Consider the following 57,671-nt stretch of genomic DNA (forward strand, 5'->3'; position numbering starts at 1 on the left):
GCATCGATCGCATGGCAAGCCGCTTCGATTCCGCACGTGTTGCGACGCTGGCGGGGTCGGTGGGGGAGGAGAAGCTTTCCGAAGATCTGGTTCAACTGGCGTTCGACAGTTTCGGTTCACTCGATGTCGCAGTCAACAATGCGGGCATCGCACATCCGCTTTTGAGGCTGCCTCAGATCGACAGCGACGTGGCGCGACGGGTTATCGATATCGATCTGATGGGCGTCTTCTACGCCCTCAAGCACCAGCTTCCGGCGATGGAAAAACAATATCGGGAGAGGGGCCGCAAGGCCGCCATCGTCAACGTGGCGTCGGTCGCCGGCGTCGCCGGTGCGCCGGCTGCCAGCATTTATTCCGCCGCCAAACATGGCGTCGTGGGACTGACCAAATCTGCGGCGCTGGAATATGTCCGGCGCGGCGTGCGGATCAATGCGCTCTGCCCGTCTTTCGCCCGGACGCCCATGGTCACCAAAATGCTGGACGCGCAGGTCGAAAGTGGGCAGGCGAGCCGCGAGGAAGCCGAGGCGCATCTGACGCGCGGCATTCCCGCGAGGCGCCTGGGCGAGGTTTCGGAGGTGATCGAAGCGCTGATTTTCGCCGCGTCGCCGGCCAATTCCTTCTACACCGGCCAGACGATCCATGTCGATGGTGGGATGACTGCCACCTGACAGGATTTTCTCAGTTCCTCGCTCTCAGCTTTGCCAGGTTGGCCCCGGCCTCATAGATCGCGCAGAGGATATGGTAGAAGGTGCTTGCCGGCGCGGGTTCGTCGATCAGGGTTCCGTTCGGTCGTCTCTTGTCGAACCAGAGGCCACTGACAGGCGTTTTCAGGAATTCGCGAAATGCATCCGCTGCCTTGATGGCGGAGCCGATGTAGTGTGCCTGCCGTTCCGCCGTACCGACGAGGGCAAGTCTTGTCGCCGCTTTCAGCCACTCCGTTTGCGGCCACATGCGTGCAATCGGGTCATGGACCGAAAAATCGTCATAAAGGCTCATCATCGCAACTTTTCCGTCCCTTGACATGCCGTAGTCGACACCGATCTCGAAAAGTCGCTCCGCCTTGGCCATCGCTTCATTATCGGAGCGCAAGGCCGCCCATTGCGCCAGCAACCAGGACCACTCGAATTGATGGCCCGGCTCCATGACGCGGCCCTTGTCGGAGGGATGCGGGTTCCATTCGCGATCGAAGAATTCGCGCAAACCGCCCGAGCCGGGATCGATGAATTTCGTCAGGGCAAGATGTGCGATTTCGTCGGCCAACGCCGTCCAGGCATCCGGCCGCTCGGAGAGCGTTTCCCAGGCAAGTGCCGCCTCGAAGAGATGCATATGCGGATTGGAGCAGAGCGGGACCCCCGGCGGATCCGCGTGCTCGAAGCCTGCAAGGGGGTGCTTGTGGTGGGTGGTCAGAAGCCGTAGCAGCTCGGTCGCCTTCTCTTCCATCCGCATTCGGGACTCCGGAAAGCTCGCTGCAATCTGCGAAAACGAGAAGAGCGCGAATGCCTGATTGTAGAGATCGTATTCCGGTCTGATCAGGACACCTTGCGCATCGGCAAGGGCACCATAGAGGCCGTCGTGCCGCAGGAAGGTCTTTTCGAAATAGGTCAGGCCGTTGCGGACGATCGTGTCCCAATCGCCGGCAAGGCCACGCTGGTGAGCGACGCTGAAACAATAGATCTGCCGTGGCTGCACCCGCGAACGGCGGTCGTCATCCGCCATGGGGCGACCATCCTGGCCGATCCGTTCATGAAAGCCGCCGGTTGTCGGCTCGACACCCGCAGTGCTCCAAAGGGGCAGTGCCGAGCGCTCGAGCCAATCGCGCAACTCTGTGAGCGTGAGGTCGAGCCGGTGGAGCTGTTCGATGTTCAACATATGACCTTTCGGGGAAGGTGAGTGTGCATGATTGGGAATAACCAAGCGAAGTGCATCTCTGTTCCCTCGAACCACTACTTACCATGGCTGCACCGTCAAGTGTTTCGCTTGTTCGGGTAAAGGCTTCAATCCGGTGCGTATTCTGCATCCGTTACATGTTCGAGCCAGTCCACGGTCTTGCCATCGAGGGCTTCCTGCATAGCGATATGCGTCATGGCAAGATCCGGAGATGCGCCATGCCAATGGCGCTCTCCAGGTTCGAACCAGACGACATCGCCCAAAGTGATCGTCTCAACCGGGCCGCCCTCGCGCTGGACCCGTCCAACACCTGACGTAACGATCAGGGTCTGGCCGAGCGGATGGGTATGCCAGGCGGTGCGCGCTGCCGGCTGGAAGGTGACCGAGACCGCTGCAACGCGTGCAGGCGCTGCCGTCTGGATCAAGGGTTCCATGCGAACCTGTCCGGTGAACCATTCCGAGGGGCCGGGGCTCGAGCTGCGCTGTTCAAGGCGATAGATTTTCATGGCTGGTCTCCTGCGTGAGCGAGTGAGCCTTATCGCATCGTTCACCGTGGAGAGGCAACCTTACCCCTATTTTGCGAGTTCGTTCATCGGGAGGAGTGCCCCCCGATGCATGATGACCTGGAGGGAAACGGCGTGTCCGGCGGCAATTGCCTCGTCCGGTGTCGCTCCGCCGATCAGCGCCGACAGGAAGCCGCCATTGAAACTGTCGCCCGCGCCTGTTGTGTCAACCGGCTGAATACGTTCGATGGAACTTGTTTCGTGGCGCCCGTTCCGATCAGCGAAAAGCATCGGCCCCCCGCCATTCTTCACCAGTACCATCTTCGCGCCGGCTGCCAGATAACGATCGGCGCAGGCGTTGAGATCAGCATCGCCGAACGTCGCGGCTTCATCGTCGAAGCTCGGCAGCAGGATGTCGGCAACGCTGGCGGCCTGCATGGTGACGGAACGCATTTCTTCGGTCGAACTCCACAGGCGAGGGCGCAGATTGGGATCGAAGACGATGGTCTTGCCCGCCTGTCGGGCTGCCTTCAGTTCTCCCAGAAGATTGCTCCGCCCGCTTTCGGAAAGAATAGCCGCCGTAATGCCGGAGAAATAGATCGTATCAGCCGAAAGAAACGCAGCTGACAGGGTCGCCCTGTCATCTGCCAGGGTCTTTGCAGCCGATTGGTCACGCCAGTAGGTGAAGCTGCGCTCACCGTTGTCTATCTCGATCATGTAGAGGCCGGGGCGGCGCGTCGCATGTCTCTGGATCAGCCGCGTATCGATGCCATTGCTCTCGAAAAAGGCCACCATCTTGTCCGAATAGACATCCCGGCCCAGAGAGGTGAAATAGGCGACGTTCCAATCGTGAGGCGACAGGCAGGCCCGCGCATACCACGCGGTATTCATCGTGTCGCCGGCAAAGCCGAGGCGGAAATCCGCGCCACCCAGTGACGCCATTTCGATCATGCATTCGCCCACAGACAGAAATGTCTTCCGGTTCATCCTCAAGTCCTCTCCCAGTGCTCCGACCTCGTCTGGCACAGGGCTGACCACTGCGCAAGATGCGCCGGAAAAGCGCCGGAAAATCATCCATTCTCCCGCAGGAAACTGGAGCGTCGCGATTGCGATTTTGCCCATGGCTGATAAAGTCTGTTCAGTATTGAACTGATTTCGCGGCTTTCGCATAAATTTGCCCTCGCGGAGCTGCGCTATGGGAGAGAGACGCATATGACTGACCTGTTCGACTTTGCGGGCCAAACGGCCTTGATCACTGGCGGCTCACGCGGGCTGGGCCTGCAGATTGCGGAGGTTCTGTCCGATTACGGCGCGCGTGTCATTCTCGCAGCGCGTAAGCAGGCGGAGATCGACGAGGCGGTTTCCCATCTCACGGCACGCGGCGGCGAGGCTATCGGCATTGCGGGCGACCTGTCGAGGATCGAGGAGATTCCGGATTTTGCCGCCAAGGTTCTGGATACGAGCGGATCGGGCGTGCAGATCCTCGTGAACAACGCGGGGGCGACCTGGGGCGCGCCGGCGGAAGATTATCCGCTGGATGCCTGGCACAAGGTCATGAACCTGAACGTGACGTCGATCTTCATGCTCAGCCGGGAGATCGGCCGTCTTTCGATGATCCCTGCAAAATATGGGCGTATCCTCAATATCGCCTCCGTCGCCGGCCTCGGCGGCAATCGCGCCGACCTCAACATGAAGACGATCGCCTACAACACGTCAAAGGGTGCGGTGATCAATTTCACCAAGACGCTCGCCGTCGAATGGGGGCATCATGGCATCACGGTCAACGCGCTCTGCCCCGGCTTCTTCCCCACCAAGATGGCGAAGGGATTGATGGACCAGATGGGCGCAGCACTGCTGCCCTCGGTTCCCAATGGGCGCTTCGGTGGACCGGAGGACCTGAAGGCCCCGGCGCTCATGTTCTGCTCGAAAGCCGCCGGTCACATGACAGGGCAATGGCTGGCAGTCGATGGCGGGATGACTGCTTCGGGGTGAGGCGTCTTTCCACTGACCTGTTGTTTTCGGCTACACAAGGGGCTATATTGTGCTACACAAGGAGTTCCCCATGGTGCTGAATATTCGCAATCAGGAGGCCGACCGGTTGGCGCGCGAGCTGGCCGAGATGGAGCAGACAGGCTTGACCGAGGCGGTCGTGGTCGCGCTCAAGGAGGCGATAGAGCGGCGGGCGAGAGCGCAATCACCTCGGGACGCCGCCGCGCGGCTCCTTGAGAAACATTGTCTTGCATTCCAGCCAGAGCGAAAGCCTGTTTCCCCGGACGCTTATCATTCGCTCGATCACGATCTTTGACGAGGCACCGGATGTTCGTTGACGCCTGCGCCATTGTTTCGCTGATTGCTCGAGATGATGACAGCGAAGCCTACGAGCTAGCACTGATGGCTTCGGAGGCGCCGTTAACGTCCGCCCTTGCCGCGTGGGAAGCGATCATTGTTTTGTCGCGCCCCGATCAGCTGAATTGCCGTTACAGTCAATCTGAGAGAATTGTTGTTGAATGGCTGACGACGGTCGGCATCGCCTTGCGTGAGGCCGATGATCCGCGCCAGATTCTGCGTTACGCCGTTCAGGTTGCGGAGGAGCAGGGGATCGGGAAGCGTTACCTGAGCAATTTCGATTGCTTTCACTATGCTTACACGAAGGCCGCGAACGCGGGGATGATCACGAAGGACCGTCTGCTTAAGGCTACGGATCTCGTGACTTCGCCCTGACGAGGACTCTACGTCTCACGCCAGCCCTGCCGCCTCTATCTCGCTTGCCAGCCAATCCGACAGCCTCGCCGCTGCGGGATGTGGCTGCCGATTGGCGGGGGTTACAAAATAGTAGCTGCTGCGGCTCTCGATCGCCCTGTCGATCGCCTTGACCAGCGTTCCCTCCTGCAGTTCCGCCTGGATCAGGAAGAGCGGCATGAGGGCGACGCCAAGCCCGGCGATGCAGGCTTGCGAGACGTGCATGAACTGTTCAAACCGCATCCCTTCGCGATGTGAACGCTTGACGCCCAGGGTTGAGAACCAGTGCTGCCAGGCCTCCGGCCGCGAGGCCATTTCGAGAAGGGGCATCGAAATCAGCGCCTCCGGCGTCCTGACCGGGTTTTCCTTCAGGAATTGCGGGCTGCAGACCGGCACCACATGCTCGCGCATGAGGAAGCGGAAATGGCTGTCCGGCCAATCCGGTTTGCCGACATGGATGGCAGCATCCAGCCTCTCCTGATCGAAGTCCACGCGCCCGATGCGGGTCGCGAAGTTTACCGTCAGACCCGGATTTTGCTTCAGAAAGGCCGGCATTCGGGGCATCAGCCAGCGGGTGCCGAAGGTCGGCAGGATCGCCAGCCCGAAAACGGCGGAGGCGTTGTCGGACATCGCCTCGAGCGACAGCAGGCGCAGGCTTCGCAAAAGCGCGTCAGCACCCTCGGCATAACGGCGGCCCTTGTCCGTCAGCTCGACGCCGCGGTTGGTGCGGTTGATGAGGGCGACTCCCAATTGCTCTTCCAGCAGCGCGACATGACGGCTGATGGCGCCTGGCGTCAAGTTGAGGGCTGCTGCGGCGGCGCTCATGCTGCCGAGCCGTGCGACGGCGTCGAAGGCTGAGAGGGCGGCAGTTGAAGGGAGCAATCGGCGTTGTGTCGGTTCCATTGGCTTTGACTAAAGCTCAAAGCGGCGAAAGTAAATATGATTTGCGAAAGGCGGTGATTGCGGCGAAACTCGCGCCAACTATCGAGGAGCCGCATTAAGATGTCATCGACTTTTTCCTGGAACGACCCCTTTCTCCTGGACGACCAATTGTCCGACGAAGAGCGCATGATCCGCGACAGCGCGGCCGCGTTTGCCGAGGCCGAGCTGCTGCCGCGTGTCAATGACGCCTATCTGCATGAGACGGCGGCGCCGGAACTCTTCCCTCTGATGGGCAAGGCTGGTCTTCTCGGCGTCACGCTGCCGGAGAAATATGGTGCTGCGGATGCCAATTACGTGTCCTACGGTCTCGTCGCCCGCGAAGTCGAGCGTATCGACAGCGGCTATCGCTCCATGATGAGCGTGCAGTCCTCGCTCGTCATTCATCCGATCAATGCCTATGGCTCGGAAGAGCAGAAGGACAAGTATCTGCCGGGTCTCGTCTCCGGCGAACTGATCGGCTGCTTTGGTCTGACCGAGCCGGATGCCGGTTCCGATCCGGCAGGCATGAAGACGCGTGCGGAAAAGATCTCTGGCGGTTATCGTCTCAAGGGCGCGAAGATGTGGATATCCAATTCGCCCTTCGCCGATGTCTTCGTCGTCTGGGCGAAATCTGAAGCGCATGACGGCCAGATCCGCGGCTTCATCCTTGAAAAGGGCATGAAGGGTCTTTCTGCACCGGCTATCAAGGGCAAGCTGTCGCTGCGCGCCTCGACCACCGGCGAAATCGTTCTGGATGGCGTCGAAGTCGGCGAAGACGCGCTTCTGCCGAATGTCTCCGGTCTGAAGGGGCCGTTCGGCTGTCTCAACCGCGCCCGTTACGGCATTTCCTGGGGCGCGATGGGCGCTGCGGAAGACTGCTGGTTCCGCGCCCGCCAATATGGCCTTGACCGTCACCAGTTCGGCAAGCCGCTCGCCGGCACGCAGCTTTTCCAGAAGAAGCTCGCCGATATGCAGACGGAAATTGCGCTCGGCCTGCAGGCCTCGTTGCGCGTCGGGCGCCTGATGGACGAGCACAAGTTCGCACCGGAGATGATCTCCATCATCAAGCGCAACAATTGCGGCAAGGCGCTCGACATCGCCCGTCAGGCCCGCGACATGCATGGCGGCAACGGCATCCAGATAGAATACCACATCATGCGCCACGCGCAGAACCTTGAAACGGTCAACACCTACGAGGGCACGCATGACGTCCATGCGCTGATCCTCGGCCGTGCGCAGACCGGCGTTCAGGCGTTCTTCTGATGGGCGCCGCCCCGTCCTCGCCGCTTGCCGGCCTCAAGGTCATCGAGCTTGCCCGGATTCTCGCCGGTCCCTGGATTGGCCAGACGCTGGCCGACCTCGGCGCCGATGTCATCAAGGTGGAAAGCCCGGAAGGCGACGACACGCGCGGCTGGGGGCCGCCCTTCATCGAGATCGACGGCGAAAAGTCGGCCGCCTATTTCCATGCCTGCAATCGCGGCAAGCGTTCCGTGATTGCCGATTTTGGCAAGCCTGAAGATCGCGACTTCGTGCTCGCGTTGCTCAAGGATGCCGATGTCGTGATCGAAAATTTCAAGGTGGGCGGCCTGAAGAAATTCGGCCTCGACTATAAAAGCCTGAGCCAACTCAATCCGCGCCTCATCTATTGCTCTGTGACGGGCTTCGGCCAGACCGGCCCCTATGCGAGCCGGGCCGGCTACGATTTCATGATCCAGGGCATGAGCGGTTTTATGGACCTGACGGGTGAGCCGGACGGCCCGCCGGAGAAGATCGGCGTCGCGCTCGCCGATATCATCACCGGACTTTACGGCACCATCGCCATTCAGGCGGCGCTCGCGCATCGGCAAGTCACCGGCAGGGGACAACATGTCGACATGGCGCTTTTCGATACGATGAGCGGCGTGCTTGCCAATCAGGCGATGAACTTCCTGGCATCCGGTGTAGCACCGCGCCGTCTTGGCAATGCGCATCCGAATATCGTGCCGTATCAGACCTTTGCGGTCAGCGATGGCCATATCATCATCGCCTGCGGTAACGACCGGCAGTTTGCCGCCATATGCGACATTCTCCAACTTGAAGGTGTCGCGGCAGACCAGCGTTATGCGACGAACAGGGCGCGGGTCGACAATCGCCGCGCGGTCGCGGAGTTGATCGAAGCCAAAACCAGAACCTTCAGTCGCGACGCGCTTCTGGCGCGACTTGAGGAGAGGGCGGTCCCAGCAGGTCCTATCAATACCGTTGCGGATGTCTTCGCCGATCCGCAATTCCAGCATCGCGGCATGCGCATCGATCCGGCGGGCATTCCGGGGCTACGTTCGCCGCTCGTCTTTTCAGAAGCCGTTCTGGATACATCGCGGCGCGCGCCGAAGCACGGTGAGCACGACGCCGCGGTGCGGGCTCAACTGTCTCGGGACGCGGACGGAACAGCCGCCTGATCGGGAGGGCATGCGCCGCGTTAAGCCCGGCGGGTACAGCTTGTCTTCCGGTTTGGTCGCTTCAATCGCCCCTGAAGGCCCGGCTGATCTGATCGGTGGCGGGTTTGAGGAGATAAGACAGGATCGTGCGGTCGCCGGTCTGGACAAAGGCCTCGACCGGCATTCCGGGCACGAGTTTTGCGGCGCCCAGCTTGGGTAGCTCCGTGATCTCCGGCGTGATGCGGACGACATAGTATCCGGCGCCCGTTCTTTGATCGATGGTGAGATCAGGCGATATCTGCACGACATGACCGTTGATTTCCGGGGTTGTGCGCTGGTTGAAAGCAGAAAAGCGCATGATCGCCTTCTGGCTTTCGTACACCTGGTCAATGTCCTGCGGTGCGATGTGGACTTCCGCCAGAAGATTGTCCTGAACGGGAACGATCGTCATGATCGGTGCGCCGGGTGTAATCACCGCGCCGGACGTATGAACCGTCAGGTCCTGTACGATGCCACCCTGCGGCGCGCGGATTTCTATATGCGTGAGATCGTCACGGGCCGCGATGGCTCGTTCCTCATATTCCGCGATCTGCCCCTGCACGTCGCGAAGATCCGAGGCCGATTGGCTCTTCATGTCGTCGTCGATCTGCAGGCGCTGCAGCTCAGTCTCGCTGATCTTGCCTCTGGCTTCGGCGACTGAAGAGATCAGGCCGCCCAACTCGCCTTCCAGGCGCGCGGACTGGCTTTGCAGCTCGTGCAGGCGGGTGATCGACAAAAGCTGCTGGCCGACGAGCTGTCCGACACCGGAGGATTCCTTGGCGACAAGAGCTGCCTCCTTGCGCTTGCCTTCAATCTGCGCGTTCAGACCTTCGATCTGCTGTCCCAGCTGCACGATGCGCTGATCGAGTTGCTCCTTTCGGCGGGTCTGAGAGAGACGACGCGCCTCGAAAAGGCGGGTCTCACCATCAACGAGTTTCGCCAAATCGCTATCCGAGATGGCAAGGGCGGTCAGTTCCGACGGGAACGCGAGATTCTGCTGGCCGCCTTCTTCCGCCAGCAGCCGGACGGCCCTGACACGGAGCTCTTTCAGCCGCCTTTCCACGATGTCCAGACTGGCGCGGGTCTGTGTGTCATCGAGCCGGATCAGTAATTGGTCGGCCCGGATGCTGTCGCCGTTCGCGACAAAGAGCTGCGCGACGGTCCCGCCCTTCAAATGCTGGATCGGTTTCGGGTAGGAGGCGACCACAAGCCTGCCGGCGGTGACAACGGCACCGGACAGCGAAATCGTTGCAGCCATCCCGCCCAGGCAGACGACCAACAGGAAGAGCGACAGATAGGCGGCCGCGACAAGACCGGATGTGTTCGGCTGCCTTTCGCGGGGAAGGGACTGATCATGCGTGAAGACGGTCATTGCGGCTCATCCTGACTTGCAATCAAGCGAACGGGTCGCTGCCCGGGGGGCGCGGCCTGCCGTGTGACCTGTTGCAGGACTTCGTCCTTCGGCCCGAATGCCTGGATTCTTCCATTGCCCATGGCCATGACTTTATCGACGGCGAGAAGCGCGTTCGGGCGATGCGCGACGATGATGACGATGCCGCCGCGGCTGCGCACGTCCGCGATCGCCGCCGTAAGAGCCACTTCTCCGTCGGAGTCGAGGTTGGAGTTCGGTTCGTCCAGAACGACGAGGAACGGGTCGCCGTAGAGGGCGCGTGCCAGACCGATGCGCTGGCGCTGCCCGGAGGACAGGAACATGCCCTGATCGCCGATCTGCGTGTCGTAGCCATCCGGCATCTGCACGATCAACTCGTGCACGCCGGCAGCCTCGGCCGCCTTCAGCACCGCTTCAGAACTTGCCTGTGGATCGAAGCGCGCGATGTTTTCCGCTATCGTCCCATCGAAGAGCGAGACCGATTGCGGCAGGAAGCCGATGTGGCGTCCGCGCTCGGCCAGAGGCCATTGGTCGAGCGTGGCGCCATCCAGGCGCACATCACCGCGCACCGGGCTCCAGATGCCGACAAGCGCCCTCAGAAGGGTCGATTTTCCGGAGGCACTGGGTCCGATAATGCCGAGACCATCGCCGGCCCTGAGCGCAAACGAAGCGTCATGGACGATGGGGGTCTGGTCGCCAGGCGCGAAAATGCTCACGCCTCGAACGGTCAGCGTCTTGCTGGGTGCGGGGAGGGAAACTGCAGGTGCGTCTTCTGGCGGAAGGCTGGCAAGTCTCTTCAGGCGCGCCCAGCTCTGCCTTGCACCGACGAAACCCTTCCAATGGGCAATTGCCAGTTCGACGGGGGCAAGCGACCTGCTGAGAAGGATGGAGCTCGCAATCATGATCCCGCCGGTGGTTTCCTGCTGAAGCACGAGCACGGCACCCAGCGCGAGCATGCCCGATTGCGCGATCATGCGCATGACCTTGGAGACGGAACTGAGGCCACTGCTCCTGTCGCTCGCCGACACCTGCTCCGCCAGATAGGCGTCGTTGGTCCGATACCAGCGAGCGGCCAGACGCTCATAGAAACCCATGGCCCACAGAACCTCGATGTTCTGCCGAATGGTCTGCGAAATCGCGGTGCGTTCTGCCGCCTTTCTCGAAACCGCGGCCACGGGCTCCTTGGCCCGCAGATCGGCAATGATTGCCAGGAGCGACAGAAGGACCGCGCTTGCGAGAGCGAAAACGCCGATCCACGGGTGGAATAGAAAACTGATACCGACATAGATCGGCATCCAGGGCAGGTCGAAAAACGCTGCCGGGCCCATTCCCGACATGAAGGCGCGAACCTGATCGAGGTCACGCAGGGTTTGCAGGCCGTCTCCCTCGAGCTTTGCTTTCAAAGGCAGACGCATCGTTGCATCGAAAATGGGACCGCTCATCCTGCGATCGGCAAGCCAACCCAGCCGGGTGAGCAGGCGTCCGCGAATGACTTCGAGAATGCCATGGAAGACATAGAGAACGCCCGCCACGATGACGAGCCCAACCAGCGTGGGCATACTTTTGCTCGGGATCACCCGGTCATAAACCTGAAGCATGAAGAACGAGCCGGTCAGCGCGAGGATGTTGATGATCCCGCTCGAAAGCGCAATGGCCGTCAGCGTTGACTTTGCGCCAGTCAAAACTGCGGACAGGCTGACAAGTCGCGAATTTACACCCTGAGCGTGACGCATGTACTCCTCCGGACCAACCTTATCGGGGTCACACAACTTGCCCCTCTGAAGGCACATCGGTGGCCATAGAATTTGATCCATAAAGCAACGTCAACATGTCTCCGGTTGAGATACGTCCCACAAGGAAACAATTCATGCGAGGCGGATCGTGCGCAAATCCGGATCAAATCGAACTCAGGATAACGCTTCCGGTGGCCAATGACAGCTTTCTACTTCGATATATTAGAAGACTGGTTAATTGCGTAAGGGTGCACGCTTCGGCTCAACGGCCCGCCGGAGGATCTAATCGGGCCTCTACTGGAAAATTACGCTTGGAAAGTGAGGAAGTGCTTCATTAGCTGATCCGCATTCACTGCCGGTATTTCGATGGCCGGATGGGTATTGCGAACGCCGGCTCGACCCAAATAGCCGTGCAGTCTGGGGCCAGAGGCGTCGTCGAGGGATGGTTCCGGATGCGGATGCTGTCCTTCAGGCGGCCTTGATGCAATCTCGTCCTGCGGCCTTTGCGGCATAGAGGGCCCGATCGGTCTCGGCAAACAGCTCCGAAGCGGACAGGCGCTTGCCATCGTTTGTGCAAATTCCGACCGAGATCGTAACGCCGCCCGCGGCCTTGCTGTCCGGGTGGCTTCTGAGCGATCTCATGTCCCGCTGCAGGTTGGTGATGTATTGGGTCAGTCGAAGAGCGCAATCAGGGCCGGTAGCGATCACGGCGAATTCGTCACCCCCAAGGCGGATGGGAGTAATGCCTTCGCTCGCGTTGTCGAGCATGAAAAGCGCCAGCGAGCAAAGGATCTGGTCCCCGGCGGCATGTCCCATGTTGTCGTTCACGGCCTTGAAACGGTCGATATCGACGAGGGCAAGCGAGAGTGGCTCATGACCATGGACCAACCCGGCCAGCAACTGGTTGAACACGGACCGGTTCGGCAGGCCTGTCAAAGGATCCGTCGTGGCCAGCCGGCTCAGTGTCTCGTTTGCCCTTTGAACCTCACCATGAGCCTTCCGGAGCGAGACCGCCAGCTCGGTTGCTTGTCGTGTCGTCGCATGATTTCTGCAAAAGTTGCGCTCGCTGATGATGGCGATGCGAACCAGCATGCCCATCAGAAGAAAGACATTCGAAGCGACAACGATGTCGACGGTCTGCCCTTGCAATAGCAATTTAAAGATCGTGGAGAGAAGGATAGGTGCTCCAAAGGCCACCGAAATCCGCCAGTAGGCGAGACTTTGGATGATCGCGCCCGTTGTGATGCCGGCCATGATGAAGACAATGTAGGCAGTCGTCCGGCTCTCGATGGAGTCCAGGAAATAGGTCGGTAGCGGAACCCAGCTCAGCCCTGCCACGAATGCAAGGATCGTCAGATTGCGAAGCGCGGATTGTGGGTCGGAAAGAGAAGATATTCTTCTGAGTTGCCTTAGCCCGTATGCAAGCCGAAGCGAGTTGAGGGCTACAATGACGGCCAACCATGCAAATATGAGATTGCCACCCCGTTCGTCGTAGATCAGGAGAGCGGCTGAGCTCGCTATGAAACAGTTCGCTGTCAGGGTGACGACAATATTCGAGAGGCTGCTACGGAGCTGAGCCTTGCCAACCGGTTCCGATGCATATGCGTTGTTATTCGCGTCCACCAAACCTGCCTTCTTTCGACGTCGCTGTCTCGTATTCAGACATTCTTATAAACGAGAAGCCTTTCAAAATGTTTGAAATCTATTCGATGTTTTGACTGAAGTGCGAATTGTCGCCGCTTGTGTGTTCAGAATTCGGAAATTATTTCTTCATCAGATTTACGGCCACTGCCTCTGACGAGGGCACATAGTCCTGGCTTCGCGTGACGTTAATGGCAGCGAGCTCAAAGCCGATCTCAAGGCGCAGGTTAAGACGTGGCGCCTGATAGGTGATTTTTAGAGGAAGCGCTTGCGAATATCGAGAACTGAGAAAAGCCCGAGGATGGAGGCGAGGAATGCCATGCCGCCAGTAACGAGCATCCGCTCACGGAGGCCCATGGAACCCGGCTGCTCCAGCACGGACTGGCCGGGGCGGGCTGCGTGATCCATCAAGTGAGATGTCAGACGAGCATTAATTGACGCATCGATATCGTCTTTTTTTGCCCCTGCTTCTGGTCTTTCCGGTTGGATAGCCAAAATGTCCGCTCCGTTGCTCGCGCCCCATGCACTTCGTGACAGCTCGTTAACCATATTCGCAACTGCCCCATTTGGCAATCGCCCTGCCGGCCGGCGATGCGTGTCACTCCCGGTGCCGTCCGGTCGCCAGTCCGGCAAAGACGAGCTCGCGCAGGCGTGTCGCCAGCGGGCTCATGAGCTGATGCTTCCGTGAAATGAGATGATAGGGCGTGACGACGACGGAATCGGCGACGTCGAGAGCCGCGACACGGCCTCCGAAAACCTTCGGCCCGAGCAGTTCGACCACTTCCTGCGTGATCGGCGCAATTGCGTCGGATGTGGTGAGATAGGAGATCATGACCAGGAGCGAGGTGGTGTTGACGGTCTCTTGCGGTGAAGGCAGGCCCTGGCTCAGGAATGCTTCCTCGATGGCGTGCCGAAGCGGTGTGCGCGGAGCCTGCATCAGCCATTCATAGTCTGAAAGGTCACCGAGTCGCAGCTTCTTTTCGCCTGCCAGCGGATGGCCCTCTCGAACCAGAAAGCGAATGATTTCAACGCGTCCCGTCAGAATATTGAACTGTCTCGAATCGGTTCCGGGCGGGAGTCGAGAGAGGACGAAATCGTATTCCCCGTCGATCAGTCCCTGGATCAGGACGTCACTCGGCGCAACATCGACATAAATATCCGCCGAGCCCGCATTCGCTTTCAGCTTCTGGATGGCGGGCACGACGAAGGCGACAGCCCCGCCGGTCACAGACCCCACCCGCACGCTTCCGGACTTGCCGGAGGTGACGGCCGTGACCTCCTGAAGTGTCTGCTCGAGCCCGTTCAGGAGGCCGGCTGCATTGCGCGCAAGGATTTCACCGGCGGGCGTTGCCGTCATGCCCTTGGGGTGGCGAACGAACAGCGTCATGCCGACCAGCCGTTCGATGCTGGCCAGCATGCGCGAGGCTGCCGGCTGTGTCAGGGACATGCGCTCGGCGGCAATGGCCAGCTGTCCGGTTTCATAGATTGCCCGGATCAGGCGAAAGTCTTTGAGCTGAAGTCGGTTCTGGAGAACTTGCAAAGGGATCACTTACCAAAATTGATATGCAGATTGTCAGCATATGCAATTGAAAGTCAAGTTATGACTTTTCTAATTGGCGTCGGGATCAAACGGGTCTCAAGAGTGTCGCCATCGTGTTGTTTTTGAAAAACGATCGTGACGATCTCGTATCAATCCGGGAGGATTACATGAAGAAACTTATTTCCGCTCTGGCGTCGATTGCACTCGGCGCCAGCCTGATGGCTGCTCCTGCCTTCTCTGCCGACAAGGGCATGGTCGGCATCTCGATGCCGACGAAGTCGTCCACGCGCTGGATCTCCGACGGCGAAAGCATGGTCAAGAGCTTCAAGGATCTCGGCTACACCGCTGACCTTCAGTTCGCTGAAGACGATATCCCGAACCAGCTCGCCCAGATCGAAAACATGGTCACCAAGGGTGCCAAGGTTCTCGTTATCGGCGCCATCGACGGCACCACGCTGTCCGACATTCTCGCCAAGGCCAACCAGGCTGGCGTGAAGGTGTTCGCATACGACCGCCTGATCCGTGACTCGGGCAATGTCGACTACTATGCGACGTTCGACAACTTCAAGGTCGGCGTGCTCCAGGCTGAGTCGCTCGTGAAGGGCCTCAAGGAGCGCTTCCCGAACGTGAAGCCCTGGAACGTTGAACTCTTTGGCGGCTCGCCAGACGACAACAACGCCTTCTTCTTCTACGATGGCGCCATGAGCGTTCTGAAGCCGATGATCGACAAGGGCGAAATCGCCGTTGTTTCTGGTCAGATGGGCATGGACAAGGTCGGTACGCTCCGTTGGGACGGCGCTGTTGCGCAGGCCCGCATGGACAACCTGCTTTCGGCCAACTACACCTCGAAGAAGGTCAACGGCGTTCTGTCTCCCTATGACGGTCTGTCGCGCGGCATCATCTCCTCGCTCAAGGGCGTTGGCTATGATCCGGCCGGCAAGGAATTCCCGATCGTCACCGGTCAGGACGCAGAACTTGCTTCCGTCAAGGGCATGATCGCCGGCGAACAGTACTCGACTATCTTCAAGGACACCCGCGACCTCGCAGCAACGACCGCCAAGATGGTTGATGCCGTGATGCAGGGCAAGACGCCGGAAACGAACGACACCAAGACCTATAACAATGGCGTCAAGGTAGTTCCTTCCATGCTGCTCGCTCCGCATGTTGTCTACAAGGATGACATCGAGAAGGTTCTCGTTGGTTCGGGTTACTACACCAAGGACCAGATCGCCAAGTAAGCTTGGTTGAACGAATAGGGAAGTCCGGCGCGAGCCGGGCTTCCCAACACTCGACTACCTGACGCTCTCGGTGAGATGGTGGCCTTACCCCACAAACGGGGTGGGATGCGTCGGGCGGTCTCCAAGAGGCGACCGGCACCTATAATAATAACAACGCCCGCATCATGCCTGCGACAATGTTCGCAAATGTGCTACGATACGCCGGGGGAGAGAAATGCAGCCAATTCTCGAAATGCGAGACATCACGAAGACGTTTCCGGGCGTGAAAGCGCTGACGAATGTGAACCTGTCCGTGATGCCTGCAGAAATTCACGCCATTGTTGGCGAAAACGGCGCCGGAAAGTCGACGCTGATGAAGGTTCTGTCCGGGGTTTATCCGGATGGTACGTTCACGGGCAAGATCATGTTCGAGGGCAAGGAACAGAAGTTCTCGACCATCAGCGACAGCGAAGACATCGGCATCATCATCATTCACCAGGAACTGGCGCTGGTGCCGCTCCTGTCGATCGCGGAAAACATCTTCCTTGGTCACGAAACGGCAAAGATGGGCGTGATCAACTGGTACGAGGCCTTCGCCCGCACCAAGGAACTCCTCGCCAAGGTCGGTCTCAAGGAGAACCCCGATACGCTGATTACCAATATCGGTACAGGCAAGCAGCAGCTCGTTGAAATTGCCAAGGCGCTGAACAAGAAGGTGAAGCTGCTGATCCTCGACGAACCGACGTCGAGCCTGAACGAAAAGGATTCCGACGCGCTCCTGGAGCTGCTCATGGGGTTCCGCTCGCAGGGCATCTCGTCGATCCTGATCACCCACAAGCTGAACGAAGTCACGAAGGTCTCCGACCGCATCACTGTCATCCGTGACGGCTCCACCATCGACACGATGGACTGTTCCGACGGTACGGTCGACGAAGACCGAATTATCCGCGCCATGGTTGGCCGCGAATTGTCGGACCGCTATCCGCCGCGTCATGCGACCATCGGCGAGCCGGTTCTCGAAGTGAAGGATTGGTCGGTCTATCACCCTCATCACGCCGATCGCCATACGATCAAGGGCGTCAATCTGACCGTGAAAGCTGGCGAAGTCGTCGGCATTGCCGGTCTCATGGGGGCGGGGCGCACGGAATTCGCGATGTCGCTCTTCGGTCGCTCCTGGGGCCAGAAGATTACCGGTTCGGTCAAGCTGCACGGCAAGGACGTCGATGTCTCGACCATCCCGCGTGCGGTCGATGCCGGTCTTGCCTATGTGACGGAGGACCGCAAGACCTATGGCCTGGTCCTTATCGACCACATCAAGCACAATATTACACTCGCCAATCTCGAGGATGTCTCGAAGAAGGGCGTGATCGACGATATCCGCGAATTGCAGGTCGCCAACGGCTATCGCCGCGACCTCGGAATTCGTTCATCGAGCGTGTTCCAGAAGACCGGCAACCTCTCGGGCGGCAATCAGCAGAAGGTTGTTCTGTCCAAGTGGCTGTTTTCCGGTCCGGACGTGCTCATTCTGGATGAACCGACGCGCGGCATCGATGTCGGCGCGAAATACGAAATCTATGGCATCATCAACAAGCTGGCGGAAGCCGGCAAGGCCGTCATCGTGATCTCGTCTGAAATGCCCGAGCTTCTCGGCATGTCGGACAGGATCTACGTCATGAACGAAGGCCGCTTTGTTGCTGAAATGCCCGTCGCGGAGGCCTCGCAGGAGGCCATCATGCGCGCGATAATGAGATCATAGGAGAGAAACATGGCCCAGGCGACGGAAACATCGCGGGATAAGATCGATATTCTGCACTTCGTGAAGGCGAACATCCGCGACTACGCGCTGCTGATCTCCCTTCTCATCATCATGGCCTATTTCCAGTATTCGACCAATGGCACGCTGTTCATGCCGGTCAATATGACGAACATCATCCTGCAGAACAGCTACATCGTCATCATGGCGCTGGGCATGCTGCTGATCATCGTGGCCGGCCATATCGACCTTTCGGTTGGTTCGGTCTCCGGCTTCATCGGGGCGGTGGCGGCCGTTTTCATGGTGCAGTGGAAGATGGATACCGCGCTCGCGGTCATCATCTGCCTGGCGCTCGGTGCCATCATCGGCGCGCTTCAGGGCTATTTCGTCGCCTTCTACCGCATCCCGGCCTTCATCGTGACGCTCGCCGGCATGCTCGTGTTCAAGGGGCTCGCGCTGACCGTTCTAGGCGGCGCCTCGGTTGGTCCGTTCCCGAAGGAATTCCAGCTTCTGTCGTCGGGTTACGTGCCGGATGTCACCACATTCCAGCTGTTCGGCCAGCCCTTCAACGTGCTTGCCATGGCGATCGGCGTGATCGTGACGGCCCTGATCATCCGGGCGAACGTCAAGGAACGCAGCAACCAGCTTCAGCACTCCATGGCTGAAGAGCCGAACATGATCTTCCTCGGCCGTAACATTCTGATTGCGATCGGCTTCCTGGGCTTCACCTACCTGATGGCCCGCTATCGTGGTCTGCCGAACGTTTTGATCGTGATGTTTGCCCTCATTGTGCTCTTCACATTCATCACGACCCGCACGACCTTCGGCCGCCGCATCTATGCGCTGGGTGGTAACGAGAAGGCAGCCAAGCTCTCCGGTATCAACACCGAACGCCTGATCCTGCTCACCTTCACCATCATGGGTGCGCTGGCCGGGCTCGCCGGCCTCATCTTCGCGGCCCGACTGAACGTCGCGACCCCGAAGGCTGGTCTCGGCTTCGAACTCGACGTGATCGCGGCCTGCTTCATCGGCGGCGCAGCAACCACCGGCGGCGTCGGCAAGGTTGTCGGCGCAGTCATCGGCGCCTTCCTGATGGGCGTGATGAACAACGGCATGTCGATCATGGGTATCGGTATCGACCTGCAGCAGGTCATCAAGGGCGTCGTGCTGATGCTCGCGGTGTTCCTCGACGTTTACTACAAGCAGAAGGCGGGCTGATTTTTTCAGCCCGGACCTGGAGGAAGCTCCGGTCAAAGGCGCATCGCGCTTCTTGTGAATGAAAAGTGCCGTAGCGTTTCGGCGGTTCCAATCCCGCCAAATCACTTCTGCCATCCCTTACGAAACATAACCTTTCAAAGGTGCCCCATGACTTTCAAGCCTGCTCAATGGCCTAGAAAACTGCGTTCTCAAGAATGGTTCGGCGGTAACGGGCGAGACCAGATCTATCACCGCGGCTGGATGAAGAACCAGGGTCTTCCGCATCACATGTTCGACGGTCGCCCGGTCATCGGCATCCTCAACACATGGTCGGAACTGACGCCCTGCAACGCGCATCTGCGCGATCTCGCCGAAAAGGTGAAGTACGGCGTTTATGAAGCAGGCGGCTTCCCGGTTGAAGTTCCGGTCTTCTCGGCATCCGAAAGCGCGTTTCGTCCGACGGCCATGATGTTCCGCAACCTGGCGGCCCTCGCTGTCGAAGAAGCGATCCGCGGCCAACCGATGGATGGTTGCGTATTGCTCGTCGGCTGCGACAAGACCACGCCGTCGCTGCTCATGGGCGCTGCATCCTGCGATCTGCCGACCATCATGGTTTCCGGCGGTCCGATGCTGAACGGCTATTTCCGTGGCGAGCGCGTCGGTTCCGGCACGCATCTGTGGAAGTTTTCCGAAGCCGTGAAGGCAGGCGAGATGACTCAGGCCGAATTCGCCCAGGCCGAAGCCTCGATGTCGCGTTCGCCGGGCTCGTGCAACACGATGGGCACGGCCTCCACCATGGCCTCGATGATGGAATCACTCGGTATGACGCTCTCGGGCAATGCCGCGATCCCGGCCGTCGACAGCCGCCGCCGCGTGATGGCGCACATGACCGGCATGCGCATCGTGCAGATGGTCAAGGACGACCTGAAGCCCTCCGACATCCTGAAAAAGGAAAACTTCGAGAACGCCATCCGCACCAACGGCGCCATCGGCGGCTCGACCAATGCCGTGATCCACCTTCTGGCGATTGCCGGCCGTGTCGGCATCGACCTCACGCTGGACGATTGGGATCGCTGCGGCCGTGAGGTCTCGACCATTGTCAACCTGATGCCGTCGGGCAAGTACCTGATGGAAGAGTTCTTCTATGCCGGCGGTCTGCCGGTCGTCATCAAGCGTCTCGCCGAAGCAGGTCTCCTGCACAAGGACGCCATGACCGTTTCGGGCGGCTCGATCTGGGATGAAGTGAAGGACGTCGTCAATTACAACGAAGACGTCATCCTGCCAGCTGACAGGCCGTTGACGGCGCATGGCGGCATCGCGGTTCTCAAGGGCAACCTTGCCCCCAAGGGGGCTGTGCTGAAGCCGTCCGCTGCATCGCCGCATCTGATGAAGCATCGCGGCCGTGCCGTGGTCTTTGAAGACATCGACGACTACAAGGCCAAGATCAACGACGAGAACCTCGACATCGACGAAAACTGCGTCATGGTCATGAAGAACTGTGGTCCGAAGGGCTATCCGGGCATGGCAGAAGTCGGCAACATGGGCCTTCCGCCGAAAGTTCTGCGCAAGGGCATCACCGACATGGTTCGCATCTCGGATGCACGCATGTCCGGTACCGCCTATGGCACCGTCGTTCTCCATACCTCGCCGGAAGCTGCAGCCGGTGGTCCGCTCGCCGTCGTGCGCAATGGCGACATGATCGAGCTCGACGTCGAGGCCCGTCGTATTCATCTCGATATCTCTGATGCCGAGCTGCAGGCGCGTCTTGCCGAATGGAAGCCGCTGCCGGATCAGCCGGAGTCGGGCTATGCTTGGCTGCACCAGAACCACGTCATGGGTGCCGATACCGGCGCCGACCTTGACTTCCTCAAGGGCTGCCGCGGCGCCCCGGTCGGAAAGGACTCGCACTGATGGCCATGAAGCTTGCCCTTGTCGGCATCGGCAAGATTGCGGTCGACCAGCACGTTCCGGCTCTGAAGGCGTCTTCGGACTGGGATCTCGTGGCGACCGTGTCTCGTCACGGAACGGTGGAGGGCGTCGAGGCTTTCGACGACTTCCACAAGATGCTGGCAGCCCGTCCGGACGTGGAAACGGTTTCGCTCTGCCTGCCGCCCGTGCCGCGCTTTGACTATGCCAAGGCGGCAATAGAGGCCGGGCGCCATGTGATGCTCGAAAAGCCGCCGGGTGCAACCGTGTCCGAATGCCATGCGCTCGAAGCACTTGCCCGCAAGGCTGGCGTTTCGATCTATGCGACCTGGCATTCGCGCGAGGCCGAAGGCGTTGCCGCAGCCAAGGCGTGGCTGAAGGACAAGGCGCTGAAGTCGCTGACGGTGACGTGGAAGGAAGACGTTCGCCGTTGGCATCCAGGTCAAGCCTGGATCTGGCAGGCCGGTGGCCTCGGCGTCTTCGACCCCGGCATCAATGCGCTCTCGATCGTTACGGAAATTCTCCCTGTTCCGATCCATCTGAAGGCGGCCACGCTCTCCTTCCCGTCGAATTGCGAGACGCCCATTGCTGCGGACCTCACGTTCTTCCATCCGCAAGGGGCAGATGTCACCGCCGTGTTCGATTTCCGCCAGGAAGGCGAACAGACCTGGTCTATCGACGTCGAGACGGACGAGGGGACGCTCAGCCTCACAGACGGCGGCGCGAACCTCTTCATCAATGGCGAGCGTCAGGCGGCGCTGGAAGGCGGCCTGACCCTGTCAGGGGAATATCCGCGCTTATACGCCAAGATGGCTGCACTGGTGAAGGCCCGTGCCATCCACATGGATATTTCGCCGATGGCGCATGTTGCCGATGCCTTCCTGCTCGGCAAGCGCGTGACCGTCGAACCGTTTTACGAATAAGGTGCTTCGATTATGAAACATGTTTTGACTGGCATTCTGCCCGTGGCCCCGACGCCGTTCACGGCTGACGGTCGCGTTGATGAAGACGGCATGCGCCGCGTGCTCGATTGCATGATTGACCAGGGCGTCGATGCAATCTGCATTCTGGCAAACTATTCCGAACAGTTTGTGCTCTCCGACGAGGAGCGCGCGCTGCTCACCAAACTCTCGGTCGAGCATGTCGCGGGCCGCGTTCCGGTGATTGTCACGATCAGCCACTTTGCAACACATATCGTCGTGGAACGCGCCAAGTATGCCCAGAGTCTCGGCGCTTCCATGGTCATGATGATGCCGCCTTATCATGGCGTCGGCCTCGTGCCGGCCCCGCTCGGCATCTACGAGCATTTCAAGGCAGTATCCGACGCGATCTCGATCCCGATCATGATCCAGGACGCTCCGATCTCGGGGGCATCGCTCCCCGTGGACATGCTGGTCAAGATGGCGAAGGAGATCGAAAACGTCTCCTACTTCAAGATCGAAGTGCCGTTTGCGGCGGACAAGCTGGCGGCGCTCATCGAAGCCGGTGGTCCTGAAATTGTTGGCCCGTTCGACGGCGAGGAAGCAGTGACCTTGCTGGCGGACCTCGACGCCGGCGCGACGGGCACGATGACCTCGGCCATGTTCCCGGAAAAGATCCGTCCGATCGTGATCGATTATCGCGCCGGCCGGCTCGATGCGGCGCTTGCCCAGTGGCAGCGCTGCCTCCCGCTCGTCAACCATGAAAATCGCCAGTGCGGCCTGCGCGCCGCCAAGACGGTGATGATGGAAGGCGGCGTAATCAAGAGCGATTACGTGCGCCACCCGCTGAAGCCGATGACGGATCGCACCAAGCAGCGCCTCCTGTCACTGGCGCGTGACCTTGATGTGCTTGCTCTGAAATGGGGCAAGTGAGCCGGTTGAACTCCGGTTTATAGTTCTTACCTTCAGTGGCGAGCGGCCCGCTCGCCACTTTCCATTTCACCACCTTTCCATTTGACCGCAAGGAGCAAGATAATGCTGACTGGCAAACACCTGATCGCTGGCGAATGGGTCAGTTCTGAAAAGACCTTCAATTCCGCACCGGCCAAGGGCGAATCCCGCGCCTATTCCGATGGCGGCGCCAAGGAAGTTGACCGCGCCGTGCAGGCAGCCGAAGAGGCTTTCTGGTACTACGGCTACTCGACCCGCGCCGAGCGCGCCGCCTTCCTCAACAAGATCGCCGACGAGATCGAGGCGCGCGCCGACCAGATCACCGAAATCGGTTCGTCCGAAACCGGCCTGCCGGAAGCCCGTCTGCAGGGCGAGCGTGGCCGCACGACAGGCCAGCTGCGTCTCTTCGCCAGCCATATCGAAAAGGGCGACTATCTGGACCGCCGCTACGATCCGGCCCTGCCGGACCGCCAGCCGCTGCCGCGCCCGGATATCCGCCTGATCGAACGTCCGGTCGGCCCGGTCGCCGTTTTCGGCGCATCGAACTTCCCGCTTGCCTTCTCGACCGCCGGCGGTGACACGGCTGCGGCGCTGGCAGCCGGCTGCCCGGTCGTCGTCAAGGGCCATCAGGCCCATCCCGGCACAGGCGAAATCATCGCGCAGGCGATCGATGCAGCCATCAAGGCCTGCGGCATCCATCCCGGCGTCTTCTCGCTCGTGCAGGGGGTAACACGCGAGCTCGGCGCTGCAGTCGTTCAACATCCGCTGATCAAGGCTGTCGGCTTCACGGGCTCGCTCGGCGGCGGCAAGGCCCTCTTCGACCTTTGCATGGCACGTCCGGAGCCGATCCCGTTCTTTGGCGAGCTTGGCTCGGTCAACCCGATGTTCGTGATGCCGAACGCCGCTCACGCCCGCGCTGAAACCATCGGCAAGGGCTGGGCGGGTTCGCTCACCATGGGGGCAGGGCAGTTCTGCACCAATCCAGGCATCTCCATCGTGGTGAAGGGCGAGAGTGCCGACACCTATATCGACGCCGCCGTGAAGGGCCTTGAGCCCGTTGGCGCGCAAACGATGCTGTCCGACGGCATTGCCGAAGCATTCCGCCGGGGCCGCGACCGCGTCCGGGCGACTGCGGGCGTTCGCGAAGTGCTGACGTCGGTTTGCGACCTGCGCAACGCCACGCCGTATCTCTATGTCACGACGGGTCAGCACTGGCTGGGCAATCATGTGCTCAGTGAAGAAGTCTTCGGGCCCCTCGGCATGGTCGTTGTCGTTAACGATCTCGACGAGATGCGCAAGCTGGCGCTGAGCTTCGCTGGCCAGCTGACGGCGACGATCCACATGGACGCTGCCGACACGGCCGACGCGCAGAAGCTGATGCCGATCCTGGAACGCAAGGCCGGCCGCATTCTCGTCAACGGTTATCCGACCGGCGTCGAGGTCTGCGATGCGATGGTGCATGGCGGACCATATCCGGCGACGACCAACTTCGGCGCGACCTCGGTCGGCACGCTGTCGATCCGCCGTTTCCTACGCCCGGTTTCCTACCAGAACATGCCGATGGAGCTTTTGCCGGAAGATCTGCGCTAAGCAGATTAAACCCGGAAGGCTTTGCAAAGGCGGGGCGGAAACGCCCCGCCTTTGTCGTCTCGGAGGCCCATTGCCTCCTTTGCGGCATTCCGAATGCGCCAAACCGTGTCGGATGCGGAAGAGCCATGCAACGGCCCGGAGCGATACCAATTGAACATGCCGAACGGATACGCGAAAGACCTTGCAGTCTGCGTCTATCTGTCTAGAGAAGGATCGGCGGAGTTGAAGAGGGGCTCTCGGATATGAACAATTACGTTCTCACCGTTTCGTGCAAATCGACCAGAGGTATTGTCGCCGCCATCTCGGGCTATCTCGCCGAGAAGGACTGCAACATTGTCGACAGCTCGCAGTTCGATGCGCTGGATACGGGCAAGTTTTTCATGCGGGTCTCCTTCGTCTCTGAAGGCGGGGTCAGCGGTGACGAGTTGCGCAAGGACTTCAAGCCGGTCGCCGACAAGTTCGCGATGGATTGGGAAATCCACAGCCCTGAACAGCGCGTGAAAGTCATGCTGATGGTCTCGCGCTTCGGGCATTGCCTCAACGACCTGCTCTATCGCTGGAAGATTGGCGCGCTGCCAATTGACATTGCAGGCGTGGTTTCTAACCATTTTGACTACCAGAAGGTGGTCGTGAACCACGACATTCCCTTCCACCACATCAAGGTAACGAAGGAAAACAAGCCGCAGGCGGAAGCCCAGTTGATGCAGGTTGTCGAGCAGTCCGGCACGGAACTCATCGTTCTGGCGCGCTACATGCAGGTCCTTTCCGACGATCTCTGCAAGAAAATGTCGGGCAAGATCATCAACATCCATCACTCCTTCCTGCCGTCCTTCAAGGGCGCGAACCCTTACAAGCAGGCCTATGAGCGCGGTGTGAAGCTGATTGGCGCAACGGCGCATTACGTCACCGCCGATCTTGACGAAGGCCCGATTATCGAACAGGACATTGTCCGCATCACGCATGCCCAGAGCGCCGACGATTACGTGTCACTGGGCCGCGATGTGGAAAGCCAGGTGCTGGCGCGGGCGATCCATGCCCATATCCATCACCGCACCTTCATCAACGGCAACCGGACGGTTGTTTTCCCGGCGAGCCCCGGGTCTTACGCCTCCGAGAGAATGGGCTGATTGCACATGGTTCGACGGATAGAGGGAAAAACGACCGCTGCGGCCGTTATCGACAAGGTGAAGGCAGAAGCAGCCCGGTTGGAGCGCGACCACGGCGTGAAGCCCGGCCTCGCCGTCGTCATTGTCGGCGAGGATCCCGCGAGCCAGACCTATGTCGCGTCCAAGTCCCGCACCGCCAAGGAATGCGGCTTTCATTCGGTGCAGCATTCGCTGCCCGAGGGCACGTCGCAGGACGACCTGGCTGCTCTGGTCGACAAGCTGAACGCGGACCCCGCCATCCATGGCGTCCTTGTGCAGCTTCCGCTGCCCAAGGGGCTAGACTCCGAGCCGATTATCCAGGCGATCAAGCCGGAGAAGGACGTCGACGGCCTTCACGTCGTGAATGCGGGCAAGCTCGCGACGGGTGACCTGAAGACCGGCCTGATCTCCTGCACACCCGCGGGCGCCATGATCATGGTACGCATGGTGCATGGTCAGGATCTTTCGGGTCTTCACGCAGTGGTCGTCGGTCGTTCTAACCTCTTTGGGAAGCCTATGGGGCAGTTGCTCCTGAACGCGAACGCCACTGTAACCATGGCGCATTCGCGCACCAAGGACCTCGCCTCGATCTGCCGAATGGCAGATATTCTCGTGGTGGCTGTCGGACGGCAGCAGATGGTGAGGGGCGATTGGGTGAAGCCCGGCGCAACCGTCATTGATGTCGGCATCAACCGGATCGATGCGCCTGAGCGCGGCGAAGGCCGGACCCGGCTCGTCGGGGACGTGAACTATACGGAAGCTGCCGAAGTTGCGGGCGCCATCACGCCCGTGCCGGGCGGCGTTGGGCTGATGACAATTGCCATGCTGATGGCCAATACTGTCACCGCTGCCTATCAGCAATCTGGCCTAGCTGCACCGGACTTCGGCGCACTCTAAATCAGGGGCTCGCGCCGCAACGTCGAGGCGCATGACTTGAGAATAGTTATTGACTATAACTATTCTCCCTCCTAAAACCGATGCGTCGAACTCGGGAGGATGCCATGATCGATCTCGCCAAAATCCGCGCCATTGATTTCCACACGCATGCCGAAGAGGCCTGCGGTTGCCATGCGGATGATGGATATGACGAGCTTCAGACGACCATGGCGCGCTATTTCCGGGCCGCCTGGGAGCATCCGCCGACAGTGCCGGAAACGGCAGAGCATTACCGGAAGCAGAACGTCGCCGCGGTCATTTTCCCTGTCGATGCAGAACATGAGACTGGTTATCGCCGCTACAGCAACGAGGAAGTTGCTGAACTGGCCGCCGAATATAACGACGTTCTGATCCCGTTCTCTTCCATCGACCCGCACAAGGGCAAGATGGGCGTGCGCGAGGCACGCCGCATGATCGAGCACTATGGGGTCAAGGGCTTCAAGTTTCACCCGACCTATCAGGGCTTTTATCCGAACGACAGGCTGGCCTATCCGCTCTATGAGGTGCTGGCGGAATATGGTGCCATTGCTCTGTTCCACACCGGGCAAACGGGCGTCGGATCAGGTATGCGCGGCGGCAATGGCATGCGGCTGAAATTCTCCAACCCCATCCATCTCGATGACGTCGCCGTCGATTTCCCCGACATGCCGATCGTCATGGCGCACCCTTCCTTTCCCTGGCAGGAAGAGGCGCTGGCAGTCGCGACACACAAGCCGAATGTGTATATCGACATGTCCGGCTGGTCTCCGAAGTATTTCCCGCCACTTCTTGTGCGATACGCCAATACTTTGTTGAAGGACAAGATGTTGTTCGGCTCGGACTGGCCGATGATCTCGCCGGAGCGCTGGCTGGCGGACTTTGAAAAGATCGAGATCAAGGATGAAGTGCGCCCTCTGATCCTCAAGGACAACGCGGCAAAACTCCTGAAACTGACCTAAAGTTCCGCTTTGCGGGAAAAATATAGTGCTTGCCTGATCTGCCGGTCGCGGGCAAACTTTGGACATGTACGCATCGCACGGATTCCTGAGATCGGACATTGGTGACGTCGACGTGATCTTTCACGACGGGCTCTATCACCTTTTTCACCTTGTCCTCCCCAACCACGATTTCATCGCCCATGCCGTCAGCTCTGACGGCATGTCATGGCGGCGTGTGAAGAACGCGCTCTTTGTCGGCGATCCAGGGAGCTGGGACGACGACATGCTGTGGACCATGCACGTCACGCCCGATCCCGATCGGGAAGGGGAGTGGCGGATGTTCTACACTGGCCTTTCGCGCTCGGAATACGGTCGTGTGCAGCGCGTGGGGCTCGCCCGATCCAAGGATCTCTATCACTGGGAGCGCTGCGTCGATGCCAACTATCCGCTGGAAATTCGCGGACCCTATTATGAATCCAGCGTGGATGAGGGGCGTCAATGGGTGAGCTTCCGCGATCCCTTCTTCTTCATCGACGAGAACACGGGCGCGCGTTTGCTGCTTACGTCTGGTCGGGTCAAGAACGGACCGGTGATCCGCCGCGGATGTGTCGCCATGGCGCGGGAAATTGCACCGGATACCTTCGAATTCCTCTCGCCGCTTCACAAGCCCGGCCTTTATGACGATGTCGAGGTTCCAAATCTCTTCTGGCTGGGCGATCGCTATTATCTCATTGGATCGATCCGCGAGGATATCAAGATTCATTATTGGTATTCCGAGCGCCTGGAAGGGCCCTACGAAAACTTCTTTGAGAATGTATTGCTGCCATTCGGCAATTATGCTGGGCGTGTGTGCCAAAACGGCGGACGCCCACTGCTGTTTTGCTTCTTTGCGCGTACCGAAATCATCAATGGTCGCGAGGTTACAAAGAAGGTTTTGCCGCCGCCGAAGGAGCTGGTTCAGGGGCGTAGCGGACGATTGAGGTTGAAATCGTCAAGCGCGTTCAACAACCTCGTGATTGGCTCAGAGAAGATCACCGCCGTATCGCAATGCCGTTTCCTCTATGGAAACTCGCACGCCACTTTGAGCGATCTGGAGGGCGGCCTGAACTTTGCCTGCCGAAGCGGCTACGAAGCTGTGCTCCTTCCCGGGCATCACGCCGATTTCCGTTTGCGCTGCGTGCTGGCCTTGAATGGGTCGGGAAAGTGCGGTCTGGTGCTCCGGACAAACGATGATGGCGACGGCTATTATCTCGCGCTGGACCTGGTCAAAGGCGTTGCGCAAATTCGCGCCTGGGGCGCCAATCCAACCCCGGTCTTCGAGCATTCATTCCGTTACGACCAGCTTCAGGACGCGCATTTTCAGGAGGAGCAGCGCGAGAGCTGGTCCGTCGAAGTCGTGGCGCATGGCATGTATCTCGAGGTCTCGATTGGTAGCTACGTGGTGCTGAGCCTTGTCGACGAAACCTATGCCGAAGGTGCGGTCGGCTTCTACGCAGAATCCGCCTCTCTCGGGATCACAGACCTTCAGATCGAAAGCCTCGCAAGGCCGGTGTCGGAACATGCGTCCGAGATGGTCTATACGGCGACGCGGCCGGACAATTCAGACCGCGAGGCTGCGCGCTGATGTCTGCGCGGCAAGAAGACCAGTGGCTGATCGTCAGCGACATCGACGACACTCTGACAGGTGACAGGAATGCACTCGACTGCCTTTGGGAGACCATGCAGTCCTACCGAGGGCTGGTTCTGCTGGCCCTGAACTCCAGCAGACCTGCCGCGAGTGTCGATGCAACGATCCGCAGCGAATTTCCTCCCGATTTCGCGCCGGATGCCATTATCACCGGGTTGGGCACAGAGATCCGAATTGGGAGCGCCTTTATGGCTGACTGGTCCCGACAACTGGAGTCATGGCCACGACAGCAAATTGTCGATCTCGTTCTGCGCTTTGGACATCGCCTCCATCCTGACGAATTCCAGTCGCGTGGCAAGGCAAGCTTTGCCGTTCCCGATGCGCAAGCCGTGGACATCTTGCTCGATGCGCTTGCGGACGAGGGGCTGCCTGTTCAGGCACTCTATACTGGCGAAAGCGACCTTGATTTCATTGCGCCGGAAGCGGGGAAGGACAAGGCGATGATGTTTGTCGCCCGGCATTTTGGTGTTCCCCAAGGGAGGGTAATCGCCGCGGGCGACTCCGGTAACGACCTCGCCATGTTCGAGGCGGCGGATCGCGCCATCGCCGTCGGCAATGCGCGGCGGGAGCTTCGTCACAGGGCGCCACGCTACAAAACCTATTTCGCCCGCGCCGCGCATGCGGCGGGCGTGCATGAGGGGCTGCAGGCTTTCGGCGTTCTACCGTCCTGAGCGCAAATGCGGAACCTTGTCACCTGACAGACGTTAGCGCTTCGTACCGCACCTGTCGAACAAGAGGAAAAACGAACATGGCCGTACAACATGTCGGTTCGCTTCTGATGATTTCGCTGCATGGCTATGTCGCGGGTTCGCCGGAGTTGGGGAAGCCGGATACGGGAGGTCAGGTCGTTTTCGTGCTTGAGCTTGCCAAGCGCTTCTCGCGGCTCGGCTACAGGGTTGATGTCATGACCCGTCGCTTCGAGGATCAGCCGGGCGAGGATGAAATCAATGACAATCTGAAAATCATCCGCGTTCCCTTCGGCGGACGCGAGTTCATCCGCAAGGAGGACATGCACGACTGGTATGGCGACTTCATCACCAATGCGCTCGCCTATATCCGCAAGCGCAAGCTTCAATATGACGTAATCAATTCGCATTACTGGGACGCCGGCGTCAGCGGTCAGAAGATCGCCGAGGAGCTCCAGATCCCCCATATCCACACGCCGCATTCGCTTGGCTGGTGGAAGCAGCATGACATGGCTGGCGCCGACCCGCAGGAGATCGCCGGTTATCGTTTCGAGGAACGTATCCGTCGCGAATTCGTCCTCTATCGTAGTTGCGACCATGTGATCGCGACGAGCGAGCAACAAGTCGATCTGATCGCCGAGCAGTACGAGCTTCCGCGCGACCATATTACAATGATCCCGCCCGGCATCGATGAAGGTCGCTTCACCCCCGCGACGCCCGACATGGTGCGACGGGCCCGTGAGCGACTGGGTATGACGGAAAAGGACATATACATTGTTGGCCGAGCGGCCGAAAACAAGGGCTATGACCTTGCGATCCATGCCATGGCACATCTGAAGGCTCTGCAGCCCGAGGCGCGGCTGGTTCTGGCAGCCGGCGCAAACTCTGACAGCGATGTGGCGCTTCTCGACCAATACAAGTCAATCGCCGCGGATATCGGGGTGGACGATCGGATCGACTGGCGCGGCTATGTCGAGGACAAGGATCTGGCCGATTGCTACCGCGCGCCTGGCGTCTTCGCCCTCCCATCACGCTATGAGCCTTTCGGGATGACGGCGGTGGAAGCCATGGCCTGCGGGACGCCGACCGTGATGACAATCCACGGGGGACTTTACGAGCAGATCGAGTTCGGGCGTCATGCACTCGTTGCCGATCCAAAGCGACCCGAGGAATTCGCAGCGGTGCTCAACATGCCGCTGCAATACCCATGGATGCGGGAGACGCTGTCGGTCGAGGGCGCGCGCTTTGCGCGCCGCGCCTTCGGGTGGACCGGCATTGCACGCCGGACCATCAATCTGTTCGAGCATTTTCGCGGACGATACGACGCCTACAAGGCAGAGGACCTCACATCGCCTGCAGCGTGAGCCGAGATAAAATTAGATAATAAAACTATTATTATCTAATTAATTTATCCGTCTGATGCGCTGTCAGTCCACGGCGCCCGGCCCGCGGATGGCATTCGGCGGGCACTTGCCGAGGATGATCATGCCGAGAACTTCATCCTTGGTTACCTCGGTGGTCTTGGCATAGCCGACGACCTGCCCGTTCTTCATCACCGCCACGCGATCAGCGAGATCGAAGACGTCGTGAATGTCGTGGCTGATCAGGAAGATTCCGATCCCGTCCTTCTTCAATTCCTTGATCAGTTCACCGACCTGAGCGGTTTCGTGCGGGCCAAGTGCTGCCGTCGGCTCGTCCATGATCAGGATGCGGGCGTTGAAGAGGATGGCGCGGGCAATGGCAACCGACTGGCGCTGACCGCCGGAAAGCGCCTTCACAGGCTCCTTGAAGCGGCGGAAGTTGGGGTTGAGGCGGCCCATGACCTTGCGCGCCTCCGCCTCCATCGCGGCATCGTCGAGAGTGCCCCAGCTTGTCAGCAGTTCGCGGCCGAGGAAGAGGTTGGCTGCGGCGTCCACATTGTCTGCCAGCGCGAGCGTCTGGTAGATCGTTTCGATGCCATAGGCCTTGGCGTCGCGTGGATTGCCGATCTGCACTTCCTCGCCATTGATCAGGATCTGGCCACCGTCACGCGGATAGGCGCCGGAAAGGATCTTGATCAGCGTCGATTTGCCTGCGCCGTTGTGACCGAGCAGGCCGACAACTTCGCCGGGGAAGAGATCGACGCTGGCATGATCCACGGCGCGGATACCGCCGAAGGCGATCGAGATGTCGCGCATTTCGACGAGCGGCGTTGCGCCGGGGTGAGGATTTCCGATGTTGGCGTTCATGTTCATCCTCCTTACTTGATGCGGCGGCGATAGACGGTGTCGAGCCAGACGGCGATGACGAGGACGCCACCAACGACCATCTGCTGCATGGCAGCTTCGAAGCCGATGAGCACCATGCCGGACTGCAGCGACTGCATGACGAGAGCGCCCAAGACTGCACCCCAGATCGTGCCGGACCCGCCGGCGAGCGAAGTGCCGCCGATGACGGCTGCCGCGATGACGTAGAGTTCATCAATCTTGCCGAGGTCGGCCGTTGCCGAGTTGAGACGCGCGGAAGCAATAATGGCGGAGATGCCAACCAGCGTTCCCATCAGCGCGAAAACCATGACGGTCATGCGCTTCGTGTTGATGCCGGCGAGTTCTGCGGCTTCCGGATTGCCGCCGATGGCGAAGACATAGCGGCCGAACCGCGTCCGGTTGGCGATGAAGGTCATGATGATAAGAACAGCCCCTGCGATCAGGACCGGAATCGCGAAGCCGTGTCCGATGAAGAGACCACCTTCGGGGATCGTAAGGTTATGGGACGCGGCATATTGCTTCACGATGCCGAGGGGCCAGGGATAGTTGCTCGCGACATAGGCCGCCCCCAGAACCAATGCCGATGCGACCACGCCGATGAAGACTTCGGCCCAGACCGGACGAAGGGGAAAGCCGAAACGCTTGCGTTGTTTGCGGCCGGAAACCAGCGAGAGAATGACGAGGACGCAGACGACAGCAGCGACAATCCAGCTTGCGGTCGCGCCGATCGAGCCGTAGGGACCCCCGCCGATGAGAGCGAAGTTGGGGTCTACGGGCGAAATCGTTTCGCCGCGCGTGACCCACCAGGCCGCACCGCGCCAGACCAGCATGCCGCCCAGGGTGACAATGAAGGAGGGGATCTCAAGATAGGCGACGAGCATGCCCTGAAAGGCGCCGATTGCCGTGGCGACGACCAGCGCGACCAATACTGCGAGGATCCAGATCAGTGGGTGACCCAGTCCAAGCCCGAGAACCTTCGGAAAAATCCACACCTGCGCCGCGCCCGTGATCATGGCCGTGACGCCGAGAACGGAGCCGACCGAAAGGTCGATGTGGCGCGTGACGATGATCAGAACCATGCCCGTCGCCATGACCGCGATCGAGGCCGTCTGAACCGAGAGGTTCCAGAGGTTTCGATAGGTCAAAAAGGCGCCGTTGCCGTTGAAGATCATTCCATAAACGTGAAAACCGACCCAGATCAGGATCAGCGCGCCGAACATGCCGAGCATGCGCGCGTCGATTTCGGTGGCCCGCAAGAAGGCCGTAATCGGTCCTTCCCGGTCTTGTGTCGGGTGCGTTACGGCGGTCTGTGTCACTGCCCCTGCCTCTCAAACTGATTGTTCTTTTGATTTCATTGCTGTCGCATCCGTGCGCTAGGCCCGAACCGGCACGGCATTCAGCCGATGCCGCGACTTGGAAAAAACCGCGTCGCTGGAGCGACGCGGTTTCCGATCTTGAAGATCGTTTCAGGCGATCAATCGCAAGCCTTGACGCTGCCGGCCTTCACGCCTGCGCAAGCGGTTGCCTTGTCGATCCAGCCAGCCTTGATGACGTCGCCGAGCGTGTCCTTGGTCACGGCGAAGGGCTTGAGAAGAACGGCGTTCATCTCAACCTTGCGTGCGCCGTCCTTGAACTTCTGGACGTTCGGAACGGACGATCCATCCTTGCCGTCTGCGAGCATGAGGGCAGCTTCCGCAGCGGCCTTGCCGAGTTCGCGCGAGTCCTTCCAGATCGAAACGGTCTGGGTGCCGAGCGCCACGCGGTTGATTGCGGCAGCGTCGCCGTCCTGACCCGTGACCGGAACGGAGCCGGCGAGGCCCTGAGCGGAAAGGGCAGCCACAACACCACCGGCCATGCCGTCGTTCTGCGAGAGAACGGCGTCAACCTTGTTGTTGTTGGCTGTCAGGATCTGCTCCATGTTCTTCTGGGCATTTTCCGGCTTCCAGCCGTCGGACGAAGCCTCGCCAACGATCTTGATCGCACCGGAATCAACCTTCGGCTTGATGACTTCCATCATGCCCTTCAGCAGGAAGGCGGAGTTCGGGTCGCCCTGGTCGCCCTTGATGATGGCGAAGTTGCCCTTGTCCTTAACCTTGACGACTTCTTCGGCCATCATCTTGCCGACGCCGACGTTGTTGAAGGTCATGTAGAGGACGCTCGGATCTTCGATCTGAACGTCATAGGCAATCGTCGGAATGCCTTCATCCTTGGCCTTCTGAACGGCCGGCATGATGGCTTCCGAATCCCACGGAACCACCAGCAGAACATTGGCGCCCTGCGAGATGAGCGACTCGATGTCGGTCAGCTGCTTGGCAGCCGACCCCTGAGCGTCGGCAGAGATGTACTTGTCGCCAGCGGCTTCAACGATCTTCTTGATAACGGCTTCGTCGCGCTTCCAGCGCTCTTCCTGGAAGATCTTCCAGGACACGGCAATGGTCTTGCCAGCGGCAAAAACCGGGCTTGCCGCAGACATGACAAACACTGCGCCTGCAAGCGCAGCAGCAAATTTCTTCATGACGTCCTCCCAAATGCTCTCAAGCATCAAAAGCAACAATGGCGCAGGGACTCCTTACCCCGTGCCTTCGCTGAGACTTTTTTTTAGCCTCGAAAAAATAAGTGACATGCTTATTCTGATATGTCAAGATAAAAACACAATTGGCTAAGTTGCTGCAATGCAATAGATTTTTGCGTTGCGGCAGCTTTGAGGCCTAAACGGAGCCGCCTGGGGAGGTTCGCGCTCGGAGGAAAGCATGTCAGGGATTGTACGCCAGGACGACGTCAGGCGGCTGAATCAATTCGGGATTTTGAGGGCGCTGCGGCGGCACGGATCGCTGTCGCGTACGGCGCTGACATCGCTGACCGGTCTCTCTCCATCGACGGTGACCGTAATCACCAACAGCCTGATCGAACGCGGCGTTCTCACAGACCGTCTGCCGGAAGCGTCAACTGCCAACAAGCGTGGTCGACCGCAAGTTCTCATCGCACCGAACGGACAGCATGCCACTGTCGCAACCATTCGTCTGGCGCGCGGCCTGGTGGAGGCGGCACTGTTCGACTATGCCGCGCGAGAACTCGGTCGCCGCGAGCTTCGCCGCAGAACCTTGTCGCTGGTTCCGGAAAGCATCGTCCGTCTGGTCGTTGAACTCATCGACGGACTTGCCGAGGAAACCGGTTGCGATCGGGCGTCGCTTGTCCGGATCACCGTTGCTGTCGAGGGAATTGTGGACAGCGCGGGGCGGCTTTTGCTCAGCACCCCGTTTGCCGACGTCCACGAGATGGATATTGCCTCGTTGCTCGAAGCAGAGTTTGGCGTGGGCGCAGAAGTGATGAACGATTGCAACGCGGTTGCCGAGGGCCTCACTTGGACTGCACCGGAAGCGTCGGGAGAAAACTTCGCCGCGCTGCTTATGGCCAACGGCGTGGGTCTAGGACTCGCCATCAACGGGAAAATGCTCTCGGGGCCGAAGTCGTCCGGCATGGAATTCGGCCATATGATCTACAAGCCTGGTGGCGCCCGCTGTCGATGCGGGCGGCGCGGCTGCATTGAGGCCTATGCCGGCATCTACGCGATCAGGCGCGCCATTGCCGGCCAGGATCCGAATGTCGTCATAGAAGATGTGCCCGAAAATGACACCCTCATAGACATTGTCGAGAAGGCGCGGCGGGCGGATGGACCCGAGCGAAAAGCCTTGCAGGAGGCAGGCAGGGCGCTTGGCGACGGGCTTGTCAACCTCTTCACGCTCTTCGACAGCGTGCCACTGATCATGGCCGGTGCATCGACGATTGCTCTGGAATTCATGATGGACGAAATCCGTGCAGCCTTTGCCAACCAGAGCTTCGGGAGGCGGGTCGAGCCTGATATCGTCAACGTTTATCCGGACGCGCCGAAGTTGATGCGCCAGGGGGCGGTTCTGAAGGCACTGGCGGCTTACGACATGTCTCTGCCGGATCAGGACGAGCTCGTGCCGGAGGAGACGGTCTCGGCGAGTCGCGCGTGAAACGGTCTTTTCGAAAGTAAATCGGCGTTTCTTTGCGGGAGAATGCCATATGGCAGGATCTCTAACGCAGTTCAGAGTGGAGAAGTAACTTGAAGATCATTTACGATCCGGCGCCGCGTACGGCTGAGGAGATGTTCAGTCCTGAAGACTATGCCGCCTTTGTACGGGTACACGATGTGGCCGTCTATAATGGCGGTGATCGAGACGCGTTTTATGATCGGCACCTGCCGGATTGCGAAATCCTGATGAGCCAGCAGCCCATGGATTCGGACCGCCTTGCAAAGGCTCCGAAGCTTCGGGCGATTTTCAATGTCGAAACGAATTTCCTGCCGAACATCGATTACGAGACCTGTTTTCAGCGCGGCATCCATGTGCTTGCCCCCAGCGGGGTCTTCGCGCTGGCAGTCGCCGAGATGGGACTGGGCATGGCGCTGAGCCTTGCCAGAGGGATCCACAGTGAGCACTCCCGGTTCCTGCAGGGTACGGAACGCTACGGGCTTGAAGGAAACCGTGAAGCCGAGCTGCTGACCGAGTCCAACTTTGGCTTCATAGGCTTTGGCGACCTCGGTCGCGCGCTTCATGCATTGCTTCCGGGCTTTCGTCCGAAGGCGGTACGCGTGTTTGATCCGTGGCTGCCAAAAGGCCATCTGGAGCGACTTGGCGTCCAACCGGCCTCCCTGGAGGACGTCCTTTCCCAAAGCCGCTTCCTCTTTGTCGTCGCTTCAATCACCACAGAGAACCGGCATTTGTTGAACCGCGACAATCTCAAGCTGATGCAGCCTGGGGCGTCGCTCGTTCTTCTCAGCCGCGCGGCGGTGCTGGATTTCGACGCGCTCGCCGAACTCGTGGCGACAGGCAAGTTAAGGTTCGCGACGGATGTCTTCCCGGAAGAACCCGTTGCTGCGCACGACCCCATTCGTTCGCTTCCGAACGTCCTGTTCTCGCCCCACCGCGCGGGTGCGCTGACATCGGCGTTGCAGGAAATTGGCAAACGGGTGCTTGAAGACGTGGACCTGATCGGGCGCGGCCTTCCGCCCGTCGCCTGCCGCCGCGCCGAGCGGGAGACGGTGATGCGAATGCGCAGCAAGCCGGTCGACAAGACCTGATCAGCCGAGTTCCAGAGTGGTCACTGCAAAGACGCCCCGCATGTCGTTCACGGGCGGGGCACCCAAATACATCCGCGCCGTTTCGAAGCCACGCTGAAAGCCCCGCGCCTTGAGGTGCCGGGCAAATTCCACCTGCTCATCCGGAACATCGAGATGGACGGGTGCTGCTCCGGCCGTTCTGCTGCAGGCATTCAACAGGTTCTGAGCAATCAGACCGTCCCGAGCGAAGAGCGGACCAACCTTGTGTCCCTCTAGGCACTTTCTGATCACGGCATAGCCGGTGATGCGCCCGTCCTCATGCGCAACGAATGTTTCGCGCGGCGGTGCGAGCCAGGAACTCAAGAAAGCGGTCCGATCCTCCGGGAAGTTCAGTTTGTCAAATGACAGTATTTCCGGAAACTCCTGCGATATGGCTGCCCTGATGCCTCCAGCAGTCTCGTTTCCCGGAATAATGCCGCTCCAGCGCGTGCTGCTGTAGCGCCGACGAAATCCCATCTTTTCGTAATTGGCCTGCTGGGCGGGAACGCCATCAAGCCCGATTGTCCTGCCGGCGAGACGCGAGATACCGGCGTTCCACACCTTGAGGCCAAAGCCTCTACCGCGGAAATTCGGTCGAGTGATATAGAGGCCAATGAAGCCGAAGGTCTCTCCGTAGGCCACGGCGGATATTCCGGAAGCGAGCTCGCCTTCGACAAAGCAACCGATAAACCCTTGCGGATCGGCGGCAAAGAAAGCTCCTGCATCATCGGGTGAGGGGTTCCAGCCTTCATGTCCGGCCCATGCCGCCAGTTGGGTGACCTCCTCCAGCGTCAGGTTTCTGATTTCGACGTGCTGGCTCATCCGGCAAGAAGGTCCTGCGGCGCGAAAGAGGTGAGGGCGCCCAGATAGGGTTTGTGAACCGGCGTAGCGTAGGCGCCGCGTTTGGCGGTGCTGAGGCCCAGGGCGATCAATCCTTCGGCCTGCTTGACCGCTGCGGCCACACCATCGATAACTGGAATGCCAAACTCTCGTCGCAGATCCATCGTGAGGTCCGCCATCCCGGCGCAGCCGAGGACGATCGCTTCCGATTTGTCCTCTCGTAGAGCGGCGGCGATCTCGTTGCGCAGGCGGTCTCGTGCGTTGGACTGTGGATCTTCGAGCGACAGGACCGGGATGTCAGCCGCGCGGACGTTGCATCGGCCTGCCATGCCATAGCGGTGGACCAATCCCTCCAGCGGAAGGCGCGAGCGCTCCATGGTCGTCACGATGGTGAAGCGCTGGGCGATAAACGCGGTCGCTGAAAGGGCAGATTCGCAGATGCCGAGCACCGGGATGTGCGCCAGCGCGCGGGCGGCGTCGAGACCTGTATCGTCGAAACAGGCGATGACAGCAGCTCTGGCGCCGGCCTTTTCGCCTTTCGCGACTTCGAGTAATAGGCCTGGAAGCGCGAGAGCCTCGTCATAATAGCCTTCGATTGAGGCGGGCCCCATGCTGGATGTGACCGCTATGATGTCGGTTGTCGCGTTTCGCACGCGGTTGGCCGCGTCCGCGATCTTCTCCGTCATGGAAGCCGTGGTGTTCGGGTTGACGATGAGGAGTTTCATGGCTTGCCTGTCATGCCTTGCCGCGACGGCGGTTCATGACCACGATGATGCCGAGCGCGCTGGCTATGATGATGAAGGAAAAGAGCGTGGTCAGCGTTCCGAGCGCATAGAGAACCGGCGTCGTCACATTGGTTGTCATGCCGTAGATTTCGAGCGGCAGCGTATTGTAGGTCCCTGCCGTCATCAGCGTACGGGCAAACTCGTCATAGGAGAGGGTGAAGCCGAAGAGGCCGACACCGATCAGACTGGGCAGGATCATCGGCAGGACCACGAAGCGGAATGTCTGCCATGGAGTCGCGCCGAGGTCCCGCGCGGCCTCTTCGTAAGAAGGCGAGAAGCGGTTGAAGATCGCGAACATGATCAGCACGCCGAAGGGCAGGGTCCATGTCAGATGCGCGCCGAAGCCGGAGGAATACCAGGCCGGCGAAAATCCGAACTGCTGGAAAAGCACGCCAATCCCGAGGCTGATGATGATCGAGGGAACGACAAGGCTTGCGACCGCGAGGTAGAAGAGCGCGGTCGCGCCGTAGAACTTCCGCCGGAAGGCGAGACCAGCCAGAAGCGAGACGACGACCGTCACGATCATCACCATGAAACTCAGCGTGAACGAGCGCTGGAACGCGCCGCCGAAATCACCGACCGCCTGCGTCTCGAACAGATTGGCGAACCAGTGCAGCGACGTGCCGTTCATCGGGAAGGTCAGGCCGCCATTCGGCCCCTGAAACGACAGGATGAAGATCGCCGACATCGGACCGTACAGAAACAGTACAAAGAGGATGAAGAAGGTCGCGAGGATGTAGAATTCGCGGGGGCGCTTTTCGGTATACATGGCTTAAAGCTCCTTGCGAATATCGACGACGCGCAGAATGGCAGCGACCATGAGCAGCACCACGACCAGCAGCACCACGGCATTGGCGGCGGCTGCCGGATATTGCAGCAATGACATCTGGTTCTTCATCATCAGCGCGACCGACGCACTCTGTCCGCCGGACATGACCTGAACAGTCGAGAAATCGGCCATGACCAGCGTCACCACGAAGATGGTGCCGATTGCCATTCCGGGCTTTGCGAGTGGAATAATGACATTTGTCAGCGTCTGCCAGGCTGAGGCGCCGCCGTCCCTCGCCGCCTCGATCAGCGATTTGTCGATGCGCATCAAGGTGTTGAAGATCGGCGTCACCATGAAGAGCGTGTAGAGGTGTACCATGGCGAGCACGACGGCGAAATCGGAATAGAGTAGCCATTCGATCGGCTCCGGCACGATGCCCGCCTTGACGAGCGCGGTGTTGACGAGGCCGTTTCGGCCGAGAACCGGGATCCACGAAATCATGCGGATGATGTTCGAGGTCATGAAGGGCACGGTGCAGACGAGGAAGAGAACCATCTGCATGGCGGCGGTGCGGACGTGAAAAGCCAGGAAATAGGCGACCCAGAACCCGATGACGAGGGTGAGCACCCAGACGATCGCTGCGAATTTCAGTGTATTCAGATAGGTCTTCCAAGTCACCCAGGAGCCCAACGTATCCAAATAGTTCATCGAAACGAAGTCGGGATACATCTGGGCGAAGTCGTAGTCCCAGAAACTGACCGTCACGATCATAAGGATCGGTAAAGCCAAGAACCCGCCGAGGATCAGCGCCAGGGGTGTCGCCTGCAGATAGGGCGGGAGCCAGCCGGGCAGGCGAAATTCGCGTTTCGGCTTGCCGTCGCCTGCGCCGATCAGCCTCACAGTCACCATGGTCCGACTCCGCTTTTGTCTCAAAAATGGCTGCGCCGCCCCCAATCGAGGAAGGGGCGGCGCGGATGGCATCAGGCAGCGATGAACTCGTTCCAGCGCTTCACCATGTAGCGGTCTTCATCCATGACCGAGTTCCAGCAGGCGACCTTGCCCATGCGGTCGTCGAAGGAACCGCCGTCGCGAACGGCGCCAGCCTTCTCCATGACCTTGCCTTCCGGGGACATGATGTCGCCCTTGGCCGGCTTGCCTTCGATCCAGTAGCCCCATTCGTCTTCGGACATGAACTGCTTGGCCGTTTCCATGCAGGCAGAGTAGTAGCCTTGGCGGTTGAGATAGCCGCCGACCCAGCCGGACGTGTACCAGTTGATATATTCATAGGCCGCGTCGAGTTCAGCGCCCTTGAGATGCGCGGCAAGGCCCAGACCGCCGCCCCACGAGCGGTAGCCTTCCTTCAGCGGCTGATACTTGCAGGCAATGCCCTTGGAGCGGACGGCGGCAACCGCCGGCGACCACATGGACTGGATGACGACTTCGCCGGAGGCCATGAGGTTGACGGATTCGTCGAAGGACTTCCAGAAGGCGCGGAACTGGCCGGCCTTCTTCGTTTCGATGAGGAAGTCGATCGTCTTGTCGATCTCCGCCTTCGTCATGTTACCCTTGTCGGCATATTTCAGCTTGCCGGCGGCTTCCATGATCATGGCGGCGTCCATGATACCGATCGACGGGATGTTGAGTATCGAGGTCTTGCCCTTGAAGGCGGGGTCGAGAATGTCGGCCCAGGAGGAGATTTCGCGGCCGACGAGGTCGGGGCGGATGCCGAGCGTGTCGGCATTGTAGATGGTCGGAACCATCGTGAACCATTCGGTGGGAGCCTTTGCGAACTTCTTGTCGCCGGGCTTTTCGACGAAGCCGACAGTGTGCGGCGCCGTGCCCTGCGCAATGACGCTATCCGGCTTCAGCTTGCCGGTGATGAAGAGCGGCACGATCTTGTCGAAATATTTCAGCTTCTTGGTGTTCATCGGCTGGATCACGCCGGCGGGGAAGACCTTCTTCAGGATCCAGTATTCGATGTCGGCGATGTCGTAGGAGTTCGGCTGAGTGACGGTGCGCTGGGCTGCAGCGTCGCTATCGAGAGCCGTCATTTCCAGCGTGATCCCGAGGTCCGCCTTGCACTTTTCGGCAATGGCATTGATGTTGGAAACGCCGGTGCCGATCTGGCGCAGCGTGATCGGGTTCTTGGCCCAGATTGTCGGGAAGCCGGTGATGACGCCCGTACCGGCAGCAGCACCGGCGGCGGCGGCGCCTGCCTTCAGCAGCGTGCGGCGTGTGATACCTTGAGACTTCGTGGTCATGCTCAGTTCTCCTTCAGAGGTTTGTTTATGTATGATTTTCAATCATTTTCTTGTTGTGACTTTTGGGTTCTTACCCGGCAACGCGACCGAGGATGATCGCATCGTTTCTGGCCCAGGACAGCGGCACGGCATCGCCGGCCTTGACCGGATTGCGGTAGTAGTCGGCGTCGCGCAGAACCACCGTGAAGTCCTCCACGCCGGCTCCTGCGACGCTGAGTTTCACCGTTGCGCCGAGGTCCTCGACGTTCTGGACGATCGCGGTGAAACCGAATCCCGGATCGTCGGCCGGTGCGAGGCGGATATGGTCGGTGCGCAGCGCGAAATCCGCATGCGGATCGTCATGAGTGGGCACGCCAAGGGCCGTGAAGCGACCGCCGCCGTTGACTTCAATCGTCGTCATGTCTCCCGTGCGCTCGACTACGCGGCCGGAAATGACATTGTGATTGCCCATGAACTGCGCGACGAAGGCCGTCGCGGGCCGCTCGAAGACCGTGCGCGGATTGGCCGCCTGTTCAATCCGGCCATCATTCATCACGACAATCAGGTCCGCCAGTGCCATGGCCTCATCCTGGCTATGCGTGACATGAACAAAGGTCATGCCGAGCGAGGTCTGCAGGCTCTTGAGCTCGGCGCGCATGCGGATCTTCAGGAAGGGATCGAGGGCAGAGAGCGGCTCGTCAAGCAAGAGCGCCTGGGGGCGGGTAATCAGCGCGCGGGCAAGGGCGACGCGCTGCTGCTGGCCGCCGGAAAGCTGCGCCGGGCGGCGGCTCGCATAGGGCTCCAGCTGCATGCGCTTCAGCATTTCGAGAGCCGTGTTGCGTCGTTCGGGTTTTTCTATGCCCTGCATTTTGAGACTGAAGGCGACGTTGTCGACCAGGTCGAGATGCGGGAAGAGGGCGTAGGACTGGAACATCATGGCCGTGCCGCGCCTGGCCGGTGGAAGATCGTTGACGATCGTGTTTCCCAGCAGGATGTCGCCCTCAGACACCGTCTCGTGGCCGGCAATCATGCGTAGTGTCGAGGTTTTGCCGCATCCCGAGGGACCCAGGAAGCAGCAATAGCTGCCGGCCGGAATCTTGAGGCTGATGGCGTGCACGGCTCGGGTCGATCCGTAGATCTTGGAAACGGAAGCGAGTTCGATTTCGGCGGCTTGGGACATGCATCATCCTCGTTCGTGGATGCGATGTTCAATGCACGTGGTGTGCCAGATGCCGTGGAGCGCGCTTAATAGTCTGGATTCGCTAATGTTTATTTTTGCAGTGCATCCAAATGTGTGTGATGAATTTTCAATCGTGCTCAAAAAATAAGCTAGTGTATGCAATAAGGCCGCAATTTTGTGCGCTAAATTTCAAACGGCTTGCGGCCGCACGGCTATTTTCTTTCGCGGCGTCAAAAGCTACAACATGAGGTAACAGGAAGCCTGATCATGAAACTCTCCGCAAAATCCAGTCTGTCCATGGATGCCAATCAGGAAGATCGCGCGCAGGCCATTCGCGATGCCTTGCGCGATGCCATTGTAGACCGACGACTGGCGCCCGGAACCAAGCTGTCGGAGGCGGAAGTGGGTGCGCTTTTTGACGTCAGCCGCACGGTTGTTCGCTACGCACTCCAGATGCTGGCTTTTGAAGGCCTGGTACATAGTGAGCGAAATAGGGGTGCTTTTGTATCCAATCCGACGCCGGAAGATGCGCGCCAGGTCTTCGCTTCCCGCCGCCTGATCGAAGCTGGGATTGTTGCCGAGGCGGCCCGCCGGCTGACAAAGGCCGACGTTGCGGCATTCCGTCGTCATCTGGAGGAAGAGGATCGCTACAAGGCAAGCCGTGGTCCCGAAGCGCGTCGTGCCGAGATCAAGGCGTCGGGCGACTTCCACATCATGTTGGCGCGGGTGGCTGGCAATGCGATTCTCGAGAAGTTCATGGACGAACTCGTTGCACGTTCCTCGCTTGTCATCGCGCTTTATGGCCGCTCCGGCGTCTCGAGCTGCGGTCACGACGACCACGCGCTAATCCTTGAGGCGCTGCAGACCGGCGATGTCGAGCGCGCCACCGAAATGATGCTGCATCACATCGGCCATATTGAGGCCGATCTCGATCTGCGGACAGGGGAAAGCCTGACGCTGAAGGAAGCGCTCAATCTTTGATGGGTTGATGGGTTTAGTCTGGCTGGTCTGACTAATTCCATCTATATAATTGATTTATATTGAAAATCCCGCCAATCTTGCCATCAGACCGGAGAAGTTCCGCACTTCGAACTTCTTGATGAGCCGGGCGCGGTAATCCTCGACGGTTCGCGGTGAAAGGTCGAGTTCGCGCGCGGTCTCCTTGCTGGTCATCCCTTTTGCCAGGCACTTGACGACCTGGCGCTCCCGATTGGTCATCGATATCGCCGGTCTGGTGTCGGAAATATCGGCGAAGGTCAGAATGGTGCGCGCCAGAGGCGCCTCCGCATCGAAGGTGAAGACGCGGACGCGACACCAGAAGATCGAGCCGTCTCGTCGCGGCATCAGCCGCTCATCCATATAGCGTCCGGCTTCCTTCAGCGCCTTGAAGCCGACATCGCGAATGGCCTCGAATTCACGGTTCGACGCATAGAGCATGCGGAAAGAGTGGCCGATCAGCTCGTCGCGCTGATAGCCGAACATGCTGGCGAATTGCAGGTTGCACTGCCGGATGACCCGGTCTTCTGTCAGCACGATCCCGACTGGCGCGAATTCAAACGCCAGCTTTTCGAGATCGTCAGTGTCGTCCAATGCCCCCGCCATGCTCATGCTCGTTCCCGTAGTTCTACAGACCCGTATTTTTACAGAATTGTGTCAGCTCCGATCTTTCGTGAAGCTGGCTTCATGCAAATAGATAGCGAAACTATTGGTAAATCAAGGGAATTTCCGCGCGATACCGCTTCGGCGATGCTATTGCGGGAAGTTGAAGCGCGGCGCGACGAACTTGTTGCGCTGACGTCCGAGCTCATTCGCATTCCGACGCTCAACCCGCCGGGCGAAGCCTATCTTGAAATCTGCGAATATTTGAAGCGCCGCCTGGAGCCGCAGGGTTTTGCGATCGAGATGATCCGCGCAGTCGGTGCGCCTGGCGACAGCGATCGCTATCCGCGCTGGAACGTGATTGCCCGTCGGGAGGGCCGCTATCCGGGCGAATGCGTCCATTTCAACTCACATACGGACGTCGTCGAACCGGGCAGGGGATGGACGCTGGACCCCTTCGGCGGTGAGGTGAAGGACGGCAAGGTTTATGGCCGCGGCGCGTGCGACATGAAGGGCGGTCTAGCCGCCTCGATCGTCGCGGCGGAGGCCTTCGTGGCGCTGTTTCCCGATTTTTCCGGCGCGGTGGAGATTTCCGGCACGGCGGATGAGGAGACTGGCGGCTTCGGCGGCGTCGCCTATCTAGCGGAGAAGGGTTTTTTCTCGCCCTCCCGCGTTCAGCACGTCATCATCCCCGAGCCACTCAACAAGGATCGCATCTGCCTAGGTCATCGCGGTGTCTGGTGGGGTGAGATCGAGACCTTTGGGCACATCGCCCACGGCTCCATGCCCTTCCTCGGCGATTGTGCCGTCCGCCATATGGGCGCGGTCGTTGCGGAGATGGAACAAAGCCTGTTCCCTGCGCTTGCCGCGCGCCAGACCGACATGCCGGTCGTTCCGCCACCGGCGCGGCGTTCGACGCTCAACATCAATTCCTTTCACGGCGGCCTTGATGAGCCGAAGGACGGCTTCTCAGGCTTCCCGTCGCCGCTTGTTCCCGACAGCGCCCGCATGGTGCTCGACCGGCGTTATCTGATCGAGGAGAGCCCGGAAGGCGTGAAGGGCGAGATTGTCGCTCTGCTGGAGCGCGTGAAGGCGCAGCGCCCGAGCTTTGACTACGAACTGAAGGAACTCTGGGGTGTGACGCCGACGATGACCGACAGGGATGCGCCGGTGGTGAAGACGGTCGCCAGCGCGATCCAGGCCGTCTTCGATCGCGAGCCGGAATATGTCGCCTCTCCGGGTACTTACGATCAGAAGCACATCGCCCGCATCGGCAAGATGTATAACTGCATCGCCTACGGACCGGGAATTCTGGATCTCGCCCACCAGCCCGACGAATATGTCGGGATAGACGACATGGTTGACAGTGCCAAGGTCATGGCATTATCCTTGCTGCAATTGCTCATGCCGGTCGAACTGGCTTGAGGCCTAACGGCCTTGAGGAATGACGATTTGACGGTTAGGGGTAATTCGTCGGCGGATACGCGGGACGATAAACGCTTATCGAGGGGAAGGAAGACAATGAACAGCCTGATGAAACTGATGACCACGGCGGCCATTCTGGTTGCCACCAGCGCGCTGACGCCCGCCTTTGCGGCGAACACCGCCATCACGGTCGGCATGGTTCTGGAGCCGCCGAACCTCGACCCGACCTCTGGTGCGGCTGCCGCGATCCGCGAAGTCACCTATGCCAACATTTTCCAAGGGTTGACGCGTTTCGACGCCAACGGTGCCATCGTTCCAGATCTTGCCAAGAGCTGGGACATTTCGGCGGACGGCCTGACCTATACGTTTCATCTGGCCTCTGGTGTCAAGTTCCATGACGGTACCCCGTTCAGCGCCGATGATGTGAAATTTTCGCTCGATCGCGCCCGTGCGCCTGACTCGACCAATGCGCAAAAGGGCCTCTTCGCGGACATCGCGTCCGTCGATGTCGTCGATGCCGCAACGGTAAAAGTCACCCTAAAGAAGCCAAATGGCAACTTCCTCTTCAACATGGCCTGGGGTGATGCAGTCATTCTCTCACCAAAGAGCATTGTCACCGAAGCCACGAATCCGGTGGGTACAGGCCCGTTCAAGTTCGTCAACTGGGTGAAGGGCGACCGGGTGGAACTCGCCAAGTTCGACGGCTATTGGGGCACGCCGGTCAAGCTCGACAAGGTGACCTTCAAGTTCATTTCCGATCCGTCCGCAGCATTTGCCGCGGTGATGGCCGGTGACGTTGACGCCTTCCCGCTGTTCCCGGCAGTTGAAACTCTCGAACAGTTCAAGGCCGATCCGCGTTTCGCGGTCATTGCCGGCAACACCGAGGGCGAGACGCTGCTGGCCATGAACAATGGCAAGAAGCCCTTCGACAATATCAAGGTCCGCGAGGCGGTGGCGCATGCTGTCAACCGCAAGGAAATCATCGACGGCGCCATGTTCGGCTACGGCACGCCGATCGGCACGCATTTCGCGCCGCATAACCCTGACTATGTCGATCTGACCGCACAGTCGAACTACGACCCTGAAAAATCCAAGGCACTGCTGAAGGAAGCCGGCTATCCGGATGGCTTTACCGTGTCGCTCAAGCTGCCCCCGCCGCCTTATGCGCGCCGTGGTGGTGAAATCATCGCGGCCCAGCTCGCCAAGGTTGGCATCAAGGCCGAGATCACCAATGTCGAATGGGCGCAGTGGCTGGAGCAGGTGTTCAAGGGCAAGGAATACGACCTGACCATCGTGTCGCATACGGAGCCCATGGACATCGATATCTACGGCCGCGATAACTACTACTTCAACTACAAGAGCGATGCCTTCAAGAAGATCATGACGGACCTGTCCGGCACGACGGATCCGGCCAAGCGCAGCGAACTGCTCAAGGCTGCGCAGAAACAGATCGCCGATGACTACGTCAATGCGTTCCTCTTCGAACTGCCGAAGCTGGGCGTCGCCAATGCCAAGATCGTCGGGCTGTGGAAGAACCAGCCCACGCCGTCGAACGACATGTCCGAAGTCTACTGGAAGGATTGATCCGAGCTGGCCGGAGGCGATGACGCCTCCGGCCATCCCCGATCGCTTGAACCCATGGTCCCCTATCTCCTGAAACGTCTGATCTCGCTTGTGCTGAGCCTCCTGGCCGCCAGCGTCGTGATCTTCCTGGTGCTTCAGATCGTTCCTGGAGACCCGGCCTCCTACATGCTGGGCATGAACGCGCAGCCGGAAACGGTGGAAGCGCTGCGACAGCAGATGGGGCTCAACGAGCCGCTTGCTTGGCGGTATCTGACATGGGTTGCCGGTCTCACTCATGGCGATTTCGGCGTGAGTTACACCTATAAAGTTCCCATCGGGGAACTGATTGCGCAGCGGCTTTGGGTCTCACTTCCGCTGGCGCTTTATGCTCTGCTGCTTTCCACGCTGATTGCGTTGCCAATCGGCATCATTTCCGCAGCGAAGAGAAATTCGGCAGCGGATTACGGCATCATGGGCGTTACCCAGCTGGGGATTGCCGTTCCCAACTTCTGGTTCGCCATGCTGCTCGTTCTTCTCTTTTCGATCACGCTGCGCTGGTTCTCGGCGGGGGGATTTCCGGGCTGGAATGCCGGCTTCTTCGTTGCGCTGAAGGCGCTGACATTGCCTGCCGTTGCGCTCGCCTTGCCGCAGGCCTCGATCCTCGCGCGTGTCATGCGCTCCTCACTGCTCGACACATTGTCTGAGGACTATATCCGCACCGCCCGAGCCAAGGGGCTAACGCAGGGGCAGACGCTGGTGCGCCACGCGGTCCGCAATGCAATGATCCCGGTCTTGACCATCATCGGCCTGCAGTTTTCCTTCCTGCTCGCCGGTGCGATCATCATCGAAAACGTCTTCTATCTTCCGGGCCTCGGACGGCTGGTTTTCCAGGGCATTACACAGCGCGACCTGATTGTGGTGCAATCGGTTGTTATGCTGCTGGTCTTTGCGGTTATCGTGATCACGTTCCTCGTCGACATGGCCTATGCGCTGGTCGACCCCCGCTTGAGGAGTCGCGGCTGATGAGTTTCGGCATACTGCCTGAAGCAAAGCGTGGTCTACTTGGCGCAGCCTTTCAGTCGAAGAGTTTCGCCTTGGGTTTTGCCGTGACCGCAGTGTTCATCCTCGCGGCATTTCTGTCCTTCGGCTGGACGCCATATGATGCGACAGCGCTTGCCGTTGCCGAGAAGCTGAAGGCTCCCTCAAGCCTCCACTGGTTCGGCACAGACCATTTTGGGCGCGATATATTCTCCATGATCATGGTGGGCGCGCGTACCTCAATTGCGGTGGCCTTCGTCTCCGTCGGTATCGGTATCGCGGCCGGCGTTCCTCTCGGCCTCTGGGCGGCTGCGAAGCGGGGATCGCTGGTGGATGAGGTTATCATGCGCGCCAACGACCTTGTCTTCGCATTCCCCGCGCTTCTGATCGCGATCCTGATCACCGCCGTGTTCGGTCCGAGCGCCATTAATGCCATCATCGCTATTGGCATCTTCAACATTCCGGTGTTTGCACGGCTGGCGCGCGGCGCGGCACTGACGCTGTGGACGCGCGAATACATCTTGGCGGCGCGTGTTGCGGGCAAGGGGGCAATCCGCATTTCCGCCGAGCATATTCTGCCCAACATCATGAACCTGCTGATCGTTCAGGGAACGATCCAGTTTTCACTGGGCATTCTCGCCGATGCTGCGCTCTCCTATGTCGGCCTCGGCGCCCAGCCGCCAACCCCGAGCTGGGGCCGTATGCTGGCCGATGCGCAGACGATGATCAGCCTTGCGCCACATATGGCACTGTTTCCGGGTGCGGCAATCGTGCTCACCGTGCTGGGCCTCAACCTCATGGGCGATGGCCTGCGCGACATCTTCGATCCCAAGCTCAGGAGAAGCCGGTCATGACGCTCCTCCAGATCGAGAACCTCAGCCTCTCCATTCTTGGATTGAAGATCCTGTCAGATGTCAGGTTTGACGTTGACCGTGGTGAGGTCGTCGGGGTTATCGGCGAAAGCGGATCCGGAAAATCCATGACGGCATTGTCCATCATGCAGCTTCTCCCGCATGGGACCGACGCGGCCGGCTCCATTCGGCTCGATGGCGAGGAGCTGATGACCAAGACTGAAAAGCAGATGTGCGCGGTGCGTGGTGCTGATGTGGGAATGGTGTTCCAGGAGCCGATGACGGCTCTAAACCCTGTCAAGACCATTGGTGATCAGGTCGCGGAAACTGTCATGATCCACCGCGGTGCAAACCATCGGGAAGCCCTGTCAATTGCCAGGGAAACGCTCAACCGCGTCGGCCTGCCGGAAGAGCGGTTCCCGCTCACGCGTTATCCGCACGAACTTTCAGGTGGGCAGCGCCAGCGTGTGGTCATCGCCATGGCCATCGCGCTCCGACCCAAGCTGTTGATTGCTGACGAGCCGACGACGGCGCTGGACGTGACGACGCAGGCGCAGATTCTCACCCTGTTGAAGCGACTGGTCGATGAGGATGGCATGGGCCTCATTCTCGTCACCCATGATCTGGCTGTTGTCGCCGATATCGCCGACCGCATCGTCATCATGAAGTCCGGCGAGGTGGTCGAAGCAGGCCCGGCGGTCGAGCTTTTCCGCGCCATGCAGCACCCCTATTCGAAGGCGCTGATGGCTGCGACCAGCCACCATCCGGTGCGTAACGCGCCAAAGGTGGCGCTGGATGCCGTGCCGGTGCTGGAGGTGAAGGAAGTGGTTCGCGAATATGCCCTGCCGCGCAGGTCACTCTTTGCGAAAGCGGGTGCGTTCCGCGCCGTCAACGAGGTCAGCTTCAAGATCCACAAGGGCGAGAATGTCGGTCTGGTCGGTGAAAGCGGTTGTGGAAAATCGACGCTCACCCGCGCCATCCTGGCCCTCGAAGGCACCCAGGCCGGTGAGATTAGGGTTGGTGGTGAACTGGTCACGACGAAGGCGGGCGCGAGCGCCGCGGCGCGGCGCAAGATGCAGGTCGTCTTCCAGGACCCCTATGGCTCCTTCAATCCACGTCACAAAGTGCGCCGGCTCGTTACCGAACCGTTTTATCTGATGGGCCGCGATGCGCCGACGGGCTCGGTGCTGGAGGCGAGGATTGCCGAAGCGCTGGAGAACGTCGGCCTGCAGGCTCGGGATGCAAACAAGTATATTCATGAGTTTTCCGGCGGTCAGCGGCAGCGTGTGGCGATTGCTCGGGCGCTTATTACGCATCCCTCGCTCATTGTACTGGATGAGGCCGTTTCCGCGCTCGACGTCTCGATACGGGCCCAGGTCCTCGATCTTCTGGCCGATCTTTCCGACCATCTCGATCTATCCTACCTCTTTATCTCACACGACCTGTCAGTTGTCCGTGCCATCACTGACCGGGTTTTGGTCATGAGGGCCGGAAAGATCGTCGAGGCAGGGGAGACCGAAACCGTTTTCTCCAATCCGCAACATGAATATACGCGGCAGTTGCTTGCCGCGACGCCCGATCTCGAGGCGGCGCTGAAGCGCCGAGAGATCGCCGCTGCCTGATCGCATCAAGGAGAGTTCCTCATGATTTTGCCGTGGTTTCCAACGGACAAATGCTTTATCGACGGCGCCTGGGTTGCGCCTCAAGGCAAGGATACTTTGCCGCTTGAAAACCCTTCCGATGGTGCTCTCATCGGCTCGATCGCCCGCGGAGGATCTGCTGATATCGATCTTGCCGTGGAAGCCGCGCGCAGGTCGCTGGATGGCGAATGGGGGCAAATGCCGGCTTTCGAACGTGGCAGGTTTCTTTCCAAGGTTGGCAGGGCGGTTCTCGAGAAAGCTGACGAGCTTGCCAGGCTCGAGGCTATTGATGTCGGCAAGCCCCTAAAGCAGGCGCGCGCGGATGCTGTGGCTCTAGCACGTTATCTGGAGTTTTACGGCGGCGCTTGCGATAAATTCCATGGTGAAACTATTCCATATTTAAATGGTTACACTGTCTACACATTGCGCGAGCCGCATGGTGTCACTGGCCATATCATTCCCTGGAATTACCCGATGCAGATCCTCGGACGGTCGGTGGGCGCCGCCCTGGCCATGGGGAACGCAGCGGTTCTCAAGCCGGCCGAAGAGGCCTGCCTGACGGCACTTGCCTTTGCAGACATCTGCCATGAGGCGGGCTTGCCCAAGGGCGCGTTGAATGTTGTTCCCGGCCTCGGGGAAGAGGCGGGAGCTGCGCTTTCGGGGCATCCCGGCATCAACCATATCTCCTTCACCGGTTCGGTCGGTGTCGGCATGAAGATACAGGCCGCCGCCTCGCGCAACGTCGTGCCGGTGACGCTGGAACTGGGCGGGAAATCGCCGCAGGTCGTGTTTGCCGATGCCGATCTCGATGCGGCGCTGCCGTTTCTCGTCAATGCTGGCATCCAGAATGCCGGCCAAACATGCTCGGCCGCCTCGCGCATTCTCGTGCAGAAGGATGTGTACAAGGACGTCGTCATCCGCATGGCCGAACGATATCGGGCGCTGAAGGTTGGCCCGGCGATCGCCGATCTGGACGTCGGGCCGTTGATTTCGGCGCGCCAAAAGGAAATTGTCGAGGGCTTTGTTGCACTGGCCGAGGAGGCAAGCGTTGCGGCCAGCGGCGTGATCGTCGCGGACGCGCCGAAGGGCGGTAATTATGTCGCCCCACGTCTCATTGCGGGGCTCGATCCCTCGCATAGGCTGGCACAGGAAGAGATTTTCGGGCCGGTGCAGGCCGTCATTCCTTTCGACACGGAAGAGGATGCGGTCCGCATCGCGAACGGCACGGATTACGGGCTCGTCGCAGGTGTCTGGACGCGCGAAGGCGCGCGGCAGATGCGGTTGGCCAAGGCGCTGCGCGCCGGCCAGGTCTTCATCAACAATTATGGCGCCGGTGGTGGCGTCGAGCTTCCCTTCGGTGGCACGGGCAAGTCCGGCCACGGCAGGGAGAAGGGTTTTGAGGCGCTCTATGGCTTTTCGGTCCTGAAGACCGTGGCCGCGCTGCATGGGTAGGGAGACAATCATGCGTTTGGAAGACAAGGCTGCTATCGTTACGGGCGGGGCATCGGGTTTCGGCGCGGGCATTGTGCGCAAGTTCATCGCCGAAGGCGCCAGGGTCATGGTGGCCGACATCAACGGCGCAGCGGCCGAAGCGTTTGCGAAGGAACTCGGCGAGGCCGCGATCGGTCATCAGGTAGATGTTTCGAAAGACGAAAGTGTTGCGGCGATGGCGAAGGCTGCACTGCTGGCCTTCGGTCAGGTGGACATTCTCGTGAACAACGCCGGCGTCACGCATCTCCCCGCTGCGATGGAAGATGTGTCGGAATCGGACTTTGATCGTGTTATTTCGGTAAACGTAAAATCTGTTTATCTCACGGCAAAACATCTTGTTCCGCACATGAAGGCGCGAGGGAAGGGCGCGATCTTGAACGTCGCCTCCACCGGCGGGGTGAGCCCGCGCCCTCGGCTTTCCTGGTACAATGCCTCGAAGGGCTGGATGATTACGGCGACCCGCGGCATGGCAATCGAGCTGGCACCTGCAGGGGTCCGCGTCAATGCTATCAATCCGGTGGCCGGAGAGACGCCGCTGCTGAAGAGCTTCATGGGTGAGGATACACCTGATATCCGCGCCAAGTTCCTCGCCTCCATCCCGATCGGCCGGTTCTCGACGCCGGAGGATATGGGCAATGCCGCCTGCTTCCTCTGCTCGGACGAAGCCTCGATGATCACGGGTGTTGCCATGGAAGTGGATGGCGGACGCTGCATCTGACTTTCGGATGACTTCCCGGTGTCGTCCGAGCATGCTAGCACTCTGTTCAAAGATGAACCGATTTGGAGGAATTGCCGATGAGTGACACCGTTCTCCTGGAGCGCAAGGGCCGCGTGGCTCTGCTGACGTTGAACCGCCCCCAGGCGCTAAACGCGCTGAATTCGGAGCTTTTGACGACGCTCTGCGCTCATCTCGATACGCTGAGCGAAGACGAGAGCGTCGGATGTGTAGTCATCACGGGGTCGGAGAAGGCCTTTGCCGCCGGTGCCGACATCAAGGAAATGTCTGACAAGACCTATATCGAGATGAAGAATGCCGACCATTTCGGTCGCCGCTTCAATGCGCTGAAGGACACCAAGCTGCCGATGATTGCGGCCGTGTCCGGCTTTGCGCTCGGCGGCGGCTGCGAGCTGGCGATGATCTGCGATTTCATCATTGCCTCTGAAACCGCGAAGTTCGGCCAGCCGGAAATCAAGCTTGGCGTCATCCCTGGCATGGGTGGCACGCAGCGGCTGACACGCGCTGTCGGCAAGGCGAAGGCCATGGATCTGGTTCTGACCGGCCGCATGATGGATGCGCAGGAGGCCGAGCGTTCCGGCCTCGTCGCACGGGTCGTGCCTTCCGACAAGCTTCTGGAAACCGCGCTCTCGGCTGCAGAAGCCATCGCGTCCTATTCGCGGCCGACGGTCGTGACGGCCAAGGAAGCGGTCAACCGCGCCTTTGAAACCACGCTGTCGGAAGGTCTGCATTATGAGCAGCGCGTCTTCTATCCGCTCTTTGCGACGGAGGACCAGAAGGAAGGCATGGCCGCATTTACCGAGAAGCGTCCGCCGGACTTCAAGCATCGCTGAGTCCTAAGCAGGTTCCGGAAAAGTGTCCCACGGTTTTCCGATCAGAACCTGCGTCAAAACAAACATCTAAGCAAACGAAGCGTTGGCCTGCCAATGCAAGTCTGCTTAGAGGCTGGCGATGAAGTCGAGAGTTTCGGCTTCTGAGACCACGTCCGCATATTTGGCATTCATGTCGAACAGATTGGCCTCATGCGGCGCCGGGTGACGGTCGCCGCAGGCGTCGCTCACCACGGTGGTGATGAAGCCGTGCGACATGGCATCTACGCAGCTCGCCCGCACGCAGCCGCTGGTCGTCAGGCCTGTCAGGATGACATTGTCCACGCCCATGCTGACAAGCAGCGGCGCGAGCGATGTGCCAAAAAAGGCGCTCGGATATTGTTTCGTGACCACGAACTCATCCGGATGGGGCGCAAGACCTTCCGGCCAAGCACCCAGCGGATTTCCGGCGGTGAAGCAGGTGAGCGGCTTTGCCTTCTGGAAGAAGCGGCCACCATCTCGACCAGACGGGTGGAGGACCACGCCGGTCAGGATCACGGGCATGGCCTTCGCCCGCGCGGCCGAACGGATCCGGAGCGCCGAGGCGAGCGCGGCATCGACCCCGGCATAAAGCGGGCTCGATGGCTCGAAATAGGCCTGCACGAAATCGATGAGGATGAGCGCCGGCTTTTTGCCAAAGCCGATCCGGTTGTTATAGGCGGCGGCGTAGTTGGCTTTCAGGTCGGTGTCGGTCATCTGGTCCTCGTTATGCATATGGGCTGCGCGCGCAGTCTATGAGCGGCGCAAGTCGCGCGGCTGCGGCGAGCAGGCTGGGGTCGCTGAAGCGCGGGCCGGTCAGCGTCACCCCGATGGGCAATGGTGCCTCCTGCATGAACACCGGAACGTTGACGCAGGGGACGCCGAGAAGCGTCCACATTGCGTTGAAAACCGGATCGCCGGGGTGACGACCTTCCGGAGCATGGCCCGGTGCGCTCGGCACAAGAATAACGTCGAATTCGGCAGCGAGCCTGTCGAACTGCACGCGGGCCTTCGCCGCAGCATCATAGGCGTCACGGAGTTCGCTCAGGCTGCGCCCATCTCGATTCTCGACCCTATGATGAAAATCGTCATGCAATTCGCTGCCGAAGCGGCGGGCGAGGTTACGGAAGGCTGCGGCGCCCTCGCGGTGCAGGATGGTGCGGTGGTAGTGGTCCAGCGCTGAGAATTCCGTAGGCAGTTCGAGGTGCGTTACATCGTGTCCGTCTTTTCGGAAACGATCTGCGGCGACTTGCATGGCTTGAACAGACTCAGGCTGGAGCCGGTCGCGGTAAGGGCCGAGGGTGATACCGATGCGCAAGGTGGCGGTGCCTAGCGCGGGTTTGATGGACTCCATCAGGCCGAAGACATCAGCGAGAAGCGAAAGATCCGCCACCGAGCGACCGTACCAGCCGACAGTATCGAGCGTGTTTGCATAGATCTTGAAACCCTCGCGGCTCACCACGCCGAATGTCGGCTTGAAGGCATAAACGCCACAGAAGGAGGCGGGGCGGATGGTTGAGCCACCGGTCTGCGTCCCGATGGAAAGCGGCACCTGGAAATCGGCAACCGAGGCGGCAGACCCCGCCGACGATCCGCCGGAGGAGAAGCGCGTGTCATGCGGATTGCCTGTGGCGGCATTGCGCCCTGCGGCGGCGAATTCGGTTGTGTCCGTCTTGCCGAGAATGATAGCGCCTTCGGCGCGCAGGAGATCGACGGCAGCCGCGTCCTGCCCGGGCTGGTGACCTTCGAAGTTCGGCGAATTGAAGGTCGTTGGCATGTCCTTCGTTTCAAAGACATCCTTGATGCCGATTGGCAGACCGTGCAGTTTGCCGCGCTGCTCCCTGGGAAGGGCATCGAGTTCTGCGGCCAGCCGAAGCGCATAGGGGTTGAGATGCAGCCAGGCGCGAACGTCCCCGTCGCGTATCTCGATACGCTGCAGGCAGGCTTTCACAAGATCGGTCGCGGTGAGGCGACCGGTTTTCAGTGCCTCAAGCGCCTGCGTCGCGGTCAGCCGGTTCGGCGCTACTGCGAATTGGGTGGCGAAGTCCTGTGGCGTTTGCAGGTTCATGGCTGTGCCTTCAGTCTGAGGCTGCGCCCGGCGGGACCAGGCAATGATGGGCTGTCACGGCTTGAAAGGCTGCGCCGACGCGAAGGCAAAGCGCCTCTGCATGGGGCCGGCCGACGATCTGCATGCCTGTCGGCAGCGCTGCGCGGCCAAGCCCGGTGGGCAGCATCAGGGCTGGGAAGCCCGTGAAGTCGAAAATCATGGTATTGCGGGAAATGAGGTCCTGGAAGCTCATCGACGTGCCGTTGACATCAACCGTCAGCGTCTCGAGCGAACCGGCTTCGCCGCCGATGCCCGGTGTGATCATCAGATCGACATTTTCCATGGCGCTGAGGAAAGTCTCCTGGGCTGTGACCCGTTCCTGAAGTGCGCGCGCGTAGTCCTTGGCGCCGAAGGCCATGCCCTTGCGCAGACGGCCGAGCATGCCGGGGTCCATGAGATCGGCGCGGTCTGCCCTGTCGGCATGCAGTGCTGCGAGTTCGCTCTGCAGAACCACCCAACCGGCTTCGTGGTAAGGCCGGACGTCGATGGGCGGCAGGTCGACCAGGAGACAGCCCAGATTTTCCAACATTTCCAGCGCCGACTTCCAGTTCGTCAACACGGCTTGGTCGGCATTGTCGGTAAACCAGCCGGTCGGGACGCCAATCCGCAGGCCGGAAATGTCGAAGTCTCCGAAGAGCGCGGCGCAGTCTTTCGCCAATTGCCGATCGGGCGTTGCCGTCATGAAGGGCAGGACGCAGGCGATATCCTGCGCCGAACGCGCCATCGGCCCGATATGATCGAGCGTCCAGGAGAGGGCGGCTACCCCTTCGCGGGAGACCTTTTCGCGCGTGGGTTTGAGGCCGGTTGTCCCACACCAGCAGGAGGGCACGCGGATCGAGCCGCCGGTATCGGTGCCGAGAGCCAGCGGCATGAGCCGCGCGGCAAGCGCCGCGCCTGAGCCGGTGGAGGAGCCGCCGGTCCAGCGTTTTACATCCCATGGGTTGGTAACCGCGCCGTAGCGCGGATTGTGCGGGCCGCCGCAGGCGAATTCGCTGGTGGCGGTCATGGCGAAAGGGATGGCGCCGGCTGCTCTAAGGCGCGCGACGACATGCGCGTCGGCAGGAGCAATCCGATGGCCGGTGAAATGGGAGCCGCTGGTCACTTCCGTCCCGGCGACATCGATGATGTCCTTGACGCCGAACGGTATGCCTTCCAGCGGACGGTGTGTGCCCGAGGCCCAGCGGGCAGCGCTTTCTTTCGCGGCTTCTGCGGCACCCGGCACGAAGCGGAGCACGGCCTCGCCGCCGGCGCGTGTGGTTGCAATCGAACTTGTCAGAGCATCAAGAACCGCGACGGTATCGAGAGTTCCCTCCGCATAGGCGGACAGAAGATTGCCAACGTCGGCCGCCGAAATGTCGTCCAGAGTGCCTGCTGCGATTGGCATCGCAACGCGTTGCTCACCCTCCACCGGGGTCGACGGGCGCGCGGAAAGACGCGCGTCCGCCTGACCCGGATCGAT

At 60.1% G+C, this 57,671-nt stretch carries 52 protein-coding genes (2 of these 52 cut by a window edge); 30 read left to right on the plus strand and 22 right to left on the minus strand.

The genetic code is table 11. The annotated features are described in order from the left end of the window. On the plus strand, positions 1-668 hold the 3' portion of the coding sequence (locus ABID16_RS16495; protein WP_354557451.1) for an SDR family NAD(P)-dependent oxidoreductase. Its footprint begins 130 nt before the window's first position; 668 of the gene's 798 nt are visible here — the last part of the coding sequence; the start codon falls outside the window, past its left edge; the stop codon is at positions 666-668. Between the two features lie 10 nt (positions 669-678). Here ABID16_RS16495 and ABID16_RS16500 read toward each other — a convergent pair whose 3' ends face one another. The 3 genes from ABID16_RS16500 to ABID16_RS16510 all read right to left on the minus strand — a co-directional run bounded on the left by ABID16_RS16500 (position 679) and on the right by ABID16_RS16510 (position 3,377). Next, positions 679-1,869 (minus strand): AGE family epimerase/isomerase, encoded by a 1,191-nt coding sequence (locus tag ABID16_RS16500; RefSeq protein ID WP_354557452.1) that lies wholly within the window; start codon positions 1,867-1,869, stop codon positions 679-681. A 125-nt stretch (positions 1,870-1,994) separates the two neighbouring features. Further along, a complete protein-coding gene (locus ABID16_RS16505; RefSeq protein WP_354557453.1) occupies positions 1,995-2,393 on the minus strand; it encodes a (R)-mandelonitrile lyase in 399 nt (132 codons plus the stop codon). A 66-nt stretch (positions 2,394-2,459) separates the two neighbouring features. Next, positions 2,460-3,377 (minus strand): sugar kinase, encoded by a 918-nt coding sequence (locus tag ABID16_RS16510; protein ID WP_354557454.1) that lies wholly within the window; start codon positions 3,375-3,377, stop codon positions 2,460-2,462. Positions 3,378-3,602: 225 nt separating this feature from the next. On the opposite strand from ABID16_RS16510, the gene ABID16_RS16515 reads away from it, so the two are divergent. The 3 genes from ABID16_RS16515 to ABID16_RS16525 all read left to right on the plus strand — a co-directional run bounded on the left by ABID16_RS16515 (position 3,603) and on the right by ABID16_RS16525 (position 5,111). After that, entirely contained in the window at positions 3,603-4,382 is a 780-nt protein-coding gene (locus tag ABID16_RS16515) for an SDR family oxidoreductase (protein WP_354557455.1), read from the plus strand. A gap of 70 nt (positions 4,383-4,452) precedes the next feature. Next, on the plus strand, positions 4,453-4,695 hold the full coding sequence (locus tag ABID16_RS16520; protein ID WP_354557456.1) for a type II toxin-antitoxin system VapB family antitoxin: 243 nt from the start codon (positions 4,453-4,455) through the stop codon (positions 4,693-4,695). 11 nt (positions 4,696-4,706) lie between these two features. Continuing rightward, a complete protein-coding gene (locus ABID16_RS16525) occupies positions 4,707-5,111 on the plus strand; it encodes a type II toxin-antitoxin system VapC family toxin (RefSeq protein ID WP_354557457.1) in 405 nt (134 codons plus the stop codon). A gap of 15 nt (positions 5,112-5,126) precedes the next feature. On the opposite strand, the gene ABID16_RS16530 is transcribed toward ABID16_RS16525, so the two are convergent. Then, positions 5,127-6,032 carry a LysR family transcriptional regulator gene (locus tag ABID16_RS16530; RefSeq protein WP_354557458.1) on the minus strand — a complete coding sequence of 302 codons (906 nt, stop codon included), beginning with the start codon at positions 6,030-6,032 and terminating at the stop codon, positions 5,127-5,129. A gap of 99 nt (positions 6,033-6,131) precedes the next feature. Between ABID16_RS16530 and ABID16_RS16535 the strand changes: the two genes are divergently transcribed. Both ABID16_RS16535 and ABID16_RS16540 read left to right on the plus strand, forming a co-directional pair. Beyond that, positions 6,132-7,313, plus strand: a complete 1,182-nt coding sequence (locus ABID16_RS16535; RefSeq protein ID WP_354557459.1) for an acyl-CoA dehydrogenase — start codon at positions 6,132-6,134, stop codon at positions 7,311-7,313. Further along, complete coding sequence (locus tag ABID16_RS16540; RefSeq protein ID WP_354557460.1) at positions 7,313-8,485, plus strand: CaiB/BaiF CoA transferase family protein; 1,173 nt, start codon at positions 7,313-7,315, stop codon at positions 8,483-8,485. The genes ABID16_RS16535 and ABID16_RS16540 overlap by 1 nt, the downstream gene beginning before the upstream one ends. Before the next feature lie 61 nt (positions 8,486-8,546). On the opposite strand, the gene ABID16_RS16545 is transcribed toward ABID16_RS16540, so the two are convergent. The 5 genes from ABID16_RS16545 to ABID16_RS16565 form a co-directional block, all read right to left on the minus strand. Further along, positions 8,547-9,875, minus strand: a complete 1,329-nt coding sequence (locus ABID16_RS16545) for an HlyD family type I secretion periplasmic adaptor subunit (protein WP_354557461.1) — start codon at positions 9,873-9,875, stop codon at positions 8,547-8,549. Then, positions 9,872-11,626 (minus strand): type I secretion system permease/ATPase, encoded by a 1,755-nt coding sequence (locus ABID16_RS16550; RefSeq protein WP_354557462.1) that lies wholly within the window; start codon positions 11,624-11,626, stop codon positions 9,872-9,874. Before ABID16_RS16550 ends, ABID16_RS16545 begins: the two co-directional genes overlap by 4 nt. Before the next feature lie 468 nt (positions 11,627-12,094). Continuing rightward, positions 12,095-13,249, minus strand: coding sequence for a GGDEF domain-containing protein (locus ABID16_RS16555; RefSeq protein ID WP_354557534.1), 1,155 nt, complete (start codon positions 13,247-13,249; stop codon positions 12,095-12,097). 273 nt (positions 13,250-13,522) lie between these two features. Further along, a complete protein-coding gene (locus tag ABID16_RS16560; protein ID WP_354557463.1) occupies positions 13,523-13,675 on the minus strand; it encodes a hypothetical protein in 153 nt (50 codons plus the stop codon). Positions 13,676-13,865: 190 nt separating this feature from the next. After that, positions 13,866-14,807 (minus strand): LysR family transcriptional regulator, encoded by a 942-nt coding sequence (locus ABID16_RS16565; protein WP_354557464.1) that lies wholly within the window; start codon positions 14,805-14,807, stop codon positions 13,866-13,868. 167 nt (positions 14,808-14,974) lie between these two features. On the opposite strand from ABID16_RS16565, the gene chvE reads away from it, so the two are divergent. The 13 genes from chvE to ABID16_RS16630 all read left to right on the plus strand — a co-directional run bounded on the left by chvE (position 14,975) and on the right by ABID16_RS16630 (position 31,096). After that, positions 14,975-16,045, plus strand: a complete 1,071-nt coding sequence (chvE, locus tag ABID16_RS16570; RefSeq protein WP_354557465.1) for a multiple monosaccharide ABC transporter substrate-binding protein — start codon at positions 14,975-14,977, stop codon at positions 16,043-16,045. 214 nt (positions 16,046-16,259) lie between these two features. Further along, on the plus strand, positions 16,260-17,780 hold the full coding sequence (gene mmsA, locus ABID16_RS16575) for a multiple monosaccharide ABC transporter ATP-binding protein (RefSeq protein WP_354557466.1): 1,521 nt from the start codon (positions 16,260-16,262) through the stop codon (positions 17,778-17,780). 9 nt (positions 17,781-17,789) lie between these two features. Continuing rightward, positions 17,790-18,995: a multiple monosaccharide ABC transporter permease gene (gene mmsB, locus ABID16_RS16580; RefSeq protein WP_354557468.1), complete on the plus strand. Its 1,206-nt coding sequence runs from the start codon at positions 17,790-17,792 to the stop codon at positions 18,993-18,995. Between the two features lie 147 nt (positions 18,996-19,142). Beyond that, positions 19,143-20,885, plus strand: a complete 1,743-nt coding sequence (gene araD / locus ABID16_RS16585; protein WP_354557469.1) for an L-arabinonate dehydratase — start codon at positions 19,143-19,145, stop codon at positions 20,883-20,885. Further along, positions 20,885-21,823, plus strand: coding sequence for a Gfo/Idh/MocA family protein (locus tag ABID16_RS16590; protein WP_354557470.1), 939 nt, complete (start codon positions 20,885-20,887; stop codon positions 21,821-21,823). The genes araD and ABID16_RS16590 overlap by 1 nt, the downstream gene beginning before the upstream one ends. Positions 21,824-21,835: 12 nt before the next feature. Then, positions 21,836-22,753: a dihydrodipicolinate synthase family protein gene (locus ABID16_RS16595; protein ID WP_354557471.1), complete on the plus strand. Its 918-nt coding sequence runs from the start codon at positions 21,836-21,838 to the stop codon at positions 22,751-22,753. Between the two features lie 102 nt (positions 22,754-22,855). After that, entirely contained in the window at positions 22,856-24,361 is a 1,506-nt protein-coding gene (locus tag ABID16_RS16600; protein WP_354557472.1) for an aldehyde dehydrogenase (NADP(+)), read from the plus strand. 242 nt (positions 24,362-24,603) lie between these two features. Beyond that, positions 24,604-25,488 carry a formyltetrahydrofolate deformylase gene (gene purU / locus ABID16_RS16605; RefSeq protein ID WP_354557473.1) on the plus strand — a complete coding sequence of 295 codons (885 nt, stop codon included), beginning with the start codon at positions 24,604-24,606 and terminating at the stop codon, positions 25,486-25,488. A 6-nt stretch (positions 25,489-25,494) separates the two neighbouring features. After that, complete coding sequence (locus tag ABID16_RS16610) at positions 25,495-26,403, plus strand: bifunctional methylenetetrahydrofolate dehydrogenase/methenyltetrahydrofolate cyclohydrolase (RefSeq protein ID WP_354557474.1); 909 nt, start codon at positions 25,495-25,497, stop codon at positions 26,401-26,403. Between the two features lie 104 nt (positions 26,404-26,507). Continuing rightward, positions 26,508-27,380 carry an amidohydrolase family protein gene (locus ABID16_RS16615; protein WP_354557475.1) on the plus strand — a complete coding sequence of 291 codons (873 nt, stop codon included), beginning with the start codon at positions 26,508-26,510 and terminating at the stop codon, positions 27,378-27,380. Between the two features lie 64 nt (positions 27,381-27,444). Then, positions 27,445-28,983: a glycoside hydrolase family protein gene (locus tag ABID16_RS16620; protein ID WP_354557535.1), complete on the plus strand. Its 1,539-nt coding sequence runs from the start codon at positions 27,445-27,447 to the stop codon at positions 28,981-28,983. Next, positions 28,983-29,717: an HAD family hydrolase gene (locus ABID16_RS16625; protein ID WP_354557476.1), complete on the plus strand. Its 735-nt coding sequence runs from the start codon at positions 28,983-28,985 to the stop codon at positions 29,715-29,717. Before ABID16_RS16620 ends, ABID16_RS16625 begins: the two co-directional genes overlap by 1 nt. A 77-nt stretch (positions 29,718-29,794) precedes the next feature. Beyond that, positions 29,795-31,096, plus strand: coding sequence for a glycosyltransferase (locus ABID16_RS16630; RefSeq protein WP_354557477.1), 1,302 nt, complete (start codon positions 29,795-29,797; stop codon positions 31,094-31,096). Positions 31,097-31,159: 63 nt separating this feature from the next. Here ABID16_RS16630 and ABID16_RS16635 read toward each other — a convergent pair whose 3' ends face one another. The 3 genes from ABID16_RS16635 to ABID16_RS16645 form a co-directional block, all read right to left on the minus strand. Next, the gene (locus tag ABID16_RS16635) at positions 31,160-31,960 is read right to left on the minus strand and encodes an ATP-binding cassette domain-containing protein (RefSeq protein WP_354557478.1); all 801 of its coding nucleotides are present in this window, start codon (positions 31,958-31,960) and stop codon (positions 31,160-31,162) included. An 11-nt stretch (positions 31,961-31,971) separates the two neighbouring features. After that, positions 31,972-33,294, minus strand: a complete 1,323-nt coding sequence (locus ABID16_RS16640) for a sugar ABC transporter permease (RefSeq protein WP_354557479.1) — start codon at positions 33,292-33,294, stop codon at positions 31,972-31,974. Between the two features lie 158 nt (positions 33,295-33,452). After that, a complete protein-coding gene (locus ABID16_RS16645; protein ID WP_435532435.1) occupies positions 33,453-34,493 on the minus strand; it encodes a substrate-binding domain-containing protein in 1,041 nt (346 codons plus the stop codon). Positions 34,494-34,728: 235 nt separating this feature from the next. Here ABID16_RS16645 and ABID16_RS16650 point away from each other — a divergent pair, with 235 nt between their 5' ends. Next, a complete protein-coding gene (locus ABID16_RS16650) occupies positions 34,729-35,976 on the plus strand; it encodes an ROK family protein (protein ID WP_354557480.1) in 1,248 nt (415 codons plus the stop codon). Between the two features lie 89 nt (positions 35,977-36,065). Beyond that, positions 36,066-37,082 (plus strand): NAD(P)-dependent oxidoreductase, encoded by a 1,017-nt coding sequence (locus tag ABID16_RS16655; RefSeq protein WP_354557481.1) that lies wholly within the window; start codon positions 36,066-36,068, stop codon positions 37,080-37,082. On the opposite strand, the gene ABID16_RS16660 is transcribed toward ABID16_RS16655, so the two are convergent. The 6 genes from ABID16_RS16660 to ABID16_RS16685 all read right to left on the minus strand — a co-directional run bounded on the left by ABID16_RS16660 (position 37,083) and on the right by ABID16_RS16685 (position 42,914). Beyond that, positions 37,083-37,922, minus strand: a complete 840-nt coding sequence (locus tag ABID16_RS16660) for a GNAT family N-acetyltransferase (protein WP_354557482.1) — start codon at positions 37,920-37,922, stop codon at positions 37,083-37,085. It abuts the gene before it with no gap. Beyond that, positions 37,919-38,665, minus strand: coding sequence for an aspartate/glutamate racemase family protein (locus tag ABID16_RS16665; RefSeq protein WP_354557483.1), 747 nt, complete (start codon positions 38,663-38,665; stop codon positions 37,919-37,921). The genes ABID16_RS16660 and ABID16_RS16665 overlap by 4 nt, the downstream gene beginning before the upstream one ends. Positions 38,666-38,675: 10 nt before the next feature. Then, positions 38,676-39,494, minus strand: coding sequence for an ABC transporter permease (locus tag ABID16_RS16670; RefSeq protein WP_354557484.1), 819 nt, complete (start codon positions 39,492-39,494; stop codon positions 38,676-38,678). Between the two features lie 3 nt (positions 39,495-39,497). Further along, a complete protein-coding gene (locus ABID16_RS16675) occupies positions 39,498-40,403 on the minus strand; it encodes an ABC transporter permease (RefSeq protein WP_354557485.1) in 906 nt (301 codons plus the stop codon). A 71-nt stretch (positions 40,404-40,474) separates the two neighbouring features. Next, on the minus strand, positions 40,475-41,755 hold the full coding sequence (locus ABID16_RS16680; protein ID WP_112630036.1) for an ABC transporter substrate-binding protein: 1,281 nt from the start codon (positions 41,753-41,755) through the stop codon (positions 40,475-40,477). Between the two features lie 70 nt (positions 41,756-41,825). Next, complete coding sequence (locus ABID16_RS16685; protein WP_354557486.1) at positions 41,826-42,914, minus strand: ABC transporter ATP-binding protein; 1,089 nt, start codon at positions 42,912-42,914, stop codon at positions 41,826-41,828. Positions 42,915-43,181: 267 nt separating this feature from the next. Between ABID16_RS16685 and ABID16_RS16690 the strand changes: the two genes are divergently transcribed. Next, entirely contained in the window at positions 43,182-43,895 is a 714-nt protein-coding gene (locus tag ABID16_RS16690; RefSeq protein ID WP_354557487.1) for a GntR family transcriptional regulator, read from the plus strand. Between the two features lie 54 nt (positions 43,896-43,949). On the opposite strand, the gene ABID16_RS16695 is transcribed toward ABID16_RS16690, so the two are convergent. After that, positions 43,950-44,516 (minus strand): PAS domain-containing protein, encoded by a 567-nt coding sequence (locus tag ABID16_RS16695; RefSeq protein ID WP_354557488.1) that lies wholly within the window; start codon positions 44,514-44,516, stop codon positions 43,950-43,952. A 144-nt stretch (positions 44,517-44,660) separates the two neighbouring features. Between ABID16_RS16695 and ABID16_RS16700 the strand changes: the two genes are divergently transcribed. From ABID16_RS16700 to ABID16_RS16735, 8 genes are all read left to right on the plus strand, one after another. After that, the gene (locus ABID16_RS16700) at positions 44,661-45,938 is read left to right on the plus strand and encodes an acetylornithine deacetylase/succinyl-diaminopimelate desuccinylase family protein (protein WP_354557489.1); all 1,278 of its coding nucleotides are present in this window, start codon (positions 44,661-44,663) and stop codon (positions 45,936-45,938) included. A gap of 96 nt (positions 45,939-46,034) precedes the next feature. Beyond that, positions 46,035-47,522, plus strand: a complete 1,488-nt coding sequence (locus ABID16_RS16705; RefSeq protein ID WP_354557490.1) for an ABC transporter substrate-binding protein — start codon at positions 46,035-46,037, stop codon at positions 47,520-47,522. A gap of 54 nt (positions 47,523-47,576) precedes the next feature. Then, positions 47,577-48,524, plus strand: coding sequence for an ABC transporter permease (locus ABID16_RS16710; RefSeq protein ID WP_354557491.1), 948 nt, complete (start codon positions 47,577-47,579; stop codon positions 48,522-48,524). Next, positions 48,524-49,393, plus strand: coding sequence for an ABC transporter permease (locus ABID16_RS16715; RefSeq protein WP_354557492.1), 870 nt, complete (start codon positions 48,524-48,526; stop codon positions 49,391-49,393). Before ABID16_RS16710 ends, ABID16_RS16715 begins: the two co-directional genes overlap by 1 nt. After that, a complete protein-coding gene (locus ABID16_RS16720; protein ID WP_354557493.1) occupies positions 49,390-51,012 on the plus strand; it encodes an ABC transporter ATP-binding protein in 1,623 nt (540 codons plus the stop codon). Before ABID16_RS16715 ends, ABID16_RS16720 begins: the two co-directional genes overlap by 4 nt. Positions 51,013-51,033: 21 nt before the next feature. After that, positions 51,034-52,482: an aldehyde dehydrogenase family protein gene (locus ABID16_RS16725; protein ID WP_354557494.1), complete on the plus strand. Its 1,449-nt coding sequence runs from the start codon at positions 51,034-51,036 to the stop codon at positions 52,480-52,482. A 10-nt stretch (positions 52,483-52,492) separates the two neighbouring features. Then, the gene (locus ABID16_RS16730) at positions 52,493-53,239 is read left to right on the plus strand and encodes an SDR family oxidoreductase (RefSeq protein WP_354557495.1); all 747 of its coding nucleotides are present in this window, start codon (positions 52,493-52,495) and stop codon (positions 53,237-53,239) included. Between the two features lie 77 nt (positions 53,240-53,316). Next, the gene (locus tag ABID16_RS16735; protein ID WP_354557496.1) at positions 53,317-54,090 is read left to right on the plus strand and encodes an enoyl-CoA hydratase; all 774 of its coding nucleotides are present in this window, start codon (positions 53,317-53,319) and stop codon (positions 54,088-54,090) included. Between the two features lie 105 nt (positions 54,091-54,195). Here ABID16_RS16735 and ABID16_RS16740 read toward each other — a convergent pair whose 3' ends face one another. The 3 genes in view from ABID16_RS16740 to ABID16_RS16750 are tightly spaced (at most 10 nt apart) and all read right to left on the minus strand, a layout consistent with a single transcriptional unit that may run on beyond the window. Further along, positions 54,196-54,822, minus strand: coding sequence for an isochorismatase family protein (locus tag ABID16_RS16740; protein WP_354557497.1), 627 nt, complete (start codon positions 54,820-54,822; stop codon positions 54,196-54,198). A gap of 10 nt (positions 54,823-54,832) precedes the next feature. Then, positions 54,833-56,173 carry an amidase gene (locus ABID16_RS16745; RefSeq protein ID WP_354557498.1) on the minus strand — a complete coding sequence of 447 codons (1,341 nt, stop codon included), beginning with the start codon at positions 56,171-56,173 and terminating at the stop codon, positions 54,833-54,835. A gap of 10 nt (positions 56,174-56,183) precedes the next feature. After that, positions 56,184-57,671: the 3' portion of an amidase gene (locus tag ABID16_RS16750; RefSeq protein ID WP_354557499.1), read on the minus strand. 54 nt of this gene lie beyond the right edge of the window; only the last 1,488 of its 1,542 coding nucleotides appear in the window; its start codon lies off the right edge, out of view — the gene reads right to left on this strand; its stop codon occupies positions 56,184-56,186.

Origin of the sequence: Limnomicrobium aquaticum, from assembly GCF_040545545.1 — a bacterium.
GTDB lineage: Bacteria > Pseudomonadota > Alphaproteobacteria > Rhizobiales > Rhizobiaceae > Ensifer_A > Ensifer_A aquaticum.

Coding starts and splice junctions, on each gene's coding strand:
- ABID16_RS16705 (WP_354557490.1), top strand. CDS start 46,035: ATGAACAGCCTGATGAAACTGATGACCACGGCGGCCATTCTGGTTGCC.
- ABID16_RS16610 (WP_354557474.1), top strand. CDS start 25,495: ATGGTTCGACGGATAGAGGGAAAAACGACCGCTGCGGCCGTTATCGAC.
- ABID16_RS16625 (WP_354557476.1), top strand. CDS start 28,983: ATGTCTGCGCGGCAAGAAGACCAGTGGCTGATCGTCAGCGACATCGAC.
- ABID16_RS16505 (WP_354557453.1), bottom strand. CDS start 2,393: ATGAAAATCTATCGCCTTGAACAGCGCAGCTCGAGCCCCGGCCCCTCG.
- ABID16_RS16715 (WP_354557492.1), top strand. CDS start 48,524: ATGAGTTTCGGCATACTGCCTGAAGCAAAGCGTGGTCTACTTGGCGCA.
- ABID16_RS16710 (WP_354557491.1), top strand. CDS start 47,577: ATGGTCCCCTATCTCCTGAAACGTCTGATCTCGCTTGTGCTGAGCCTC.
- ABID16_RS16545 (WP_354557461.1), bottom strand. CDS start 9,875: ATGACCGTCTTCACGCATGATCAGTCCCTTCCCCGCGAAAGGCAGCCG.
- ABID16_RS16670 (WP_354557484.1), bottom strand. CDS start 39,494: ATGTATACCGAAAAGCGCCCCCGCGAATTCTACATCCTCGCGACCTTC.
- purU (WP_354557473.1), top strand. CDS start 24,604: ATGAACAATTACGTTCTCACCGTTTCGTGCAAATCGACCAGAGGTATT.
- ABID16_RS16660 (WP_354557482.1), bottom strand. CDS start 37,922: ATGAGCCAGCACGTCGAAATCAGAAACCTGACGCTGGAGGAGGTCACC.
- ABID16_RS16730 (WP_354557495.1), top strand. CDS start 52,493: ATGCGTTTGGAAGACAAGGCTGCTATCGTTACGGGCGGGGCATCGGGT.
- ABID16_RS16615 (WP_354557475.1), top strand. CDS start 26,508: ATGATCGATCTCGCCAAAATCCGCGCCATTGATTTCCACACGCATGCC.
- ABID16_RS16520 (WP_354557456.1), top strand. CDS start 4,453: ATGGTGCTGAATATTCGCAATCAGGAGGCCGACCGGTTGGCGCGCGAG.
- ABID16_RS16690 (WP_354557487.1), top strand. CDS start 43,182: ATGAAACTCTCCGCAAAATCCAGTCTGTCCATGGATGCCAATCAGGAA.
- ABID16_RS16620 (WP_354557535.1), top strand. CDS start 27,445: ATGTACGCATCGCACGGATTCCTGAGATCGGACATTGGTGACGTCGAC.
- ABID16_RS16650 (WP_354557480.1), top strand. CDS start 34,729: ATGTCAGGGATTGTACGCCAGGACGACGTCAGGCGGCTGAATCAATTC.
- mmsA (WP_354557466.1), top strand. CDS start 16,260: ATGCAGCCAATTCTCGAAATGCGAGACATCACGAAGACGTTTCCGGGC.
- ABID16_RS16600 (WP_354557472.1), top strand. CDS start 22,856: ATGCTGACTGGCAAACACCTGATCGCTGGCGAATGGGTCAGTTCTGAA.
- ABID16_RS16550 (WP_354557462.1), bottom strand. CDS start 11,626: ATGCGTCACGCTCAGGGTGTAAATTCGCGACTTGTCAGCCTGTCCGCA.
- ABID16_RS16735 (WP_354557496.1), top strand. CDS start 53,317: ATGAGTGACACCGTTCTCCTGGAGCGCAAGGGCCGCGTGGCTCTGCTG.
- ABID16_RS16535 (WP_354557459.1), top strand. CDS start 6,132: ATGTCATCGACTTTTTCCTGGAACGACCCCTTTCTCCTGGACGACCAA.
- ABID16_RS16525 (WP_354557457.1), top strand. CDS start 4,707: ATGTTCGTTGACGCCTGCGCCATTGTTTCGCTGATTGCTCGAGATGAT.
- ABID16_RS16680 (WP_112630036.1), bottom strand. CDS start 41,755: ATGACCACGAAGTCTCAAGGTATCACACGCCGCACGCTGCTGAAGGCA.
- ABID16_RS16720 (WP_354557493.1), top strand. CDS start 49,390: ATGACGCTCCTCCAGATCGAGAACCTCAGCCTCTCCATTCTTGGATTG.
- ABID16_RS16695 (WP_354557488.1), bottom strand. CDS start 44,516: ATGGCGGGGGCATTGGACGACACTGACGATCTCGAAAAGCTGGCGTTT.
- ABID16_RS16560 (WP_354557463.1), bottom strand. CDS start 13,675: ATGGATCACGCAGCCCGCCCCGGCCAGTCCGTGCTGGAGCAGCCGGGT.
- chvE (WP_354557465.1), top strand. CDS start 14,975: ATGAAGAAACTTATTTCCGCTCTGGCGTCGATTGCACTCGGCGCCAGC.
- ABID16_RS16530 (WP_354557458.1), bottom strand. CDS start 6,032: ATGGAACCGACACAACGCCGATTGCTCCCTTCAACTGCCGCCCTCTCA.
- ABID16_RS16500 (WP_354557452.1), bottom strand. CDS start 1,869: ATGTTGAACATCGAACAGCTCCACCGGCTCGACCTCACGCTCACAGAG.
- ABID16_RS16745 (WP_354557498.1), bottom strand. CDS start 56,173: ATGAACCTGCAAACGCCACAGGACTTCGCCACCCAATTCGCAGTAGCG.
- ABID16_RS16630 (WP_354557477.1), top strand. CDS start 29,795: ATGGCCGTACAACATGTCGGTTCGCTTCTGATGATTTCGCTGCATGGC.
- ABID16_RS16645 (WP_435532435.1), bottom strand. CDS start 34,493: ATGAAGAAATTTGCTGCTGCGCTTGCAGGCGCAGTGTTTGTCATGTCT.
- ABID16_RS16540 (WP_354557460.1), top strand. CDS start 7,313: ATGGGCGCCGCCCCGTCCTCGCCGCTTGCCGGCCTCAAGGTCATCGAG.
- ABID16_RS16675 (WP_354557485.1), bottom strand. CDS start 40,403: ATGGTGACTGTGAGGCTGATCGGCGCAGGCGACGGCAAGCCGAAACGC.
- ABID16_RS16595 (WP_354557471.1), top strand. CDS start 21,836: ATGAAACATGTTTTGACTGGCATTCTGCCCGTGGCCCCGACGCCGTTC.
- ABID16_RS16665 (WP_354557483.1), bottom strand. CDS start 38,665: ATGAAACTCCTCATCGTCAACCCGAACACCACGGCTTCCATGACGGAG.
- ABID16_RS16700 (WP_354557489.1), top strand. CDS start 44,661: ATGCTATTGCGGGAAGTTGAAGCGCGGCGCGACGAACTTGTTGCGCTG.
- ABID16_RS16685 (WP_354557486.1), bottom strand. CDS start 42,914: ATGTCCCAAGCCGCCGAAATCGAACTCGCTTCCGTTTCCAAGATCTAC.
- ABID16_RS16515 (WP_354557455.1), top strand. CDS start 3,603: ATGACTGACCTGTTCGACTTTGCGGGCCAAACGGCCTTGATCACTGGC.
- ABID16_RS16740 (WP_354557497.1), bottom strand. CDS start 54,822: ATGACCGACACCGACCTGAAAGCCAACTACGCCGCCGCCTATAACAAC.
- ABID16_RS16510 (WP_354557454.1), bottom strand. CDS start 3,377: ATGAACCGGAAGACATTTCTGTCTGTGGGCGAATGCATGATCGAAATG.
- ABID16_RS16635 (WP_354557478.1), bottom strand. CDS start 31,960: ATGAACGCCAACATCGGAAATCCTCACCCCGGCGCAACGCCGCTCGTC.
- ABID16_RS16725 (WP_354557494.1), top strand. CDS start 51,034: ATGATTTTGCCGTGGTTTCCAACGGACAAATGCTTTATCGACGGCGCC.
- araD (WP_354557469.1), top strand. CDS start 19,143: ATGACTTTCAAGCCTGCTCAATGGCCTAGAAAACTGCGTTCTCAAGAA.
- mmsB (WP_354557468.1), top strand. CDS start 17,790: ATGGCCCAGGCGACGGAAACATCGCGGGATAAGATCGATATTCTGCAC.
- ABID16_RS16590 (WP_354557470.1), top strand. CDS start 20,885: ATGGCCATGAAGCTTGCCCTTGTCGGCATCGGCAAGATTGCGGTCGAC.